The 56,865-nt window shown below is 56.5% G+C and carries 56 protein-coding genes (2 of these 56 only partly in view); 35 read left to right on the top strand and 21 right to left on the bottom strand.

Features of this window, described 5'->3' with window-relative positions:
- From BJL95_RS11490 to BJL95_RS11460, 7 genes are all read left to right on the top strand, one after another.
- Nucleotides 1-646, top strand: partial view of a hydrogenase small subunit gene (locus BJL95_RS11490; RefSeq protein WP_269454754.1) — the 3' portion only. 440 nt of this gene lie to the left of the window's left edge; 646 of the gene's 1,086 nt are visible here — the last part of the coding sequence; the start codon falls outside the window, past its left edge; it ends in the stop codon at nt 644-646.
- 2 nt (nt 647-648) lie between these two features.
- Complete coding sequence (locus BJL95_RS11485; protein WP_064027838.1) at nt 649-2,445, top strand: nickel-dependent hydrogenase large subunit; 1,797 nt, start codon at nt 649-651, stop codon at nt 2,443-2,445.
- A 70-nt stretch (nt 2,446-2,515) separates the two neighbouring features.
- Nucleotides 2,516-2,731, top strand: a complete 216-nt coding sequence (locus BJL95_RS11480) for a hypothetical protein (protein ID WP_071158068.1) — start codon at nt 2,516-2,518, stop codon at nt 2,729-2,731.
- On the top strand, nt 2,728-3,423 hold the full coding sequence (gene cybH, locus BJL95_RS11475) for a Ni/Fe-hydrogenase, b-type cytochrome subunit (protein ID WP_071158064.1): 696 nt from the start codon (nt 2,728-2,730) through the stop codon (nt 3,421-3,423). The genes BJL95_RS11480 and cybH overlap by 4 nt, the downstream gene beginning before the upstream one ends.
- A gap of 2 nt (nt 3,424-3,425) precedes the next feature.
- Complete coding sequence (locus BJL95_RS11470) at nt 3,426-4,118, top strand: HyaD/HybD family hydrogenase maturation endopeptidase (protein WP_071158062.1); 693 nt, start codon at nt 3,426-3,428, stop codon at nt 4,116-4,118.
- A complete protein-coding gene (locus BJL95_RS11465) occupies nt 4,109-4,405 on the top strand; it encodes a HypC/HybG/HupF family hydrogenase formation chaperone (protein ID WP_071158060.1) in 297 nt (98 codons plus the stop codon). The genes BJL95_RS11470 and BJL95_RS11465 overlap by 10 nt, the downstream gene beginning before the upstream one ends.
- The gene (locus BJL95_RS11460) at nt 4,402-4,824 is read left to right on the top strand and encodes a hydrogenase (protein ID WP_071158058.1); all 423 of its coding nucleotides are present in this window, start codon (nt 4,402-4,404) and stop codon (nt 4,822-4,824) included. Before BJL95_RS11465 ends, BJL95_RS11460 begins: the two co-directional genes overlap by 4 nt.
- 494 nt (nt 4,825-5,318) lie before the next feature.
- On the opposite strand, the gene BJL95_RS11455 is transcribed toward BJL95_RS11460, so the two are convergent.
- The 4 genes from BJL95_RS11455 to BJL95_RS11440 are packed head-to-tail and all read right to left on the bottom strand — an operon-like array spanning nt 5,319 to nt 8,755.
- The gene (locus BJL95_RS11455; RefSeq protein ID WP_071158056.1) at nt 5,319-6,218 is read right to left on the bottom strand and encodes a prolipoprotein diacylglyceryl transferase; all 900 of its coding nucleotides are present in this window, start codon (nt 6,216-6,218) and stop codon (nt 5,319-5,321) included.
- 28 nt (nt 6,219-6,246) lie between these two features.
- On the bottom strand, nt 6,247-7,053 hold the full coding sequence (locus BJL95_RS11450; protein ID WP_071158054.1) for an ABC transporter permease: 807 nt from the start codon (nt 7,051-7,053) through the stop codon (nt 6,247-6,249).
- Nucleotides 7,050-7,793 carry an ABC transporter ATP-binding protein gene (locus BJL95_RS11445; protein WP_064027854.1) on the bottom strand — a complete coding sequence of 248 codons (744 nt, stop codon included), beginning with the start codon at nt 7,791-7,793 and terminating at the stop codon, nt 7,050-7,052. Before BJL95_RS11445 ends, BJL95_RS11450 begins: the two co-directional genes overlap by 4 nt.
- A complete protein-coding gene (locus tag BJL95_RS11440; protein ID WP_064027856.1) occupies nt 7,790-8,755 on the bottom strand; it encodes a PQQ-dependent catabolism-associated beta-propeller protein in 966 nt (321 codons plus the stop codon). The genes BJL95_RS11445 and BJL95_RS11440 overlap by 4 nt, the downstream gene beginning before the upstream one ends.
- Before the next feature lie 361 nt (nt 8,756-9,116).
- Between BJL95_RS11440 and BJL95_RS11435 the strand changes: the two genes are divergently transcribed.
- From BJL95_RS11435 to BJL95_RS11420, 4 genes are all read left to right on the top strand, one after another.
- Nucleotides 9,117-9,944 carry a helix-turn-helix domain-containing protein gene (locus BJL95_RS11435; protein ID WP_064027913.1) on the top strand — a complete coding sequence of 276 codons (828 nt, stop codon included), beginning with the start codon at nt 9,117-9,119 and terminating at the stop codon, nt 9,942-9,944.
- A 111-nt stretch (nt 9,945-10,055) separates the two neighbouring features.
- Nucleotides 10,056-11,372, top strand: coding sequence for an amino-acid N-acetyltransferase (gene argA, locus BJL95_RS11430; protein WP_071158052.1), 1,317 nt, complete (start codon nt 10,056-10,058; stop codon nt 11,370-11,372).
- A gap of 37 nt (nt 11,373-11,409) precedes the next feature.
- Nucleotides 11,410-11,862: a GDP-mannose mannosyl hydrolase gene (locus tag BJL95_RS11425; protein WP_071158050.1), complete on the top strand. Its 453-nt coding sequence runs from the start codon at nt 11,410-11,412 to the stop codon at nt 11,860-11,862.
- The gene (locus BJL95_RS11420; RefSeq protein ID WP_071158048.1) at nt 11,863-12,648 is read left to right on the top strand and encodes a phosphodiesterase; all 786 of its coding nucleotides are present in this window, start codon (nt 11,863-11,865) and stop codon (nt 12,646-12,648) included. It begins immediately after the preceding gene.
- Here the strand turns inward: BJL95_RS11420 and BJL95_RS11415 are convergent.
- Nucleotides 12,645-13,172, bottom strand: coding sequence for an RNA pyrophosphohydrolase (locus BJL95_RS11415; RefSeq protein WP_064027864.1), 528 nt, complete (start codon nt 13,170-13,172; stop codon nt 12,645-12,647). The genes BJL95_RS11420 and BJL95_RS11415 overlap by 4 nt on opposite strands.
- Before the next feature lie 152 nt (nt 13,173-13,324).
- On the opposite strand from BJL95_RS11415, the gene BJL95_RS11410 reads away from it, so the two are divergent.
- The gene (locus tag BJL95_RS11410) at nt 13,325-13,978 is read left to right on the top strand and encodes an HAD family phosphatase (RefSeq protein ID WP_071158046.1); all 654 of its coding nucleotides are present in this window, start codon (nt 13,325-13,327) and stop codon (nt 13,976-13,978) included.
- Between the two features lie 38 nt (nt 13,979-14,016).
- Here the strand turns inward: BJL95_RS11410 and BJL95_RS11405 are convergent, their stop codons facing one another.
- The gene (locus tag BJL95_RS11405; protein ID WP_064027868.1) at nt 14,017-14,247 is read right to left on the bottom strand and encodes a sulfurtransferase TusA family protein; all 231 of its coding nucleotides are present in this window, start codon (nt 14,245-14,247) and stop codon (nt 14,017-14,019) included.
- Nucleotides 14,248-14,320: 73 nt separating this feature from the next.
- On the opposite strand from BJL95_RS11405, the gene cysG reads away from it, so the two are divergent.
- Together cysG and BJL95_RS11395 are read left to right on the top strand one after the other, a co-directional pair.
- Complete coding sequence (cysG, locus tag BJL95_RS11400) at nt 14,321-15,712, top strand: siroheme synthase CysG (RefSeq protein ID WP_071158044.1); 1,392 nt, start codon at nt 14,321-14,323, stop codon at nt 15,710-15,712.
- 187 nt (nt 15,713-15,899) lie between these two features.
- Nucleotides 15,900-16,235 carry a cytochrome c gene (locus BJL95_RS11395; protein WP_064027872.1) on the top strand — a complete coding sequence of 112 codons (336 nt, stop codon included), beginning with the start codon at nt 15,900-15,902 and terminating at the stop codon, nt 16,233-16,235.
- A 95-nt stretch (nt 16,236-16,330) separates the two neighbouring features.
- Here BJL95_RS11395 and BJL95_RS11390 read toward each other — a convergent pair whose 3' ends face one another.
- The 5 genes from BJL95_RS11390 to BJL95_RS11375 form a co-directional block, all read right to left on the bottom strand.
- Complete coding sequence (locus BJL95_RS11390) at nt 16,331-16,960, bottom strand: hypothetical protein (protein WP_071158042.1); 630 nt, start codon at nt 16,958-16,960, stop codon at nt 16,331-16,333.
- 116 nt (nt 16,961-17,076) lie between these two features.
- Nucleotides 17,077-18,288, bottom strand: coding sequence for an argininosuccinate synthase (locus tag BJL95_RS11385; RefSeq protein WP_071158040.1), 1,212 nt, complete (start codon nt 18,286-18,288; stop codon nt 17,077-17,079).
- Nucleotides 18,289-18,324: 36 nt separating this feature from the next.
- Nucleotides 18,325-19,614: a lipid IV(A) 3-deoxy-D-manno-octulosonic acid transferase gene (waaA, locus tag BJL95_RS11380; protein ID WP_071158038.1), complete on the bottom strand. Its 1,290-nt coding sequence runs from the start codon at nt 19,612-19,614 to the stop codon at nt 18,325-18,327.
- Between the two features lie 2 nt (nt 19,615-19,616).
- A complete protein-coding gene (locus BJL95_RS25450; protein ID WP_139306229.1) occupies nt 19,617-19,913 on the bottom strand; it encodes a hypothetical protein in 297 nt (98 codons plus the stop codon).
- Nucleotides 19,910-20,308, bottom strand: coding sequence for a Dabb family protein (locus BJL95_RS11375; RefSeq protein ID WP_083385931.1), 399 nt, complete (start codon nt 20,306-20,308; stop codon nt 19,910-19,912). Before BJL95_RS11375 ends, BJL95_RS25450 begins: the two co-directional genes overlap by 4 nt.
- Before the next feature lie 446 nt (nt 20,309-20,754).
- Here BJL95_RS11375 and BJL95_RS11370 point away from each other — a divergent pair, with 446 nt between their 5' ends.
- On the top strand, nt 20,755-22,335 hold the full coding sequence (locus BJL95_RS11370; protein ID WP_071158036.1) for a PAS domain-containing methyl-accepting chemotaxis protein: 1,581 nt from the start codon (nt 20,755-20,757) through the stop codon (nt 22,333-22,335).
- Between the two features lie 33 nt (nt 22,336-22,368).
- Here the strand turns inward: BJL95_RS11370 and BJL95_RS11365 are convergent, their stop codons facing one another.
- Entirely contained in the window at nt 22,369-22,935 is a 567-nt protein-coding gene (locus BJL95_RS11365; protein WP_071158034.1) for a thioredoxin family protein, read from the bottom strand.
- Between the two features lie 83 nt (nt 22,936-23,018).
- Between BJL95_RS11365 and BJL95_RS11360 the strand changes: the two genes are divergently transcribed.
- The 3 genes from BJL95_RS11360 to BJL95_RS11350 are packed head-to-tail and all read left to right on the top strand — an operon-like array spanning nt 23,019 to nt 31,247.
- Nucleotides 23,019-28,124: an AAA family ATPase gene (locus tag BJL95_RS11360; RefSeq protein WP_071158032.1), complete on the top strand. Its 5,106-nt coding sequence runs from the start codon at nt 23,019-23,021 to the stop codon at nt 28,122-28,124.
- 13 nt (nt 28,125-28,137) lie between these two features.
- The gene (locus BJL95_RS11355) at nt 28,138-28,839 is read left to right on the top strand and encodes a response regulator (RefSeq protein WP_064027889.1); all 702 of its coding nucleotides are present in this window, start codon (nt 28,138-28,140) and stop codon (nt 28,837-28,839) included.
- A gap of 20 nt (nt 28,840-28,859) precedes the next feature.
- The gene (locus BJL95_RS11350; protein ID WP_071158030.1) at nt 28,860-31,247 is read left to right on the top strand and encodes a bifunctional diguanylate cyclase/phosphodiesterase; all 2,388 of its coding nucleotides are present in this window, start codon (nt 28,860-28,862) and stop codon (nt 31,245-31,247) included.
- Between the two features lie 92 nt (nt 31,248-31,339).
- Here the strand turns inward: BJL95_RS11350 and BJL95_RS11345 are convergent, their stop codons facing one another.
- Entirely contained in the window at nt 31,340-32,101 is a 762-nt protein-coding gene (locus BJL95_RS11345) for a hypothetical protein (RefSeq protein WP_064027893.1), read from the bottom strand.
- A 225-nt stretch (nt 32,102-32,326) separates the two neighbouring features.
- On the opposite strand from BJL95_RS11345, the gene BJL95_RS11340 reads away from it, so the two are divergent.
- The 4 genes from BJL95_RS11340 (at nt 32,327) to BJL95_RS11325 (ending at nt 38,942) form a co-directional block, all read left to right on the top strand.
- Nucleotides 32,327-32,842 carry an RNA polymerase sigma factor gene (locus BJL95_RS11340; RefSeq protein ID WP_064027895.1) on the top strand — a complete coding sequence of 172 codons (516 nt, stop codon included), beginning with the start codon at nt 32,327-32,329 and terminating at the stop codon, nt 32,840-32,842.
- Nucleotides 32,839-33,882, top strand: coding sequence for a FecR domain-containing protein (locus BJL95_RS11335; protein WP_071158026.1), 1,044 nt, complete (start codon nt 32,839-32,841; stop codon nt 33,880-33,882). The genes BJL95_RS11340 and BJL95_RS11335 overlap by 4 nt, the downstream gene beginning before the upstream one ends.
- Before the next feature lie 175 nt (nt 33,883-34,057).
- Complete coding sequence (locus tag BJL95_RS11330; protein WP_139306228.1) at nt 34,058-36,493, top strand: TonB-dependent receptor; 2,436 nt, start codon at nt 34,058-34,060, stop codon at nt 36,491-36,493.
- Between the two features lie 895 nt (nt 36,494-37,388).
- The gene (locus tag BJL95_RS11325) at nt 37,389-38,942 is read left to right on the top strand and encodes a hypothetical protein (RefSeq protein WP_071158021.1); all 1,554 of its coding nucleotides are present in this window, start codon (nt 37,389-37,391) and stop codon (nt 38,940-38,942) included.
- Nucleotides 38,943-39,046: 104 nt separating this feature from the next.
- Here BJL95_RS11325 and BJL95_RS11320 read toward each other — a convergent pair whose 3' ends face one another.
- Nucleotides 39,047-39,583: a transposase gene (locus BJL95_RS11320; protein ID WP_071158019.1), complete on the bottom strand. Its 537-nt coding sequence runs from the start codon at nt 39,581-39,583 to the stop codon at nt 39,047-39,049.
- A gap of 105 nt (nt 39,584-39,688) precedes the next feature.
- Here BJL95_RS11320 and BJL95_RS23885 point away from each other — a divergent pair, with 105 nt between their 5' ends.
- The 5 genes from BJL95_RS23885 (at nt 39,689) to BJL95_RS11300 (ending at nt 41,925) form a co-directional block, all read left to right on the top strand.
- Entirely contained in the window at nt 39,689-39,829 is a 141-nt protein-coding gene (locus BJL95_RS23885) for a hydrogenase expression/formation protein (protein WP_254786780.1), read from the top strand.
- Nucleotides 39,826-40,038: a rubredoxin gene (locus tag BJL95_RS11315; RefSeq protein WP_071158018.1), complete on the top strand. Its 213-nt coding sequence runs from the start codon at nt 39,826-39,828 to the stop codon at nt 40,036-40,038. The genes BJL95_RS23885 and BJL95_RS11315 overlap by 4 nt, the downstream gene beginning before the upstream one ends.
- 133 nt (nt 40,039-40,171) lie before the next feature.
- Nucleotides 40,172-40,837 carry a TatD family hydrolase gene (locus tag BJL95_RS11310; RefSeq protein WP_071158016.1) on the top strand — a complete coding sequence of 222 codons (666 nt, stop codon included), beginning with the start codon at nt 40,172-40,174 and terminating at the stop codon, nt 40,835-40,837.
- A complete protein-coding gene (locus tag BJL95_RS11305) occupies nt 40,834-41,571 on the top strand; it encodes a ThiF family adenylyltransferase (RefSeq protein ID WP_064025644.1) in 738 nt (245 codons plus the stop codon). The genes BJL95_RS11310 and BJL95_RS11305 overlap by 4 nt, the downstream gene beginning before the upstream one ends.
- 21 nt (nt 41,572-41,592) lie before the next feature.
- Nucleotides 41,593-41,925 (top strand): hypothetical protein, encoded by a 333-nt coding sequence (locus BJL95_RS11300; RefSeq protein ID WP_071158014.1) that lies wholly within the window; start codon nt 41,593-41,595, stop codon nt 41,923-41,925.
- A gap of 13 nt (nt 41,926-41,938) precedes the next feature.
- Here the strand turns inward: BJL95_RS11300 and BJL95_RS24620 are convergent, their stop codons facing one another.
- On the bottom strand, nt 41,939-42,253 hold the full coding sequence (locus tag BJL95_RS24620; RefSeq protein WP_139306226.1) for a hypothetical protein: 315 nt from the start codon (nt 42,251-42,253) through the stop codon (nt 41,939-41,941).
- Nucleotides 42,254-42,437: 184 nt separating this feature from the next.
- Here BJL95_RS24620 and BJL95_RS11290 point away from each other — a divergent pair, with 184 nt between their 5' ends.
- Nucleotides 42,438-43,355, top strand: coding sequence for a methyltransferase domain-containing protein (locus BJL95_RS11290; protein WP_071158010.1), 918 nt, complete (start codon nt 42,438-42,440; stop codon nt 43,353-43,355).
- Nucleotides 43,356-43,366: 11 nt separating this feature from the next.
- Nucleotides 43,367-43,744, top strand: coding sequence for a hypothetical protein (locus tag BJL95_RS11285; protein WP_064025655.1), 378 nt, complete (start codon nt 43,367-43,369; stop codon nt 43,742-43,744).
- A gap of 182 nt (nt 43,745-43,926) precedes the next feature.
- Here the strand turns inward: BJL95_RS11285 and ilvA are convergent, their stop codons facing one another.
- Nucleotides 43,927-45,459: a threonine ammonia-lyase, biosynthetic gene (gene ilvA, locus BJL95_RS11280; RefSeq protein ID WP_175463702.1), complete on the bottom strand. Its 1,533-nt coding sequence runs from the start codon at nt 45,457-45,459 to the stop codon at nt 43,927-43,929.
- Nucleotides 45,460-45,619: 160 nt separating this feature from the next.
- Here ilvA and rpiA point away from each other — a divergent pair, with 160 nt between their 5' ends.
- The 3 genes from rpiA to BJL95_RS11265 all read left to right on the top strand — a co-directional run bounded on the left by rpiA (nt 45,620) and on the right by BJL95_RS11265 (nt 48,698).
- Complete coding sequence (gene rpiA, locus BJL95_RS11275; RefSeq protein WP_071158008.1) at nt 45,620-46,297, top strand: ribose-5-phosphate isomerase RpiA; 678 nt, start codon at nt 45,620-45,622, stop codon at nt 46,295-46,297.
- Nucleotides 46,298-46,397: 100 nt separating this feature from the next.
- On the top strand, nt 46,398-48,071 hold the full coding sequence (locus BJL95_RS11270; protein ID WP_071158006.1) for a formate--tetrahydrofolate ligase: 1,674 nt from the start codon (nt 46,398-46,400) through the stop codon (nt 48,069-48,071).
- A gap of 195 nt (nt 48,072-48,266) precedes the next feature.
- Nucleotides 48,267-48,698: a bacteriohemerythrin gene (locus BJL95_RS11265; RefSeq protein ID WP_083385929.1), complete on the top strand. Its 432-nt coding sequence runs from the start codon at nt 48,267-48,269 to the stop codon at nt 48,696-48,698.
- Nucleotides 48,699-48,756: 58 nt separating this feature from the next.
- Here the strand turns inward: BJL95_RS11265 and BJL95_RS11260 are convergent, their stop codons facing one another.
- The 5 genes from BJL95_RS11260 to BJL95_RS11240 form a co-directional block, all read right to left on the bottom strand.
- Nucleotides 48,757-49,281 carry a chemotaxis protein CheW gene (locus tag BJL95_RS11260; protein WP_071158002.1) on the bottom strand — a complete coding sequence of 175 codons (525 nt, stop codon included), beginning with the start codon at nt 49,279-49,281 and terminating at the stop codon, nt 48,757-48,759.
- A 12-nt stretch (nt 49,282-49,293) separates the two neighbouring features.
- Complete coding sequence (locus BJL95_RS11255; RefSeq protein ID WP_071158000.1) at nt 49,294-51,327, bottom strand: methyl-accepting chemotaxis protein; 2,034 nt, start codon at nt 51,325-51,327, stop codon at nt 49,294-49,296.
- Nucleotides 51,328-51,366: 39 nt separating this feature from the next.
- Entirely contained in the window at nt 51,367-53,550 is a 2,184-nt protein-coding gene (locus tag BJL95_RS11250; protein ID WP_071157998.1) for a chemotaxis protein CheA, read from the bottom strand.
- The gene (locus BJL95_RS11245; RefSeq protein WP_082885370.1) at nt 53,547-53,879 is read right to left on the bottom strand and encodes a lipid asymmetry maintenance protein MlaB; all 333 of its coding nucleotides are present in this window, start codon (nt 53,877-53,879) and stop codon (nt 53,547-53,549) included. Before BJL95_RS11245 ends, BJL95_RS11250 begins: the two co-directional genes overlap by 4 nt.
- Before the next feature lie 78 nt (nt 53,880-53,957).
- On the bottom strand, nt 53,958-55,169 hold the full coding sequence (locus BJL95_RS11240) for a methyl-accepting chemotaxis protein (RefSeq protein ID WP_064025672.1): 1,212 nt from the start codon (nt 55,167-55,169) through the stop codon (nt 53,958-53,960).
- Nucleotides 55,170-55,259: 90 nt separating this feature from the next.
- Between BJL95_RS11240 and BJL95_RS11235 the strand changes: the two genes are divergently transcribed.
- The 3 genes in view from BJL95_RS11235 to BJL95_RS11225 are tightly spaced (at most 23 nt apart) and all read left to right on the top strand, a layout consistent with a single transcriptional unit that may run on beyond the window.
- The gene (locus BJL95_RS11235; RefSeq protein WP_197471719.1) at nt 55,260-56,081 is read left to right on the top strand and encodes a protein-glutamate O-methyltransferase CheR; all 822 of its coding nucleotides are present in this window, start codon (nt 55,260-55,262) and stop codon (nt 56,079-56,081) included.
- A complete protein-coding gene (locus tag BJL95_RS11230; protein ID WP_071157996.1) occupies nt 56,078-56,674 on the top strand; it encodes a chemotaxis protein CheD in 597 nt (198 codons plus the stop codon). The genes BJL95_RS11235 and BJL95_RS11230 overlap by 4 nt, the downstream gene beginning before the upstream one ends.
- 23 nt (nt 56,675-56,697) lie before the next feature.
- A protein-coding gene (locus BJL95_RS11225) for a chemotaxis response regulator protein-glutamate methylesterase (RefSeq protein ID WP_064025678.1) crosses the window boundary here: on the top strand, nt 56,698-56,865 show its 5' portion. Its footprint extends 930 nt past the window's final position; the window shows 168 of its 1,098 coding nt (coding positions 1-168); the start codon lies at nt 56,698-56,700; its stop codon lies off the right edge, out of view.

The raw sequence follows: 56,865 nt of genomic DNA, 5'->3' as shown, positions 1-56,865 counted from the left end.
GAGTTGCAAGGCCATTATTTCATGGGGCTCCTGCGCTTCGTGGGGTTGCGTGCAGGCCGCCAAACCCAATCCGACCCGCGCCACGCCGGTGCATAAAGTACCGGGTCTGGCCAACAAACCGATTATCAAAGTGCCCGGCTGCCCGCCGATCGCCGAAGTGATGACCGCCGTGGTGGCCTATCTGTTGACTTTCGACAAACTGCCGACGCTGGATAAACAAGGCCGGCCGCAAATGTTTTATAGCCAGCGCATCCACGACAAATGCTACCGCCGGCCGCATTTCGACGCCGGCCAGTTCGTCGAGCAATGGGACGACGAAGCCGCCCGCCAAGGCCATTGTCTGTACAAAATGGGCTGCAAGGGGCCGACTACTTACAACGCCTGCTCGACCGTAAAATGGAACGAAGGTACCTCATTCCCGATCCAGTCCGGCCACGGCTGTATCGGCTGCTCGGAAGACGGTTTCTGGGATAAAGGCAGTTTCTACGACCGCCTGACCGGCATCAACCAGTTCGGCATCGAAGCCAATGCCGATGTGGTCGGCGGCACCGCCGCCGGGATCGTCACCGCCGGCGTCGCCGCTCATGCCGGTCTGACTGCCTTGAACCGCGCCAAACAAGCCGATAAACAACCCGGAGCCGAATAATCATGACCGTCACTGCTACCCCCAACGGTTTTCATCTGAACGACGCCGGCCGCCGCGTGGTGGTCGATCCGGTCACGCGGATCGAAGGCCACATGCGTTGCGAAGTCAATATCGACGAGGAAAACATCATTCGCAACGCGGTGTCCAGCGGCACCATGTGGCGCGGCCTGGAAGTGATTTTAAAAGGTCGCGATCCGCGCGACGCCTGGGCCTTCGTGCAACGCATCTGCGGCGTCTGCACCGGCACCCACGCCTTGACCTCGGTGCGCGCGGTCGAGGACGCGTTGAAAATCAAGATTCCGGAAAACGCCAACTCGATCCGCAACATCATGCAGCTCAGCCTGCAGGCGCACGACCACTTGGTTCATTTCTATCATTTGCACGCGTTGGATTGGGTCAACCCGGTCAACGCGCTGAAAGCCGATCCGGTCGCGACCTCGGCGTTGCAACAACAGATTTCGCCGAGCAATCCTAAATCCTCGCCCGGCTATTTCCGCGACACCCAAAACCGCCTGAAAAAATTCGTCGAATCCGGCCAGCTCGGTCCGTTCAAAAACGGTTACTGGAGCAATCCGGCCTATTTGCTGCCGCCGGAAGCCGATTTGCTGGCGGTCACCCATTATCTGGAAGCGCTGGATTTTCAAAAAGACATCATGAAAATCCGCACGATATTCGGCGGCAAGGACCCGCATCCGAACTGGCTGGTCGGCGGCGTACCGTGCGCGATCAACATCGACGGCGTCGGCGCGGTCGGCGCGGTCAACATGGAACGTTTGAACCTGATTTCGTCGATCATCGACAGAACCATCACCTTCATCGACCAAATCTACATCCCGGATTTACTGGCGATCGCCCAGTTTTACAAAGGCTGGTTGTACGGCGGCGGCATTTCCGGCCAAAGCCTGCTGTCCTACGGCGACATTCCGGATAAAGCCAACGACTATTCGGCGGCCAATCTGCTGATGCCGCGCGGCGCGATCATCAACGGCGATCTGAGCAAGGTCCACGAAGTCGATCTGACCGACCCGAAACAGATTCAGGAGTTCGTACCACACTCCTGGTACAAATACCCGGACGAAGCCGCCGGCCTGCACCCCTGGGACGGCATCACCGATCCCAATTACAAGCTCGGCTCGAATACCAAGGGCGATCGCACCCATATTAAAGAATTGGACGAATCGGCCAAATACTCGTGGATCAAAGCGCCGCGCTGGCGCGGCCACGCGATGGAAGTCGGCCCGTTGGCCCGCTATGTGATCGGCTACGCCCAGGGCAATAAGGAAATCACCGAACAAATCAATTTCGTATTGAAAACGCTGGACGTGCCGGTCAGCGCGCTGTTCTCGACACTGGGCCGCACCGCCGCGCGCGGCCTGGAAGCCCAGTGGGCGGCCGGCAAGATGCGTTACTTCATGGACAAACTGATCGCCAACGTCAAGGCCGGCGATTTGGCGACCGCCAACGTCGAGCGCTGGGATCCGGACACCTGGCCAAGCAGCGTCAAGGGCGTGGGTTTCACCGAAGCCCCGCGCGGCGCGCTGGGCCATTGGCTGAAAATCGAAGACACCAAGATCGCCAACTACCAATGCGTGGTGCCGACCACTTGGAACGGTTCGCCGCGCGACGAGCACGGCAATATCGGCGCCTTCGAGGCTTCGCTGATGAACACCAAGGTCGAGCGCCCGGAAGAGCCGGTCGAGATCTTGCGGACGCTGCACAGCTTCGATCCTTGCTTGGCTTGTTCGACTCATGTGATGAGTCCGGATGGACAGGAACTAACCCAAGTGAAGGTGCGTTGATTAAACAATGTAGGGCGGATCAGCGCAGCGTCATCCGCCGTCATCAAATGCCGCAGTTCAGGAGAACACAATGAACAAATTTTTGGCCTCCGTCGCCTTATTATTGACTTTCAGCCAGGCCGAAGCTCACAGCCATCCCGGCATCGACAACCTGAGCCACAGCCTGGAACACTTAATTCTGTCCTATCAACACTGGCTGCCCTATTTGGCGGCCGCTGGCTCGTTGAGCTTGGTCGCGATCGCGGCCGTCAAACGCTGGACCAACAGCCGTCGGAGCTCGAAATGAGCACGCCGACGGCTCCGGTTTACGTCTACGAATTGCCGGTTCGCCTGTGGCATTCCGTGAATGCCTTGGCCATCGTGGTGTTGGCGATTAGCGGATATCTCATCGCCTCGCCGTTGACATCGCCGGCCGGCGAAGCCTCCGAGCATTTTTTGATGGGCTATATCCGCTTCGCGCATTTCGCCGCCGGCTACGTGCTGGCGATAGGCATTGCCGGCCGGGCTTACTGGGCCTATGCCGGCAACGAGCATGCTCGGCAAATCTTTCTGCCGCCGCTGCTGAAAGCGCATTTTTGGGACGGCGTGTGGTGTGAAATCCGCTGGTATTGCTTTCTGGAAAAGCAGCCGCGCCATTATGTTGGTCACAATCCGCTGGCTATCCTGGCGATGCATTTTGCCTTCGTTTGGGGCGCCTTGTTCATGATCGTGACGGGATTCGCGTTGTACGGCGAAGGCGAAGGTCAAGGTAGTTGGCAATACGCGCTGTTCAGCAGTTGGCTGCTGCCCTTGTTCGGCGACAGTCAGACCGTGCATACCTGGCATCATTTGGTGATGTGGCTCATCGTTTGTTTCGTGGTGATTCACATCTACGTGGCGGTACGCGAGGAAAAATTATCCGGACAAAGCATGCTTTCGACGATAGTCACCGGCTGGCGCGTTTTCAAGGACGACAAACCCATCGACGACGCCCATTGAACATGACCGCTACGCCGCGAATTCTGTTGCTGGGCATTGGCAACCTACTATGGGCCGACGAAGGATTCGGCGTTCGCGTCGTCGAACATCTGCGGAAGTACTACCAATTTCCCGAGCAGGTCACGGTGCTGGACGGCGGCACCCAGGGCGTGTATTTGGTGGACTACGTGCAAAACGCCGACGTGCTGGTGGTGTTCGACGCGGTCGACTACGGCCTGCCGCCGGCCACCTTGAAAATTGTCGAAGATGCGGACGTCCCCAACTTTCTCGGCGCCAAGAAAATGAGCCTACACCAGACCGGCTTTCAAGAAGTATTAGCCATGGCCCAGATGTTGGGCGACTATCCGCAGCGTCTGCTGCTGATCGGCGTGCAGCCGGAAGAGCTGGAAGACTACGGCGGCAGTTTGCGGCCGAGTGTGAAGGCGCGAATCCAGCCGGCGATCGACATTGCCCTTGCCTACCTGGCCGAGTTCGGCGTAGTCGCCGATCGCGCCGACGCGCCCAAGGACTTGACCGATCCCATCCTGGACATCCAGCGCTACGAACAAGAGCGCCCGGCACCCGAACAAGCCTGCCGACTCGGCGACGAACGCATCGTGTTGTCGAATGCCTTCGAAGTGCGGCCGCCGCAAGCGTCCGAGCAACCGAGTTTACAAGTCGATGTCGACTATCGGGGGAAATACGGATGTGTATAGGCATTCCGATGCAGATCGTCGAATCGCGCGGCGAGACGGCGATCTGCGCTTATCGCGGTCAGCATAGTCAAATCGATATGATGCTGGTCGGCGAACAAGCGGCCGGCACTTGGTTGCTGGTATTTCTGGACACCGCCCGCGAAGTGCTCACGCCCGAACGCGCCGCGCAAATCAACGACGCGCTGGAAGCGATGCGACTGGCGATGGCCGGTCAAACCGATTTCGACCATTTGTTCGCGGACCTGGTCGACCGCGAACCCGAACTGCCGGAGTTTTTACGAACATGAGTACGCCCTTGCTGGAACAGCTGCAAACCCGCCACGGCCTGCCGCTGTTGGATGCGGAGAGTTACGACTTATTCGTGCACGGTCATGACACAGTTGTGTTGTTCTTTGCCAACGATCCGCAGATGTTTCCGGAAAGTCATGACGTGGCAGTGATTTTGCCGGAACTGTTAAAAGCCTTTGCCGATCGTTTGCACGGTGCGCTGATCGACAAATCCATCGAGCGCGAATTGCAAGCCAGATTTCGGTTTACCAGTTGGCCTTCCCTGGTATTTTTGCGCGGTGGCGAATATTTGGGCGTCATTACCGGGATTAAGGATTGGGCGGAATACGGGCAGGAATTTTCCAGGATTTTGACAAGTGAAGCGGGGCAACCGCCGCAGTTTGATCTTGGGACGGTTTGCGGTGCCGGACACGCTTAGTTCTCGATAGCGCCGGGGTTGGAAATCGTATCCTTTGTTTGAACAGGATATCCGGAATTTAAAGTGAAATCCCAGCCTGGATCAAGGCGACCAACTTGAGGATTTGCAAGCCATCGTGATACGCCTGATGCGTCGTTGCAAACCGGAATGTGCTCGGTGATGATTGTCCGAATCAAAATAACCAAAATTGAGGCACGGACCTCGCGGACGGGATCGTTAGCTTGCCGGTAAACCGGCTCCTATCCAACTCTCGTGCCTGTTACCGATCACTAGTCCCGGCCACTTTCCTAACCACCATCCCTTTACCTCCGGTGAAGCCGTCAGGGCCTCCGGAACCGCCGCGATACTGTCCCAAATCAGTTCCACGAGTTGAGACCGGTCATTCGAGAATATCGGAGATCGGGATGTTGTTCATGCGAGTTTGCCCGCTGATTTGAAAGTCCAGATGCTCGACAGAAACGGCGCTATCGGATATTGCGATCACGCAAGCTAAGCTACTTGGCCGATCTGGTATTCAATACCAAACCCAAAACACCCAACAACATTAATCCCAAAGAAATCATTTCGGCTTGAGTCGCCACGACACCCAAGAAATTCCCAACGGTGTTTACTCGGATTTGTTCTATGGAAAAACGCTCGGCACCGCTGAGCAGCAGATAGAGCGCAAATAACCAGCCGCTTTTAAAAGGGTGTTTACGCAGCCGCCAAAGGATACCAAAGATAATACAGCCTAGTACTGTCTCGTAGATTGAGGTTGGATAGACACCCGGCGCGGCGATAGTCACGCCAACGATATTATTGTCGTAAGTCTGAGCCCAAAACCAAACCGGAAGCCAGTCGGGTTTGGCAGCCATGTTTGCTGGGATGCCCCAATCTCCGTCGCCGGATAACTGGCAACCGATCCTGCCGATCGCGTATCCCAACATAATTGCCGGCGCTAACCCATCGCATAACGTTGTAACCGAAAGCTCGTGCTTCTTCGCGTACCAAAAGCCCGCCAGCGTTCCGCAAATCAGACCTCCCAAAAAAGTAAAACCGCCACGGCTGAATATCATGCCCCATGGATCGGCGATGAACTCGTTCGGATGTTCGATAATGTGGAAAACTCGCGCATCGATCAGGCCAATAATCAGCGCGAATGTAATCAAATCTGAGATGACATCTTGAGGAAAAATCGTTTGATCGACAAACTGACCGTCGTCTGATTTTATTCGTCGTTTAGCCAACCCGATACGCCCCGCCTCGAAAAGGCGTTGAACCTCCACCCGCGATATCCGAATTGAAACAATCGCCGCCGTTGCAACCATCATTCCGAACGTCGGTAACGGCAACGGTAGGTCCAAACCCGTTAGCGCTTTCACCAAATCGCTTAAATAGGGAAACGCTAAACTCATACCCGACTCTCGTGCCTGTTACCGGCCATTAATCCCCGCCACCCTTCCTAACCATCATCCCCTTGCTCGGGTTGTAGCCCAAAATCGCCGCGCCGATGAACAGCAAAAACGCGGCAGCGGTGAAGACTAGCGCTAATTGGTTGAACTGCTCGTACAGCGCGAAGCGGATCAGTTCGACGGCTTGCGAGAACGGGTTGTACTCGGCCAGGGTCGCCAATAACGGACTGGATTCCTTGATCTTCCACAACGGATACAACGCGGTGGACATGAAGAACAGCGGGAAAATCACGAAATTCATCACCCCGGCGAAGTTTTCCAGTTGTTTGATGAACGACGACAGCAGCAAGCCCAACGCGCCCAGCATCATGCCGGCCAACACCAGCGCCGGCAATATCCACAAATAGCCCGGCAGCGGCGCCTGAATGTCGTACAGCCAGGCGATGCCGAGGAAGGCATAGCATTGCAGCACGCCGACCGCGGTGCCGGCGATCAATTTGCTGCACAGCAAGAACCAGCGCGGCAGCGGGCAGACCATCAACATGCGCATACTGCCCATCTCGCGGTCGTAGACCATCGACAGCGAGCTTTGCATGCCGTTGAACAGCAAGATCATGCCCAGCAGGCCGGGGGTAATGTAGACCTCATACAAAATATAGGTTTCGTAAGGCGGACTGATCGCGATGCCCAGCGCGGCACGGAAGCCGGCGGCGAATACGAACAACCACACCAAGGGTCGTACCAGCGCCGAGACGAAACGCTCGCGCTGATGCAGAAAACGCAGCAGTTCGCGGCCGACGATGCCGGCCGTGGCCCGCCAGTAATGCACTATTCTCATGCCGTCCCTCCTTTATCGGATTGGGTAAGCTTCTGAAACACCTGACCGGGATCGGCCCAGCCGGTGTTTTTCAATATCTCGGCAAGCCTGCCATTGGCCTTGATCTGGCCTTTGTGCAAGACCACCAAGCTGTCGTCGGCATCGATTTCGTCGATCAAGTGCGTCGCCCACAACACCGCCAGATTTTGCTGTTTGACCAAGTCGTGCACATGTTTGACGATGGCCTGCCGGCTGGGCACGTCCAGGCCGACGGTCGGTTCGTCCAGCAACAGCAAGCTGGGTTTGTGCAACAAGGCTCGGGCGATCTCTACCCGGCGCTTGTGGCCGCCGTTCAGTTGCCTAACCTTTTCGCCGCGCCGTTCATACATAGCCAAACGCTCCAGCTCTTCCTGGATCCGCTTGTCGGCCTGCTTTTTACCGATGCCGTGCAGCGCGGCGTGGTAGCGCAGGTTTTGGGTCACCGATAAATCCGGGTCCAGCGTGGTCTGTTGAAACACCACGCCCAGTTTGGCCAAGGCTTGCAGGCTTTGCTGCTTGACGTCGAAACCGCACAGCGCGATGCGCCCTTCCCGAGCATCGTAAAGCCGGGTGATCAACGCGAACAGCGTGCTTTTGCCGGCCCCGTTCGGCCCCAGCAGAATCGTGCATTCGCCGGGCTCGACCTGAAACGCCACATTATCCAGCGCCTTCTTGGCGCCATAGGCAAAGCTCAGGCCATCGATTTGCAGCGCGGCGCTCATGGCTTAACCGCCACGCCCCAGGGATAACGCCCCACCGCGATCGACTTGGTCACCTTATGGTTCTCCAAATCGATGATCGAGATGTCGTTACTGACACCGTTGGTGGTGTACAAGCGCTTTTGATCCGGCGAAAAGGCCAGATTCCAGACCCGCTGACCGACCAGCAGATACTTCTCCACTTTGTAATTTTGGGCGTCGATCACCGCGACCCGGTTGGCCGGCCCCATCGCCACATAGCCATAGCGGCGCTGCTTGTCGATTGCGATGCCGACCGGTTGCACCAAATCGCTACTCAAGCCCGGCACCTCCAATTTAATGTTCTGGGCAATCTGCTTGGTCGCGGTATCGATAATGGTCAGCGTACCAGCCATTTCCGAGGTCGCCCAAAGTTGCTGGCTGTCGTCGGTGAACGTTACCGCGCGGGGTCTGGCGTCAACCAAGGTGTTGTCCTGGATTTGCCGGTTGGCGGTATCGATCCAGTGCAGCATGTTGGTGGTTTCAGAGGCGCTGATCGTCCATTGGTTGTTCGGACTGACCGCGATGCCCTCCGGCTCGACGCCGACCTTGATCTTGGCTACCGCCTTCTTGCTGGCGATGTCGATGACGGTGACTTCGGCGTCGTCCTCGTTGGACACATACATCAGCTTATCGTCCGGACTCAGCGCGAAGGTTTCCGGGTCTTCGCCGGACGGCAATTTGCCGATTTCCTTCAAGGTAGTGCTGTCCAGCATCCGGATCGTGTTGTCGTCGCTGGTGGCGACGAACAAGGTCTTGGCGTCGTGGCTGATCGCGATGCCCCGCGGCCGTTGGCCGACCTTGACGGTTTTCAACAATTTGCCTTCGGCCGGATCGACGACGGCGATGGCATTGTCCTTTTCCAGCGTGACGAACACGGTTTCCGCCTGGACGTTGGCGACGAACAGCACGGCAAATGCCGCGCCGGCGAATTTAATCGATGGCATCGGTAATTCCTTGAAATGAGCTTGAAGAATCGGGCTCAGTGGCGGTATTGGGCATCGGGCGCGCAACGTCGAACCAACGCCGGCCAGCCACCTCGCGGCTGGGAAGTTTAACCCGAAGCCGTCGGGATTACATCCCGAGAACAACAAAGCGCCTTGGCATGTAAGCGAGTCAACGGTGGACAACTTGATGACGCGACCCACGGCTGTTCCGGCTTAGCGATTTCGGTTGACCGGGCGGCGGGCACAAAAAACCGGCGAGCCGACGACGCTAGCAAGTACAATATTCGCAAGCCGCCGCTCGCCGCCGCTTTATCCTAACCGACCGGCGCCTGCCGGCATCAGCCACTGTCCCGACGCTCCCGTGAAACGCTTCCTGCTCCAACTTCTGTATATCTGGAAACAAAAACTGAAAATCTATTTCCTGGCCGGCTGGATCGGCGCGGGCATGGGCATCTTTTTGTTGGCGCCCAGTTACGATTACATCAGTTCGCGAGAGCGTAACGCCGATCCGCTGTCGTCGATCGAATTCGTGCTGGGCCAGTTCGGCGAAGTGATGACCGGCCAGATCAATCAGAACAACCTGATTCTGTTCTACGCCGAAATCGGCGCGATCCTGGGGCTGTTGTCGCTGGGCTTTTATCAAATGCTACATAGACGGCTGGTGGACCTGGACGCATTGAAAGCCGAGCTGGAGAAGGATTTGCCGACCATCATCCGCCAGGGCGAAGGGCCGTTGCTGGAGTTTAAGTCTTCGCTGCGCTGGGACTTGCAGGAACAGCGGGTCAATAAAGCGTTGGAAGGCGTGATTCTGAAAACCCTGGCGGGTTTCTTCAACAGCGCGGTCGGCGGTACCTTGCTGATCGGCGTGGCCGACAATGGCGAGATTCTCGGTTTGGCCGAGGACTTCCAAACCTTGAAAAAGCCGGATCAAGACGGATTCGAGCAAACCCTGATGACGGCGGTCTCGACCAACCTGGGCGCCGACCTGTGTCCGTTGATCCATGTGCTGTTTCATAAACTGGCGGACCGCGACGTGTGCCGGGTCATCGTCTCGCCGGCCAGCCGCCCGGTGTTTTTAACCCAAGCCGGTACGCCGAAATTGTTCGTCCGCACCGGCGGCGCCACCCGCGACCTGAACATACAGGAAGCCTTGGAATACGTGGCCGGACGCTGGAAAAGTCAGCGCTGACACTGTGTCGAATCGCGGCTAAAGCCGCTCCCACAAAGCTAGAACCGCCGTGCGCCATTTCCGCGCCGGCCGAGTTACACTATCCGGCCAAACACGTTCTAAGATCCAATCATGCCACAACCATCCGCCTTCGTCTCCTGGTTCCGCCATTCGTCGCCCTACATCCACGCCCACCGGCGCCGCACCTTCGTGATTTTTTTCGGCGGCAGCGCGGTCGGCGAAGCCGAATTCGACAATCTGATCCACGATTTTGCGTTGCTGCGCAGCTTGGGCGTGCGGCTGGTGTTGGTGCACGGCATACGCCAGCAGATCGACGAACGGCTGGCCGAACGCGGCGATACGCCGAAGTTTCATCACCATCTGCGCATCACCGACGCGACCACCTTGCAGTACGTCAAGCAAGCCGCCGGGTTGGTGCGGGTCGAAATCGAAGCCTTGCTGTCGATGGGCGTGTCCGGCTCGCCGATGGCCGGCGCCAAGATTCGGGTCGCGTCGGGCAACTTCGTCACCGCTCGTCCGCTCGGGGTGTTGGACGGCATCGATTATTGCTATACCGGCAAGGTGCGGCGCATCGACAGCGAGGCGATTCACCAGCAGCTCGATCAACACAATGTCGTGCTGATTTCGCCGATCGGTTATTCACCCAGCGGCGAGGTGTTCAATTTATCCGCCGAGGAGGTAGCCACCGAGGTCGCCATTGCCTTACAAGCCGATAAATTGATTCTGTTGACCGAACAAGACTGTTTGTCGCCGGACGAACAACGGCCGCTGCCGCAACTGACGACGGCGCAGGCCGAGGAATTATTGGAAACCACGCCGGATTTCCCGCCGCCGCTGGCCCGCTCTCTACGCGCGGCGGTGCAAAGCTGCCGGCAAGGCGTGCAGCGGGCGCATTTGATCAACCGCCACGTCGATGGCGCCTTGCTGCTGGAGTTGTTTACCCGCGACGGCGTCGGCACCCTGGTCAGTTCGACCGCTTTCGAAACCATTCGGCCGGCGGCGCTGGACGACATTGCCGGCATCATGGAACTGATCAAACCGTTGGAAGCGGAAGGCGTGCTGGTCAAGCGCTCCAGGGAGAAACTGGAAATGCAGATCGGCGATTACGTCGTCATCGAGCGCGACGGCCTAATCATCGGTTGTACCGCCTTTCACACGATGGACGACGGCAACAGCGCCGAAATCGCCTGTCTGGCGGTACACCCGGACTACCGGCGCGGCGCGCGCGGCAACAGCCTACTGGAGTATTTGTTCGCCAAGGCCAAGACCGAAGCCGTCAAACGCTTATTCGTGCGCAGTACCCAAACCGTGCATTGGTTCGTCGAACGCGGCTTTCACCCCTGCGAACTCGGCGATCTGCCGGAAACGATGCGCGACGGCTACAACTACCAGCGCAATTCCAAGTTGCTGGTCAAGGACATCGTATAATCGGACCTTTATCCGGATTAAGATTTAGGGAAATGGCATGCTGGACAAACAAGCATTCTTGAATGTCGTCGATCTGACACCACTGGTGTCGATCGATTTGGTGATTCGTTCGGAAACGAACGCGATCTTGATGGGCGAACGCCTCAACGAGCCGGCGGCCGGCTATTGGTTCGTGCCCGGCGGCCGGATTTTCAAAAACGAGACCTTGGAACAGGCCTTCCGACGGATTACGCGGGCCGAACTCGGTATCGAGCTGGAGATTAGTCAAGGCCAATTGCTCGGCGGCTTCACGCATCTGTACGACACCAATTTCGCCAAGGCACCCGGCATCGGCACACATTACGTGGTATTGGCCTACCAATTGCGGCTGCCGCTATCACTGGAGCAACTGCCCAACGCGCAACACTCGGGCTACCGCTGGCTGGGCGAACACGACGACTTGAGCCGGGTTCACGCCAACAGCCTTGCCTATTTCCCTTACTTGCGCTAAATGAGACTAACCAAAGTCCTGCAACTGACCGACCTGCATCTGCGCGCCACGGCCGACGGCACGATGCTGGGCGTCGATACCGAATTTTATTTCCGGGAAACCTTGAATCGGGCGCTGGCCGCGCACGGGCCGTTCGACTTAATCCTGCTGACCGGCGATCTGACCCAAGACCCCTGCCCCGACAGTTACCGGCGTCTGGCCGGCATCCTCGCCGCCTACGACACGCCTTGCCTGTGCCTGCCCGGCAACCACGACGATCCGAATTTGATGCGGCTATGGCTGGCGGGTGGCAGTGTCGATTGCGGGAGGAGGATAGCCTTGCCGGGCTGGCAGATCATCGCGCTGAATAGCCGAAAACCCGGCAGTCCGGCCGGCTTTCTGAGTGAATCGGAACTGGCTGAAGCCGCCGAGCTGTTGACGGCCAATCCGGAACCGGCATTATTGGCGGTCCACCACCACACATTGCCCTGCGGCGGTCCGTGGATGGACCGAATGAAAATCGAGAACGGCGACGCGTTAATCGAATTGACCTCCCGCTTCCGGCAAATCAAGGCGGTGACCAGCGGTCACGTACACCAGCTATTCGAAGCGGATCGCTCGGGGGTGAGATGGTTGGGGATGCCGGCGACTTGTTTTCAATTCAAACCGGGCGCCGATAAGTTGGAACTAGACCCGCTGCCGCCGGGTTATCGGGTGTTCGAGCTGAGCGACGACGGCCAAATCTTTTCAAGCTGTCATCGGCTGGACATCGAGCAACCGGAACTGGAATTGCAGGCCGATTATTAACCCGCCAGCAAACGGCCGGACAGATAGCCTTCGGCATTAATACCGACATCGTTGGCGACCAGCAACGCGCCCAACTCGTCCAAGGCCCGCCGATAGACTCGACGCTTGAAATACACCACGTCCTTCATCGGGTACCAATACTCGACCCATTTCCAGTTGTCGAATTCTTGCTTGTGGCCGCAATCGAAACGCACCAAGGACTCGTCGCTCATCAATTTCAGGATGAACCAAATCTGCTTTTGTCCTATGCACAAGGGTGTCGAGTTTTTGCGGACATAGCGATCCGGCAGCCTGTAACGCAACCAGTAGCGGGTTCGCCCCAACAAATGCACATGTTCGGCGCGCAAGCCGGTTTCCTCCCACAACTCCCGATACATCGCGGTTTCCGGATCTTCGTTGCCGTCGATGCCTCCTTGCGGAAACTGCCAGGAATTGGCTCCCTTGCGCTTAGCCCAGAACACGCGACCCTCGTCATTGCAAAGGATAATCCCGACATTCGGCCGGTATCCTTTCGAGTCTATCATGTCAAAAAACCTGTATGATTTGCCGCCCGGTTACCGATGGTGAAATGCTAAAATCGGCAACCAGCGATCATGAATTAATGTCGCAATTGTTCCATAAATAGGCAGCCGACGCTACCGGCGGCCGTTTTTTTCTTTATCAAGACGGGAAGGCCGTGAGCTTAGCGATATTCGATCTGGACAACACGCTGATCGCCGACGACAGCGATTTCTTGTGGGGACAATTTTTGGTGGACGCCGGCATCGTCGACAAGGACCACTACGAACAAGCCAACCAGAAATTCTACGAAGACTACCAGCACGGCACCCTGGACATCGTCGAGTTTTTGCATTTCTCGCTGGCGCCGCTGGCCTGCCACGAACCGGCCCAGCTCTACCGCTGGCGGGAAGAATTCGTCGAAACGCTGATCAAGCCGATTATGTTGGATGCCGCCCACGCCCTGGTGGAACGGCACCGCGCCGCAGGCGATACCTTGCTGGTAATTACCGCGACCAACCGCTTCGTGACCGAGCCTATCGTCAAGCTCTACGGTATCGACAATCTTTTGGCGACGACGCCGGAAATGAAGGACGGCCGCTATACCGGCCGCTTTAACGGTACGCCGTGTTTCCAGCAAGGCAAGGTCACGTTATTACAACAATGGCTGGCCGAATCCGGCGAATCGATGCTCGGCAGCCACTTTTACAGCGACTCCCACAACGATTTACCGCTGTTGAATCTGGTGGAGCGGCCGGTGGCGGTCGATCCCGACCCCAAGTTGCGGCTGACCGCCGAGCAAGCCCATTGGCCCATCATCAGCTTGCGATAGGCGCCGCACGCCACCGACAAGTTAATATTGAATCGCTCTTATTTTTTCTGTATAAAGAACACCTGTTTATCAACTTCCCTGATGATTTTCAGCGGGATATGCCCGGCTTGATCGATATAGACGCCGAAATCCAGATGAGCAGCCGGATCGGTGGCAATCACCTTGACGACCGCGCCACTGTCGATTTCCATAATCGCTTTCTTGAGCCTCAACAGCGGTAACGGACATTGTAATCCGCTGGCATCGACTTCCAGATCAAATTTAATCATAACTCACGCGACTCGCTCGCCGTTTAATTAATAATTACCATAATATCCCACACCACACCGCGAAAATCGAGCCATGGAGTACTTCCCGCTGTTTTTAAACCTGAAGAATCAACCTTGTCTGGTGGTCGGCGCAGGCGGCGTCGCGGCCCGAAAAATCGAGCTGCTGCGCAAGGCTGGTGCTCGAATCACGGTGGTTGCCGTCGAAATTAGCGCGGATGTCATTGGCGTCGGCGATCTCGAATTGCACCAAAAGCCCTTTGCCGCCGCCGACGTGGACGGCGCGCGCCTGGTGATTTCGGCAACCAACGACCGCGCCACCAACGAAGCCGTCGCCAAGGCAGCCAACGCACGCGGAATTCCGGTCAACGTGGTCGACAATCCGGATTTGTGCAGCTTCATTTTCCCGGCCATCGTCGACCGCTCGCCGCTAACGATAGCGATCTCGTCCGGCGGCGTTTCGCCGGTGTTGGCGCGCTTGCTGCGCGCCAAGGTCGAAACCGCCATTCCCGCTGCCTACGGCCGACTGGCGACCTTCGCCGAACGTTTTCGACAAACGGTCAAACAACATTTGCCGGACACCAACCGCCGTCGGATGTTTTGGGAAAGTGTCTTGCAAGGCCCCATCGCCGAATTAGTGTTTGCCGACCGGATCGACGAAGCCGAATCCCGCCTCAACGAAAGCTTGGCAGCCGATTCTACCCAGTCCCCGCGCGGGGAAGTCTATTTGATCGGCGCCGGCCCCGGCGACCCGGACTTATTGACCTTCCGCGCTCTACGGCTGATGCAACAGGCCGACGTGGTCGTTTACGACCGCTTGGTCTCGACCGAGATTCTGGAAATGGCCCGCCGCGACGCCGATAAAATCTATGTCGGCAAACAGCGCAACAATCACAGCTTGCCGCAGGAAGACATCAACGCCTTGCTCGCGCAACTGGCGTTACAAGGCAAGCGGGTGGCCCGCTTGAAAGGCGGCGATCCGTTTATCTTCGGGCGCGGCGGCGAGGAAATCGAAACCCTGATGCAACAAGGCATCCAGTTCCAAGTGGTTCCGGGTATCACAGCCGCCGCCGGCTGCGCCAGTTATGCAGGCATTCCGCTGACCCACCGCGATCACGCCCAATCCTGCACCTTCGTCACCGGCCACCTTAAGGACGGTAACATCAATCTGAACTGGCGCCAGCTTGCCACACCGAATCAAACCATCGTCATCTACATGGGCTTGGTTGGCCTGGATGTGATTTGCCGTTCGCTGATAGAACACGGCTGCCCGCCGGATCATCCGATTGCCATCATCCAACAAGGCACCACCCGTCATCAACGGGTATTGACCGGCACGTTGAGCGATATGCCCGCGCGAGTAGAAGCCGCCGAATTCAAAGCCCCTACGCTGATTATCGTCGGCAGCGTCGTCACATTGCGGGAAAAATTACAGTGGTTCCATCCGGAAACGGCCCAGCGCGCGTGAAAAAATCCCGAATTCAGCGGAAATTAAGTTTTCGTTGGAAGAATCGCCCCGCAAGCCGACTCGGGACGGCTTTCACGGTGAAAATTAATTGAATTTTCCGGCGAAACTCCCTATCCTTTACCGGCTTGATTTCCCAGGAGCTGTATTGCCAATGCAGTTCTTTTTTTAATCACAACGAGAGAACACAATGAAAAAATCATTCGTTTTTACCGTAGGTGCGGCATTAATCGCTCTGAGCGGTCAAGTAGCGGCTAACGAACAAGAAGAAATCGGTGCAAAAATCTACGAACGCGCTTTTGGCCGTGGTTGCGGCGCTTGCCACGACATCTCATCCAACCCACAACTGAAAGAACTGATCAAAGCCGGCAAACTGCCTAAAGATCAATTCACGAAAGTGGTAAAAGAAGGCAAAAACGGCATGCCCAAAGCAACTGCGGCGATTATGGAAGTTGGCCCAGTCAAAAAAGCAGGTTACACCGAAGATCAAGCCATCGACGCGATCTACGCCTATCTGAGCAAATAAGCTCAAGCTCCAAGGCGAAAAAAAGCCGCCTCTCCGTTAGGAAGGCGGCTTTTTTGTGTGCCGAGTTTATTTCCTAGTCAGTTTTAGGCTCGCGTTCAGTCCCGACTCAAATAATGACGAGCACTCTGCCGATACGACGGCAAACGCCGACGGCCGCGTAACCAAACGCCAGCCACCGCCGCGATCATCAAGCCACAGGATACGAAGGTCAGATAGACCAAATCCTTGATGTCTTCCAGCTCTTGAACCAATACCTGATTGACGACAAGCGCTTCGCCGGGCTTGGCCGATGCAGCCTCAGCCGCGCCGGAATACGACGTCAGAATTTTTACGTCGCCCTTCAGATCGCGTATCGTATCCAAGGAATCGGCGACGCTACCGCGCTTGATGTTATCTTCCAACGAGCGCAATTTGCTCTCGATCGAACCGCTGACCAAGCCGAAAAGCTGGCCTTTCAACGCACTGATTTCGGCCGATAAAGCCGGGTTTTGGGTGGCATAGGCCATCGACACGGCTTGGTTTTTCTGAATTTCGTTCAGCAGATTTTGTCTGGGCAACAAAACGAAACCCAATAAAAAAACCGCTGCCGTCAATGCCGTCACCAGCATTAACAGAAAGCGGTTTGCCTTGATCAGCGCCTGATCCCGGTGAGCACCAGGCAAGTAGACAATAGCGTGCTTGTCGGTATTGGCATCATCCGGATTAATCTCAGGCATATCGCTCATTATTGTTCTAGTGTGCTAATCGGGAAGCTTAGTACCGACCGGGCAAACTTCGCCGTCAGCCTATCCCGGCATTATACAAGCTTCGCCAAAAATGTCCCGCATTAAACCGGTTGCACTCAGCGCGCCTTTTTTGCCGCGATTCGCATCCGCAACGCATTCAACTTGATAAAGCCTTCGGCATCTTTTTGGTTGTAAGCGCCGCCGTCTTCTTCGAAGGTGGCAATGTTTTCGTCGAACAGACTGTCGGTGTCCGACGCACGGCCGACCACGATGACGTTGCCCTTATACAGCTTCACGCGCACCTTGCCGTTGACACGGACTTGCGAAGCATCGATCATCGTTTGCAGCATCGCCCGCTCGGGACTCCACCAATAGCCGTTGTAAATCAACGACGCATATCGCGGCATCAGTTCGTCCTTCAAATGCGCCACTTCCCGGTCCAAGGTCAGCGACTCGATCGCCCGGTGAGCTTTTAACATCACGGTACCGGCCGGGGTCTCGTAACAGCCGCGCGATTTCATGCCGACGTAACGGTTCTCGACGATGTCCAAGCGGCCTATGCCATTGGCGCCGGCGATTTGATTCAACTTTTCCATCACCTGATGCGGGGTATGCGGAACGTCGTCGATGGCCACGATATCGCCCTGTTTATAGGTTAGCTCGACATACGTCGCCTGATCCGGGGCACTTTCCGGCGACACGGTCCAGCGCCACATATCTTCTTCCGGCTCGGTCCACGGATTTTCCAGAATGCGGCCTTCGTAGGAAATATGCAGCGAGTTGGCGTCCATCGAGTAAGGCGAGGTTTTACCTTTTTTCATTTCAACCGAAATACCGTGACTCTCGGCATAGGCCAACAGTTTTTGACGGGAGTTCAAATCCCATTCCCGCCACGGCGCGATGATTTTGATGTCCGGGCGTAGCGCGTAGGCACCCAACTCGAAACGAACTTGATCGTTGCCCTTGCCGGTCGCGCCGTGAGAAATCGTATCCGCGCCGGTTTCGTTGGCGATTTCGATCAAACGCTTGGCGATTAGCGGCCGGGCAATCGAGGTGCCGAGCAAATACTCGCCCTCGTAAATCGTGTTGGCGCGGAACATTGGAAACACGAAGTCGCGGGCGAATTCCTCGCGCAAATCGTCGATGTAGATTTCCTTAATGCCGGCCGCTTGCGCTTTCGCCCGCGCCGGCTCCAACTCCTCGCCTTGACCGATGTCGGCGGTGAACGTGACGACCTCGCATTGATAAACGTCTTGCAACCATCTCAGGATGACCGAGGTATCCAAGCCGCCCGAATAGGCCAACACCACTTTTTTAACTTCCGACATTGCGTTCTTACCTGTGCCCATTGAAAAATGGCCGGATTATACCAAAAATCGGCCGGCCGCCGATTCGGCCAGACCGGCGACCAACAACTCGACCAGCCGTTCGGTCGCACCCTGATTGGCTTGCACGAAGTCTCGAGCCCACTGGGCCATCGCGCGACCGGAAGCCGTGTCGCGAGATAAGGCCAACACCGCTACGCCAAGCGCCTCGGCGTCGGCGCATTGGTGTGCGGCGCCTACCGCCAACATTCGCTCGGCGATTTCCTGAAAATTGAACATCCACGGGCCGAACAACACCGGCGTGCCGATCGCGGCGGGCTCCAACACGTTATGACCGCCAACCTCGACTAGACTGCCGCCGACGAACGCCGCATCGGCGGCCGCATACAATAATTTTAATTCGCCCATGCTATCGCCGATGTAAACGTCGGTTTCGGTCCGGCACGCCAGTCCGGAACTGCGCATCAAGACCCGCAGGCCTTGAGTTTCGCACAGTTTTTGGACCAAGCCGAAGCGTTCCGGGTGGCGCGGCACGATCGTTAACAATAGCGCCGGCATTGCCGCTTTCAGGCGCCGATACTGCGCCAACAGCAGTTCTTCCTCGCCGGCATGCGTGCTGGCGGCTATCCATACCCACCGTCCGGCGAATGCCGACGCTTTCAAGGCTTTACCCGCCGCCAGGGTGTTGGGATCGACGGTGACGTCGAATTTCACGTTGCCGACCACCCGAACTTGGCTGGATCGGGCTCCGATTTCGACGAAGCGTTCGCCATCCTCGGCGGTTTGCACCGCGATCGTGTCGATACAAGCCAGGGCCGGCCGGATCAGGCTGGGAATTTTCAGATAGGCGCGCGACGACCGTGCCGACAAACGGGCATTGACAAGAAACAGCGGCACCTCGCGAGCACGGCACTCGGCAAACAGATTGGGCCATAGCTCCTTTTCCAGGAATACCGCCAGACTCGGCCGAAACCGCTCGAAGAAGCGCGCGACGACCCAGGGTAAGTCGTAGGGCAAATACACGTGCTCGACGCGATCGCCCAATACGGCGACCACCCGAGCTGAACCGGTCGGCGTCGTCGTCGTCACCAAAATCGGCAGTTGGGGAAACTGGCTCAACAAACGCTGGATCAGCGGAAACGCCGCTTCGGCCTCGCCGACCGAGACGGCATGAAACCAGATTCCGCCGCCACGGACCGGTCCACGATAAATTCCCAAGCGTTCCCGCCAGCGCAACCGATAAGCGGGCGCCTTGATTCCCCGCCAATACAGTCGCAGCAAAATCGCCGGCAACAATAAACCGAATAAACACGTATAGATGCGACGCATATTTAGGACTGGGGTTGGCTAAGGGTTGCCACGAAAGTCACCGGAGCAGTCACACAATCCGATGTCGGAACGCGGTCAATCTCGGCTAAAGCCGCTCCCACGCCACTGACTTTCATTTGCCGGGGCGATGCAGCGGTTTCATGATCGTCAGGTAAACCACTCGTTTCCCGACATTTGCGGCGAGGTACGGTCCGGTTCGCCGAGAAGTTGCGCGGGCTTGCGCCGAACACGCGCGACGCAAGCCGTCGCCGAATCGGCGTGAGCGGCAAAGCGAGGGTTAACTCGTCGGCCAGCGTCATTCGGCAAACTCGTACACCTTGTATTTGTCGACCAAGGGGCGCAATTGCTGTTGCGCGACAGCCTGGTAGTCAGGGTTTTTCAAGAAGGCTTCCAATGCATTGGGATCGGCGAAAGTCGCCGAAACCGCCACGTCGTACCCCTTATCCAGCGCGGTGCTGGCCCGCTCGCGGCGAACTTCCAGCGGCGTTCCTAGCCGATAACTCAGTACGCCGGGGAGATGCTCCAATGGCCGGCTCAGCTCGATATATTGACGGCGCGCCGCCGGATCGCCCGCCTGCTTCAACCACACCAGCGCGACGTGATGAACCGAACCGCCGCTCGGGGCAATTGGGTCCGGCGTCAACACGTGACAAGCACCGAGCACCAGCGGCAATAAGCAATACACTCTAGTCATCGATTTCTCAAAGTTCGGGGCGATCCGCCCAAGGTTTGTCATAACCTGCGGTCTTGAACACCGTTGTTTTAACAATCGCCGAAAAATATCGGGCAAGCGCGCGGACGGCGACGTAAGGCCTCTGCCGCAACGCATAGCGCGCTACTGCATTGACTTGAAATCCCCGTCGCAACGAAATCGGTACGGTCGTCTGGATCTACCCGACGATGGTAGCGGGCCGAACACCGTAGCGTCAAGCCGTGCCGCCCCGGCCTCGCCAACGGCCCGCTCAAACGTGACACGGAGCGCCGACGCATCCAGTTTGCGCGAGTTTTCCGCTGTATCGGCGCCCGAGAATTTTTCCGGCACCTCAGACGACAAGTCTCGAACGAGGGTTATACTAACTCGCGGCATAAGCACCGCTTGTTCGCCGCTTCCACCATAAAAAATAACGATCAGGGATAACGATGAAAAAAAATCTTCCGATTACCCAACGAGAGATCGAGTACAGCACCCAACTCACCATCACCTCGGCCACCGACACCGCCGGACGAATCGGTTACATCAACCACGATTTTATTAAAATCAGCGGTTTTAGCGAAAGCGAACTACTCGGACAAAGCCACAACATCGTCCGCCACCCGGACATGCCGCCGGCGGCGTTCGCCGATTTATGGCAAACCATCAAAAGCGGTAAGCCGTGGATGGGCATCGTCAAGAATCGCTGTAAAAACGGCGACCACTACTGGGTGGACGCCTTCGTGACGCCGCGTTTCGACCAAGGTAAAATCATCGGCTACGAATCGGTGCGTGTTAAACCCGATCCCTCGACCGTAGCCCGCGCCAGGGAAATCTACGAAAAAATGAATGCCGGCAAGGCGGACTCGGTGGGCCTTGGCCGACTCACTCTGACAGCGAAGCTGACGATGAGCTACGGCCTGCCCCAGACCGCGCTAGCCTGCATCCTGTACCTTAACGGCCTGGTTAGCCCCGGCGTCGCGGCCGGTCTGGCGGCATCCGCGCTGGCCGTCGGCTACGCCGCCGCCGCTTTGCTTTTGCAACCGTTGAGCGCCGCCGCCGCCGAAGCGCGCAAAGTCATCGACAACCCGCTAACCCAACGCATCTACACCGCCGACGATGGCGAAGTCGGTCAACTGCTGTTAGCGATCAAATTGCTGAAAGCCAAATCCCGAACCATCATCCGCCGTTTGATTCAAGCCACGGAACCCTTGGCCGGCAAGGCCGATTCCACCCATCGCGCGGTTAGGCAAGTCAGCACCGCGATGGACCAGCAACTGCGGGAAATCGAACAAATTGCCTCGGCGATCCATCAAATGAGTGCCACGGTTAGCGAAGTAGCCCGTAGCGCCGCCAATGCCGCCGATGCCGCCAACAATGTCAGCCAAAAATCCCAGGCTTCGGTTGCGCGGGTCAACGACACGATAGGCATGATGGAAAGTCTGGCCGGCGCGGTCAATCAAGCCGAAGCGGTGATTCAGGTGCTCTCGACCCATAGCCAGAATATCGGCGGCGTGCTGGACGTGATTCAAGGCATCGCCGAACAAACCAATTTGTTGGCGCTGAACGCCGCGATCGAAGCCGCCCGAGCCGGCGATCAGGGCCGCGGTTTCGCGGTGGTCGCCGACGAAGTACGCACCTTGGCCGGCCGCACTCAAAAATCGACCGAACAAATTCATCGAATGATCAACGATCTGCGCGGCGGCACCGAAAACGCCGTCGCCGAAATGGCCAGGGTTCGAGAAATGGCGGCCGCCGGCTCCGAGCATGGCAAAAACTCCACTAGCCTGCTCCACGAAACGCTGCAATCGGTCGGCTACATCAACGAAATGATCGTGCAGATCGCCAGCGCGGCCGAGCAACAGCACGTGGTCTCCGAGGGCATCGCTCGAACCGTCGAAGCCATCGGCAATTTGTCCCGGCAAACCAGCGAGCATGCGGCTCAAGCCAGCGAAGCGGCCGGCAGCGTTTCGGAATCCAGTCGCGAACTGGATTTGATGGTCGAACAATTCGACGACCAGCAACACTAAGCCAGCCGCGCTTGCCGGATGAAAATCTCGCGTTCAGTGGTCCTGCTTCCATTTGATGTTGCAGCCGACACTGGGAATTTGCCGGGCCTCAACCGGAAGGCCATTCAACATCGCATCCAGCGCGGCTCGCAAATCCGCGCCGGTCACCGGCTCGCCGTTTTTCGGCGTCGCCGCGTCCAGCCGGCCGCGATAAACACAGACCAAATCGGCGTCGAACAGATAAATGTCCGGCGTGCAAGCCGCTTGATACGCCTTGGCGACTTGCTGGGTCTCGTCGTACAAATAGGCCGCGAACGGGTAACCCCAGGCCGCCATCAGCTCGCGCATCTTGTCGGGCGCATCGTCCGGATAGGCGACAACGTCGTTGGCGCTGATCGCCAGCGTCGCGACGCCCCGGCTCGCGTAGTCGCCGGCAATCGCGATCAATTGGGCTTTGACGTGCAGCACGTAGGGGCAATGATTGCAGATAAACAGAATCAACGTGCCTTGCTTACCGCGCAGGTCTTGCAAGCGATACGTCTTACCGGTCACGGTATCCGGCAATTCGAAATCGGGCGCTATCGTGCCCAGCGGCATCATCGTGGATTGGGTGGCGGCCATCGCATCTCCTCTCGGTTACAAAATCCGAGACATTATAAGTTAAGCGCCGCGACTCGCTGCCGAAACGCATGATCGGATAGGCCATGAATGTCCACTCGAACCACCTTCCGCAACCGGACGCCTACGTACTGACAGAGAAACTCGGCGAAAGCTTGCAAGCTTCGGTCTACAAGGGTTACCACAAACACGTGCCCGAGTATCCGCTGGTCATCAAGTACCTGAAGTTACTGTCTAGTTGGGAAGATCAATCCCGGCATTTGCGGCAAAAAATCGAACGTCTGAAGGTGTTGCACGACCCGCGCGTCAGCACGCCGCTGGCGCTGGAATCCGACGAGGGCGAACAATTCATCGTCCAACCGTGGTTCGCCGGCCAAACCTTGAGCGACTGGGTGCAATCCCAAGGATCGCCGGGTCTCGACAGTTTTTTCGCGCTGGCCTGTCCGCTCGCCGACATCCTGCAAACCGTTCACGACTGCGGCATTACTCACGGCGGCGTGAAGCCGCACAACATTCTGGTGCATGCGGGTACGCTGGGCTTGCGGCTGACCGATTTCATCACGCCGCTGGATATCCGCGATGTCAGTCATTTCATCTACGATCCGCAATTCGTTCGCCATACCTTGGCCTACACGTCGCCGGAACAAACCGGCCGCATCAACTACCGGGTCGATTTCGCCACCGATTTGTATTCGCTGGGCATCGTATTCTACGAATTGCTCGGCGGCCGGCCGCCGTTCGTCTCCGAAGACCCGTTGGAACTGATCCATTCCCATCTGGCGGAGGAAGCCGAGTATCTGCACGAACTCGACCCGAGCATACCGGAAACGCTGAGCGAGATCGTCGCCAAACTGACGGTCAAGCAACCGGAAAAACGTTACCAAAGCGCCGCCGGACTGCTGGCGGACCTCAGGCGTTGTCAGAGCGAATACGGCCGCGACGGCGCGGTGTCTAATTTCGCGATCGGCCGCCACGACCGTAGCCGCCGGGTGATATTCATCTCGAAAATGGTCGGACGGCAAACCGAATCCGAAACCATTCAACGCGAATACGACGAGGTGATGCGCGGTCGGTTTCGATCGGTACTGATTTCCGGTCTGTCGGGCATCGGCAAAACCCGGCTGATTCAGGAACTGCAAAAACCCTTGGTGAAAAATCGCGGCTACTTCACGTCCGGAAAGTTCGATCAATACCAGAAAAACATTCCCTACAGTTCGCTGATCCAGGCCTTGCGCAACCTGATCCGCACCTTCCTGACCGAGAGCGACGCTCAGGTACGACAGTGGCGGGCCAGGATTTTAGAAGCGGTCGAACACCAAGGCGGCGTCATCGCCGAGGTGGTGCCGGAACTGAACTTCATCATCGGACCGCAACCCGAGCCGCCGGCGTTACCGCCGGTCGAGGCGCGCCAACGCTTTAACAATCTGTTCGACCGATTTTTAGCCTGTCTGGCCAGCGAGGACAATCCGCTGGTGCTTTTCATTGACGACCTGCAATGGTGCGACAGCGCGACTTTCGATTTTTTACAAAACCTGTTTGCCAACCATCGCGATCACCCATTTCTATTGTTGCTCGGCGCCTATCGGCACAACGAAGTCGACGCCGGCCACCCATTGACGAAATTGATCCGCCGGGTCGGCGAAGCCGAGGGCCCGCTGACCGAAATTCGCCTCGGCGCGTTGAGCGAGCCGGACTGCCACGATATGGTGGCCTACATTCTGGATTCGTCTCTGGAAGCCACCGCCCTTCTCGCTCGATTCATCGCCGGACTGACCGAGGGCAACCCGCTGTTCGTCAGTGAGAGTCTGGCCTGGCTATACAACGAAGGCCTACTCGGCATCGACGCCGATCGGCATTGGCTGTGGGACATGCAACGCATCCGCGACACGCGGATGCCGGCCAACGTGGTCGAGCTATTCAGCGCCAAGGTCCGCAAACTGCCCGAGCGAACCTTGCGTATCCTCGATTATTGCGCCTGCCTGGGCAATCGTTTCAGTGCCGACGAAATCGCCAAGGTATTGGAATTGCGCATCGAACCCTTGTTCGAGGACCTGAAGCCGGTACTGAGTCTTGGATTAATGCTGGAAAACAAATCCGATCTGCAATTCGTCCACGACCGAGTACAAGAAGCGGTACTGCGTCAGGTCGATCCGGCCGCGCGCCGGGCGATTCATTGGCGCATCGGTCAGCGCCTGCTCGGCACGACCCCGGTCGGCACCGAACTGGCGCACATGGATCATTTGTTCACCATCGCCGCACACTTAAACCAGGGCAAACCCAGCTCGCCCGACGACCGCACCCGCTATTGGCTGGCGGAAATCAATTTTCACGCCGGCAATAAAGCGCTGGATGCGCTGGCCGGCGAAGCCGCCAACGAGTTCTTCGAAATGGCCCATCGTTATTTGCCGGGCGACTGCTGGACCCAGACCTACGAGTTGACCTTCCGAATTTACCAACGGCTGGCCAAAACCGACTTGATGCGGGGTCGTTACGATAGTTCGGAAGCCTTGCTCAACCAATTGATCGAACACGCGGTCAGCGATTTGGATAAGGCGGAAGCCCTGGCCGAACAGACTACCTCGCTATCCTCGTTCGGCAATTTTCAACAGGCGATTGCGACCGCCAACCGCGGCCTGGCGTATTTCGGCAAATCGCTGCCCGCCGATGCCGACGACGCCCGCCGTCAAATGGAAAGTTTGACGGCCGACATCGAAGCTCAAGGCGACGTCTGGAGCAAAATCGCCGCGATGCCGTTTACCCGGGAGCGCCGCAATAAAATCGAACTGGCCTTTTACGCCGAATTGATTCCGGATTTGTATATGTGCGGACTGGTGCCGCAACTCTACCTATCGGCCGCGCTGTCCACCCAGCATTGTTTGGGCGGCGGTATGGACGAGTCGGTGATCTACTCGTTTTCGATCATGGGATTGAATCTGGGCGAGCAAGGTCGCTTCGAGCAAGCCTTCCGTTACGAAAATCTGGCGCGCGACTTGTGCGCCAAATATCCGAACACCTTCGGCGCCACCCGCGGCATGAACGGCATCGTCTGGTGCAATATGCACAGCCGTTCGCACCCGGCCGACATCGTCGACTACGCTCATCAAGCCATACAATGCGGTCGCAATTGCGGAGACTTGTACAACGCCGGGCTATCCTACGGTCCGCTGATGTGGAACTTGCAGGCCCAAGGCAAGAATCTGCGCTGGATAGAGGAAGCCGCCGAGGAATGCCTGCAATTCTCCCGCAAGAATCAACTGGCGTTCTCGGTCGGCTTGGCGGAAGCCGTTCTGGCGGGGTGGATCGCGCCGATGAAAGGCGGCAAGCCGATTGATATGACCGCCACGCTGGCGGATTGGGACACCCATCGTTACGTCGCGGCCTCCGGCAGCTATTATGCGTTGCTCGGCTTCGCCCGTTATTTTCTCGGGGATTATGCCGGCGCGGCCCAGGCCTTGGACCAAGTGGAGCGCCACTTACACGGCTTGACCGATAACGTGCTGAAACGCTTGTGGTATGTCTACCGACTGTTGAACCGTTTACGGCAAGCCGACGCGCCGCCCTGGTCGGAACTGGAAACCGAAATCGCGCCGGTATTGGAACAGTTGGAAACTTGGGCCGGTCTGGGGCCGCTGTTGCAACCCTATCTGAGTTTTGCCAAGGCCGAAATTGCCCGGTTTCGCGGCGATGTCCGCGAGGCACGCAATCGGTATCTGGATGCTGCCGCCGACTGCTTCCGCCAGCAATACGGGCTGTTGGCCGGCCATGTCTACGAAGCATTGGCCGATTTGATCGCCGAACACGACTTGGGCGATGCCGAACTCTATTACGGCGAGGCTCGCCGTCACTACCGGCTGTGCCGGGCCGATCTTAAAAACCAACAACTACAGGAGCGGCACCGCTACGTTCCCCCGGAAACGGGCGCCAGGATTGTCAAATCCGAATCGCCGAATTCAAAACTCCCTAACCTGGATATCGGCTACTTGATGAAATCCGCGCTGGCGCTATCCGCCGAGATCGATTTACCGCTATTAATGCGCAAAATCATGACCGTCGTGCTCGAAAGCTCCGGCGCGCAGCACGGTTATCTGTTGATTCGCCAGCAGGACGAATGGGTGGTCGCCGCGGAGCAACATGTCGGTAAGAAGCGCGCGCCCCGCCAGGAGTACGCGCCCTTACACAAAGTGCGCGGCATCTGCCGGGCCGTGGTCAATTACGTGACTCGCACCCACGAAAAAGTCGTGTTGCGCGACGCCGGCAGCGAAGGCGAGTTTCAAACCGCGCCGGAGGTCGTCGCGCTGGGCTTGCGCTCCGTGTTGTGCTTGCCGGTCGTCAAACAAAACGAACTCGGCGCGGTGCTGTATCTGGAGAACCGCTTGGCCGACGGTGTGTTCACGTCGGAAAAAATCGCGATGACCGAATTACTGACCGCGCAAGCCGCCATCTCGCTGGAAAACGCCCGACTGGTCGAGCAAACTCGCCATGCCTACCACCAATTGCAAGATAATCAGGACCATATGCTGCAAATGGAAAAACTGTCGGCGCTCGGCACCCTGGTCGGCGGCGTGGCCCACGAAATCAATAATCCGTTGATGGGCGTGATGAACTTCGTCGAATACGTGGCGGAACGTTGCGAAGACGCCAAGTCCCGCGAAGTGCTCGGGCAAGCTTTGCAACAAATTCAGCGGATCAAGGCCATCGTTTCCAACATGCTGATTTTCTTGCACAACCGTTCGGCGCAAACCGGGAGTTGCTCGCTTGCTGAAGTGTTGCAGCAAACGCTAATGCTGCTCGAAGGCGAACTGCGCAAATTCGCGATCGCGGTGCATGTCGACTCGCCGGCCGACCTTCCGCCGATCGCTTGCACCGCCGAAACGCTACAGCAAATTTTGGTGAATTTGTTGATCAATGCGCGCGACGCACTCGCCGGCAGCGAGCATCCGCGCATCGATATCCAAGCGCGTAGCGCGGAAAAGATGTTAGAGTTGACGATAACCGATAACGGCTCCGGTATCGCCGACGAAGTGCAAATCCGAATGTTCGACCCCTTTTTTACGACCAAGCCGCCGGGCCAGGGCACCGGCCTCGGCTTGTCGGTAACGCGGCGGCTGATCCAGGACATCGGAGGCACTATCAGCGTCGAGAGCCGCTCTGGTGAAGGCTGTTGCATGCGGTTAAAATTTCCTCACTTTTAACGCGGGACTAGCGATGGTGAACAATATTTTAGTAATAGACGACGACCCTGCGGTACGGGGCGCCTTCAAATTGATCCTGGAAGACGAAGGCTACAACGTACGCGAAGCCGAATGCGGAGAAGACGGTATCGCGATGGCGCAAAGCCTGCGCCCGGACTTAATCTTTCTGGACTTGCGGATGCCCGGCATCGACGGCGTGGAAACGCTACGGCGCCTGAAGGGTATGGACGACAGTTTGAACGTCTATCTGGTGACCGCTTTCGCCACCGAATTCATGGATCAGCTCAAGGCCGCCCACGACGAAGGCCTGCAGTTCGAACTGGCCAGCAAACCGTTGTCGGCCTCGCAAATCAAGAACATCGCCCAGGTGGTCCGGATCGCCAAGGATCACGAAGCCCGCCGAGCCAACCACCATAAGCTGGTATTGACGCTGTACGTCGTGTCGCTGAATGCGGAAACCCGCCGCTTGGTCGAACAAATCAGCGCGGTGCTGACCGGTATCTACGAACCGGGCCACTGGGTGTTCGATGTCGTCGAAGTGCTAGGGATGCCTGAAAAAGCGCTGGAACAGGAGGTCTTCGCGACGCCGATGCTGGTCCGCGATTTACCGAAACCGGTGTTGAAGTTGCTCGGCGACCTGTCGCGCATGTCGTCGGTGATGGCCGCGATTACTACCCAGACTCAAAGTACCGGCGCGCAAACCGTCATCGTCTAAAACCGCTTTTACCGGACCTCATGCCGCAAACCCTCAGCCAGCTCAACCTGATCCTGGACACCATCACCGACGGCGTGCTGGTCGTCGATCCGTCGGGCAAGGTCATCTATGCCAATCAGGCCGCCGAATCATTATTGGAACGGGGCGAGTTGGCCGGCCAGATGCTGGCGATTCCGGTCGCCGACAGTCATTTACATTTTCAGGACATTAATTTGATTAGGCCCAGCGGCCTGGCTTGGGCGGAAATGCGCTCTACGCCGCTAACCTGGGAAGGCAAACCCGGCTTCGTCATCGGCTTGCGCGACATTACCGCTCGCAAACAAGCCGAAATTGCGCTGCAAGAGAGCGAGTTGCTGTTCCACACTTTGGCCAAGGTCGCGCCGGTCGGGATTTTCCGTACCGATCGGACCGGCGCCTTCGACTATGTGAATACTCGCTGGTGCGAAATTTCCGGCCTGTCCTTCAGCCATTCCCACGGCGACGCCTGGATCGACGGCCTACACGACGAAGACCGCGCCGAGGTCGCCGCCGCCTGGCGAGCATGCGTCAGCCTGGCCGAACCGTTCTACCGACAATTCCGCTTCCAACTCGGCGACGGCGAGTCGCGTTGGGTGGTTTGCCGAGCCGAGCCGGAGCTTACCGATTCCGGCGACTTGTGCGGCTACGTCGGAACCGTCACCGATATTTCCGAAATCAAGGCTAACGAAGACCGGCTAAGCCAAGCCGCCGCCGTGTTCGAAAGTACTCGGGAAGGCGTGATGATAACCAACGCCGACAAGCAGATTCAGCTGGTCAACAAGGCTTTCAGCGACATTACCGGTTTCTCGCCGGAGCAGGTGATCGGCAAGACCCCGAAAATCATCGCCTCCGGCCACCACAACGTCGATTTTTATCGCGACATGTGGGCAACGCTGGCCAACACCGATCATTGGCAAGGCGAAATCTGGAATCGCCGTAAGAACGGCGAAGTGTTTCCCGAGTTGTTGAGCATCAGCGCGGTGCGCGACGGCCAAGGCGATGTCACCAATTACGTAGGCGTGTTCGCGGATATTTCCAAACTGAAAGCATCCGAAAAGGAACTGGAATTTCTGGCCCACCACGATCCGCTGACCCAACTGCCTAACAGGATGCTATTCCTATCCCGGTTGCGTCACAGTATCGACCAAACCCGCCGCCGGCGCGGCGTGATGGCGGTATTGATGCTGGATCTTGACCGCTTCAAGGACGTCAACGACAGTTTTGGCCACCTGGCGGGCGACGATCTGTTGCAGTTGGTCGCGCAAAGGCTCACCGCCCGTTTGCGCAACAGCGATACGATATGCCGGCTGGGCGGCGACGAGTTCGTCGTGTTGCTCGAGGAAATCCCCCAACCGGAAGCGGCCGCCCAAGTAGCCTCGCAAATTATCGCGGCGCTAAGCCAAATCTGGCGCCTGAGCAGCGGTCACGAAGTCAGAATCGGCGTCAGTGTCGGCATCGCCCTGTTTCCCGAACACGGTCAGACCCCGGACGAACTGATTCAACAGGCCGATACGGCTTTGTATCAAGCCAAAAACGACGGTCGCAACTGTTTCAAATATTTCTCGGAAGATCTGACTCGCGCGGCCCGCGAACGGATGGACCTGGAAATCCGCCTACGCCTCGCCATCGAGCGCCGCGAGTTGCGCGTGTATTTTCAACCGCAAATCGACATCGCCAGCGGCCATTTGGTCGGCGCGGAAGCCCTGCTGCGTTGGGAAACCGATACCGGAGAAATTATCTCACCGTCGCGTTTCATACCGATCGCCGAGGAAACCGGATTGATCGTGCCCATCGGCAACTGGGTGTTGCAAGAGGTTTGCCGACAAGGCCGGCGCTGGCTGAACCGGGGGCTGGCGCCGATAAAGTTGGCGGTGAATTTATCGTCTCAACAATTTCTGCATAGCGACATCGGCGAAGCGATAGGCAACATTCTGCGGGAGACCGGATTTCCGCCGGAACATCTAGAGTTGGAGCTGACCGAGAGTGTGCTGATGAAACGGGAAAGGGAAGCGATCGAGATCCTACAACAATTGCACGAACTAGGGCTGGGCTTGTCCATCGACGATTTCGGCACCGGCTATTCGTCGCTGGCCTATCTGAAACTATTTCCGCTGGACGTCATTAAGATCGACAAGAGTTTTATCGAGGACATTCCGGACCACGCCGACGATATGGAAATTACGGCAACCATCATCGCGATGGCAAAGACGCTAAAAATGCGGGTCATCGCGGAAGGCGTCGAAACTGCGGAGCAATTGAATTTTTTGCGCAGCCGCGATTGCGATCAGTATCAGGGCTATCTGACCAGCCGACCGCTACCTATCGCCGAATTCGAAAAATTCAGACGCGACTATCGCCCCCGTCCGGTCGAGCCCACCTGTATCGATTAGAACCGCTATTCCCCGGTCCGACTTGCTTATATCTAACCGCAAAACCGCCGCGAGATCATCGGCGGCGGTTTTGCGGGACACTTCAATACCGCTTAAACGCGCCGACGCAGATACGTCGCAAGACCGGCGATGGCGCTGCCGAACATCCAAACCGCGCCGGGTACGGGTACCGGCGAAGTACCGCATTCCTCGTCGACGCTACTCACGCACACGTTCAACGAACCGGTATTGTCACCGAAAATATCGTCGTTCAGCCCAAATTGCACATAGGTCGCGCCAACCGGCAATTCGAAGCTGATGCCGTATACAAAGCCCTGACCGCTATCCAATTTAATCACGCTGCCCACGCTCAACAATTGCACGATATTGCCGCCGTCGTCGGTCAAAGCACCGACCAGGGATTGCAAGAACAGACCGTAGGGCGCCGGATCGTCCGGATCCTGATTTTTCCCCCATTCGCTTTCGTAATAATAGCTAGGTAACACCTGGCCGCTGGAGCCCAACTCGTCGTCCTTGAATACGCTGCCTACATGGCCGTTATTATTAACGTTCGGCACATCGCCGAACGCGTTGGTTAGACCGTCAAGGTAGGTAATGTAAATTGAATCGCCCGCGCCGATGCCAATATCGGCCAGCTTCAACCGGGCCGGAGGCGTGTAATCCGGAATCGCATCGCTACCGTCCGCGCCGAGACCGTAAGCGTAATCGCCGTTCAAGCCGCCAAGTTCCCAATTCCAAGGACCGGCTGTGCCGGCAACGTTAACGATTTGATGTGCCGCATCCGCGGTCAGCGACATCAAGCCTAGCGTCGCCCCCAATATTGCTTTGTGTATTCCGCCAAACTTAAATTGCATAAAAATCTCCGAATATCCCATCAATGAAACCGTCCGCCACTGCGACCAAGTTTTGTTAAGCAGAAAATACGCCAACTATTTTTTGAAAATAATTTCAATACTTTAATATCCAAACCACATCGCCTTACCTGACACTGTAAAAACCGCCGACACTTTACGGCAACACTTGTGGTATCGTCGGCGCCCACTATCGACCAACGACCTTTCCCGCCACCGTACAGCCGCATGAGCCAATCCGCCAGTCTTCCGCTATTGTGGACCGAGGCCTTCGCGCTTGAACTTCAGACCTTTTTCACCAATCGCTTGAAATGTCCGGAGGCGGCAGCCGATCTGACGCACGAAACCTATTTGCGCCTGCACCAGAGCATGACTCGGGCACCGGCGGACAATGCCAGGGCGCTGGCATTTAGAATAGCCGTGAATCTGGCAATCGACTACCAGCGCCGGTTGAATGTTCGAAATCAGCATCTCGCCGACTCCGACAGCGATACCTATGCCGATACCGTAGCCGACCCGGCTGGTAACGAGCCTTCGAAGATCTTGATTTCGAGAGAACGTTACGCCGCGCTACAAGCCGCGCTGGCGGAGCTACCCGCCGATTGCCGCACCGCCTTTCTGTTAAACCGGGTCGAGGACTTGAGTTACCTGGAAATTGCTCAGCGGATGGGCATTTCGCGCAGCAAGGTCGGCCGCCTGCTGGAACAAGCCCTAGCCCACTGCACGCGGAAACTGGAACCATGACCACCGTACCGCAAGCCGCGCCTGGCCCCGATTCCGACGGTTTAACCGCCGCCAAGCAACAAGCCGTCCATTGGCTGATCCGCTTGAATGCCGGCGATTTGAGCGAGCAGGAAACACAGGCTTTCGCCGACTGGTTATCTCAGGATTACCGACACTCGGAAGCGCTCGCCGCCGTCGAACAAGTCTTTCAAGATATGACGACGGTAGCCACGCTGGAAACTCGCGCCGCACCGGCACTATCGATCCCCCGTGACGCCCCCGGCGTCGCGCTTGGCCGGCGTGGCCGGCGTGGCCTCGCCCGCCGGCTAAACACCATATTTGCGGTAAAACGTTTGGCGATCGCGGCGACCCTACTGCTGGCGGTATCGACTGTCTCACCGCTAGGCAGCCGTTGGCTGGACAGCTGTCGTAGCGACTATCGCACCGCGACCGGCGAACAGCGCGAGATCGAACTGGTCGACGGCAGTCGACTGCTGATGAACACAGACACCGCTGTTTCGGTCGACGCCGACGCCACGGTCAGACGACTCAAACTGTATCGCGGTCAAGCCCGTTTCTGGGTTGCCGCCGATCGAAACCGGCCCTTCGAAGTGCAAGCCGGCGATCTTACCGTCCGCGCCTTAGGCACGATCTTCGAGGTCTACGTCAGCCAAAGCGGCGAGACGCGCATCCTCGTACAGGAACACGCGGTGGCGGTGAGCGCTGGTGCCAGCGACCGCCGCGAAGTGGGCGAAGGCCAACAACTCGACTATCGGCCCGGCCAAGCGCTGGCCGCCGCGGAACCGGCCGATCTCGATCAAGCCACGGCCTGGCAGCAGGGGCAACTAACCATCAACGACCGGCCTTTAGCCGAGCTGATTGCGGATTTGGAACGCTACCGGTCCGGGCGCATTCTGCTCGCCGGTGCCGACTTAGCAAAATTGCGCGTAACCGGCGTATTTCCGTTAAGCGAGCCGGACCGGATTTTATCCGCCGTTCGCACCATTCTTCATTTACGGCAAACCGACTTGGGACCTTGGCTGACGATCCTGCACCGCTGATGGTTCCGCCGAAGTTTCAATGGTAGCGCGCAACCAGCCGCCATCGCCAAGCGTCGCTGAATACCGGCGTAACCGCTGATCGATGCGTTCGCATCCGCTCGCGCCAACTTTTTTGAGACGATTTTTTTAGTCGTGCGTTTTGTATAGGGAGATTCATACCACTACTGGAGAGAACGTGACAGCAAATCACTCGAAACGCCCCCGAAACCGCAACGTCATGCTGAATTGCGCCACGGCGTTGTTGGCCGCTTTTGTCGGAGGCTCGTATAGCATCGACTCTGCACGCGCCGAAGCACTGCCGCGCGCTTACCACATTCCCGCTCAATCGTTAAACAACGCGCTGATGAAATTCGCCAGCGAATCCAGCCTGACAATCCTGTTTACCGCCGACCAAGTCCGCGGCCTGAGCAACGAAGCGATCGAAGGCCAAATGACGCCGCAACAGGCTTTGGAACGTCTATTGCGCGGCAGCGGCTACCGCTTCCGCTTCATCGACCAAAACACGGTGACGTTGGATAAAACCGCCGAGACACCCACCACGCCTGCCCCCGACACGTTGCCGCCGGTTTCTATAGTCGGGAAAGCGGTCTACGACGCGACGGCCCCATTCAACCCAGACTACAAGTTGCCGAATGCGTCGACGGCCACCAAAACCGATACGCCAATCATGGAAACGCCGTTTTCGGTACAAGTAGTATCCAAACAAGTGCTGCAGGATCGCCAAGCGGTGCGCCTGGAAAAAGCGCTGGAATACGTCAGCGGGGTGGTTCAAGGCGGATTCAACCAGCAGACTTCGGACGGTTTCATGGTTCGCGGCTTTCAAACCACCAATTATTATCGGGATGGCACGTTGATGCCGATCAGCTTTGCTCTGGCCTCCACCAAACGCGAAACCGCCAATCTAGAAAGCGTCGAGGTTCTTAAAGGCCCCGGCTCGCTACTTTACGGTAGAGCGGAGCCGGGCGGCGTGATTAATATCGTCACCAAACAACCGCTATCCACCCCTTATTATTCGGTACAACAACAATTTGGCTCGTATGCGTTTTATCGGACAACGGTCGATGCCACCGGCCCGCTATCCAGCGACGATAGCTTGCTTTATCGAGCGAATTTATCGTACGAGAACTCCGGATCGAATCGGGACTTTGTCAATACCGATAAAGTCTTTTTCGCACCGGTCTTAAAATGGAATATCGGTCCGAGAACCCAAGCATCGTTCGAACTCGAATACCAACACTTCAACACGATTCAAGATATTGGCATTCCGCCTATAGGCAATCGGCCCGCGCAAGTCGCCAGGAATCGAAATCTAGCCGAACCCTTCAACAGCCAATGGAACGGCGACAGTCTATTGCTGGGCGTCAATTGGTCGCACGAATTTAACGACCGCTGGAAAATCGTCAATAAATTCCTGACACAGCGCGTCGACATCGACAACGCCTACACTAGCTTCGCGACCTTCGAGCCGGTATTGTCGGACGGCAACTTCAATCTCAAAACCATTAGTTTTCCGAAGCAGCGCAACGAAAACTATTTCACCACCGTGAATCTGCTCGGCAAAATCGAACATGCCCAGCTAACGCACGACGTATTGTTCGGTTTCGACTATATGAACGTCCGGTACATGGCCAACATCAATAATTCCTCGGCATTGTGGCCCAACAATCTGTTTAACCCGGTGTATCAAACGTCGCCGCCGGGATTCGATCCGGCGGCACAGTTTACCTATTCGCAAACTCAATCCTGGTATGGCCTATATTTTCAGGACCAGATTACGTTGCCGCACGGCTGGCACTTGATGGGCGGCTTGCGTTACGACAACGCCAACTTGCGCGACAACGTCTCGGGTTTGGATTCGCCGGGCGAAGACCGCTTCAATCCTCGCGGTGGGGTTTTATGGCAACCCATGCCCTGGCTGTCTTTGTACGGCAGCTACACCGAGAATTTCGGGGTATCCAATAGCTCGTTCAATGCCGACGGCCATAATTTGCCGCCGCAAACCGCACAACAGTGGGAGACCGGCGTAAAAACCGAATTGCTCGACGGCAAATTGCGCTCCACCCTGTCCTACTTCGACCTGAAACAGCAAAACTTGCCGACGTCCATTCCCGGAAGCTTTTACTACCGCGCGTTAGGAGGCGCGGAAACCCGCGGCATCGAATTCGACAGTACCGGTGAAATCCTGCCCGGTTGGAACCTGATCGCGTCTTATACCTATATGCCGTTCGCGAAAATCACCAAGGATGTCGATAGCGACGGCAATATCGGCAATCAGGGCCACCGTTTGTTCGCTGCCCCGGAACACGTTGGCAGCGTTTGGAACACCTACGAGTTTCAACAGGGCCAATTGCAAGGATTCAAATTAGGCGCGGGCCTGGTGGCCGTGGATCAAAGACAAGGCAACCCGGAGAATACCTATCAAGTACCCGGCTACGTTACTCTGAATCTGATGACCGGCTACCAAACCAGAATTGGCGGATCAAAAGTCACCGCGCAATTGAACGCCGACAATATACTGAATAAAACGTACTTCGTCGGCACCAACAGCGCCAATCAAATCCAATTCGGTGCGCCGCTCAGCCTAATGGGCTCGGTCCGCGTCGACTTTTAAAGATTCTGGACGTCGTTCGGACTCGCGTTGGCGTTTAATCGGGGAGCCAAGTTGCTCCCTAAACGGCAACCGGAAACTTCAACGACCGCTGCCGCCTAGTCGTCCGGCGGCGTTCGGCGTTTTTCCGAGACTTGGACGGATATTTTAGACATGCGGCGCCGGACACTGCTTACAACCACAGGGTCGATACGGATCGATTTTACAATCGGCGACAACATCCGGACTTTGAGCTATCGGACGGCGGCGCGGTAAAACGTCGATAGGCGAAGTGGTCCGTCCCCGCCGGAACAAGGCTCGAGCGAAAAAATTTTCTGCTCTAAGCACTATCGCAACCCTAAAACACCCCCGAATATAGGCCCGCATCCGCGACTTTCTATCTTGTCAGCCGTTCTGCTCGCCTAACTTTTCGAACGTTCCCGGAATTAAAAACACCGAACTCGGCAATCGAATTTAACCACCGGAAATTCAGCCTCTGATCCGGATGTTTTTCTGCGCCCTTCAAGTCGCCGGCGTTTAGGCCCGGTATTTCCTTACGCTGTCCACGATAAAGTAATCAAACACTAGCCGACGGCGCGTTTGGCGTAGCTGGCTTCTAAGCCGATAATACCGAGGCAGAGCCGTAAGAAACGCAGCTTGAGCCGGTAACCGCTAAGGATCAGTCGCGCGGCCATCCAGGGTTTTCGCCCTGCGGGCCAGTCTATCGGCTGCGATGATCGGGGCGAAATAACGGGAAACTCCCCGCCGAAAATTAATTGTTATTCACTAATTTGGCAAATCAACTAAGCTAAAGCGCCTGTTGTAAGCTCGGCGATAGTGATTGGAGTTTTCATACTTTCAACTCATTTTTCAGAGCAAACTAGACTATTAAACTATTTTTTAAATAGGATGTTTTTCTATGAGTAAAGAATTAAAAATTCTCAGGAAGTATTTTGAGTCAGGAACCGCTGAAGGGGATGAAGCATTTCTCAGGGATGTGTTTATTCCGTTTGATGAATACGTTGATATTGTATCTGTTCCTAAGGCTGGTCCAAGAATTGTACTTGGAAATAAAGGCGCTGGTAAATCGGCAATTTTGCGTTTTTTTAGAAAGCAACTTGAAGATGCTGAAGTTCCTGTTTTATTGCTGAGACCTAAGGATATTGAAATAGATAGTGTAGCCGATCACGCTCTAGGCCCCCTTACAAGAGTGAGCGAAAAGGCTATTTTAACAGCAATTGCTGGAAAAATAGGATCAGAAATAAAAGGACTTGTCATTAACAAGGCAAGTAAGGACTTGCTAAAGGAATCGCAAAGGCAAGGGTTACAGACACAAGATTGTATTGAGAAACTTGCTTCAATTCTCAGCCCATTAGGTAAGGCATTTTCAAAAATTGATTTTTCTGAAATCCTGAAATCGCAAGATGGTTCCAATATTGGAGGATTACGAAATGCCATAGAATCGTCTCTAACTAAGAATGAAAATTTATTTTATGTGTTGATAGATGACACGGATCAAATTGCCTCTCCAAATGAACCCAATCATTTGAATAGAATTTGGGCTTTCTTATTAGCTGCAAGATCGATAAACGAGAGATGTAATAATATAAAATTTATAATAACGATTCGCGACGAAGTCTGGAGACGTTTAAAACGGGATGAGGCCGGACAAAGGGATCAAGTCGATCATTTTAGAAATCTCTCAAAAAAAATTGCAATGACGGAAGACAACCTGAAACAAGTGATAAAACGCAGGTTAGAAAAAGTACACGAAGAGCTTTCTATACCATCTTATATAACTGTATATAACCTATTTTTTGATACAAATCATGTTCATATACCTACAACAGATGGCGAGTACAGGTATTGGGATGATTTTATTGTTAAACGGTCAAGAGAAAGGCCAAGGGACTCTATTCAATTGATATTTAAATTATGTGACAAAGCAATATCAAAAAATGAATCAAAAATTATGGCTGGAGATGTTGAGCAAGTAATGCCTGCTTATTCCGAGGAACGCGTTGATGATTTAAAACGAGAATGTGATCTGGAATGCCCACAAATTAAGGAAGTTATTAGGGCGTTTCATAATGTAACGTACGATTCGGGGACATTCACACTGTCTCCGCAAGCGACAGCTGATTTTTTAAACTCTTTACCAAGCAGATTTTCAATAAAACTATTTTCTATTGCGCTAAAAAATGGAAACAAAGATGATGTTTTTTTATTGTGGCGCTATTTGCATGAGATTGGATTTTTAAATGGGCGCGTTTCAGATACAAGAAAGAAGTATGGATTCCGGCATATTTCAATTGATGAAGATCCAGAGCTAGTGTCGCCAGCGAGATGGAATGATATGCAAGCTATTCTTTGGGAAGTTCATCCAGCTTATAGAGATTACTTAATAAAATTATCAAAAGACAAGGATTTTAGCTTTGGTACACCAAAAAAAGCAAAAAAGAATGTTCGTTGATTAAGTTGATCACGGAAGTTACGCGTTTTTCATTATTTAACGACTTCAATTTCCTCGTTCCCACGCGCCGCGTGGGGATGCAGACTAACCGCGCCGCGGTCAGGTTAAAGCCAATCTCGATAAATCGGCAATAAGCCCTCCATGCCGGCATAGCTGCGCGCACTGGAATAGCGCCAATGTTCCGGCAAATCGACATAACCACGTTTGACCGGGTTGAGATGGATGTAATCCAGTTTTTGCCGTAAGACTTCGGGATTATCGATCAACTGCGGATGGCTGCCTTCTTCCCACAATTGATAGTCCCGGTCGGTTTTATGTGCTTTGCGAAACCATTTGAGTTGGGCCAATAGCCGCTCGGCTTTGATTTCGTGTAAATAGTCGATCAATTGGCGGGCGGTGTAGGATTTGAAGTGGGCGATTTGATGGGCTAGATCGTCGGCTTGTATTAGCAGATGCATGTGATTTTCCAGTATCACAAAAGCATAAATTCGCCAGCCGTTCCGTAGTTGGCGATAATGCAAGGCATCCAATACGATTTGCACGGTGGCCGGCCGGGTGAACATGGGTATCCAGTTGAGCACGGTGCAGGTTATGAAGTGCGGATATCGAGACTGGAGAATGCGGTAGCGGCTGCGGCCCATCAGTGTTACCTGGTCGGATTCCTTATACCTATCTAACCGCCGGCGCGGTTAATCTGCATTCCCACGCGGCGCGTGGGAACGAGAAAGGGCGAATAGCATAGGTGGGTGCGTTATTTTAACTCGCAGGATAAGTTAATCCTGAATACGCAGGAAGTCAGCGAGGTACCGAACGTAGTTTGTGCGTCGGCGGAAGATATCGCCGACAGCCATCAGCGCTTACAGGAAATTTTGCAGGTGTATTTGTGAGCGAAGCTTTCTTCGGCGATGCCTCGCGCTTGCCGGCGGAAGCCAAGCTGGAATGCAAGATTTGCTGGCATGTCTGTGACCCGGCCGAAGGCGACGCCGTCTGGCAGGTGCCGCCCGGTACCGCCTTTGCCAATTTGCCTGACCATTGGAGTTGTCCGCGATGCGGTGCGCCGAAGCAGGGATTTTTGCTTTTGGACGAACCCGGATAAGCCGCAGATCCGGCCGATCTCTCCGCGAGATCTTGGACTTCGACGATTTGAGCGCTCGATTCGCGCGCCGGATCGGCTTTGGTTAAACTCAGCGGCATCCATTTCCAAACCTGGACTTGCCGCCGCGCGTTCGATGTATACAGACCTACACTGCCACTCCGCTCGGCCGGAAGCCGAGCTTAGCCTGATCAATTTCGACTTGGCCTCGCTAAACGCCAACGACGTCGACGCCGCCATCGAAGCGGCCGGGCGAAGCCATATCAGCGCCGGACTGCATCCGTGGTACTTGGCCGAGCCTACTTTGACGCCAGCCTTCGACGCCTTGGAGCGTTTGTCGCCCTATCTGGCCGCGGTCGGCGAATGCGGTTTGGATCGATGCGCCGCTACGCCTTACGAACTACAACGGCGGACTTTCATCCGTCAGATCGAATGCGCCGAACGCTGGGAAAAACCGTTGATCGTGCATTGCGTGCGAGCTTACGGCGATTTGCTGGCGCTTCGGCAAGGGTTAAAACCCAAGCAAGTTTGGATCGTGCATGGCTTTACCGGCAAGCCGGGCTTGGCCGAGCAACTCGTCGGCGCCGGCTGCTATTTGAGTTTCGGCAAGGCCTTGCTGAACCCGCGCGCCTCGGCGAGAGACAGTTGGCGCGCGACGCCGCTGGATCGGGTGTTCCTGGAAACCGACGCGGCCGACATCTCGATTGCGACAATCCATGCCGAAGCGGCTACAATTCGCGGCCTTGATTTAACCGCGCTGCAACGCCAACTCGTTGCCAATTTCGATAGAGTGTTTCGATGACCGACTTAAGCTGGCTGTCCCGTACCGAATTGCTGATTGGCAAGCCCAAACTCGACAAGCTGCAACAATCTCACGTGTTGGTGGTCGGCATGGGCGGGGTCGGCTCCTATGCGGCGGAATTCATCTGCAGGGCCGGCGTCGGCAAAATGACCATCGTCGACGGCGACGTCGTCGAAGCCAGCAACCGCAATCGGCAACTGCCGGCACTGGCGACCACCCACGGCCAGCCCAAGGCCGACGTAATGGGCGCCCGGCTGCTGGCGATCAATCCCGACCTCGATCTGACCATCAAATACGAATTCATCACGCCGGATACCGCCGCCACGCTGCTGGACGAATGCCACTACGACTACATCGTCGATGCGATCGACAGTTTGACGCCGAAAATTCATCTGATCCGGGCGGCCAAGGCGCGCAAGCTGAAAATCGTCTGTTCGATGGGCGCCGGCGGCAAACTCGATCCTACCCACTTGAAAGTCGTCGACATATCCAAGACTTACAACTGCCCGTTCGCCCAGTTCATTCGAATACGCTTACGCAAGCACGGCATTCATCGCGGCGTAAAAGTGGTGTTTTCGCCGGAAGTGGTGAACAAGGATTCGTTGATGTTCACCGACGGCAGCAATTACAAGAAATCGGCCTACGGCACGATTTCCTATCTGCCGGCGGCTTTCGGCGGGGTTTGCGCGTCGGTGGTGATCCGCAATTTGATCCACGACCCGGCCCATCACTGACGCGAACCAACCGGAGCCACCATGTCAAAATCCACACCCAGTAACGGCCCGCGCCAGATCAATCTGGTAAACAGCAAACGGCTGCAAGCCTTGCGCTCGGGATCGACAGCCGCGGAATCCGGTCCATCGAACCGGAACGGCTCAACTCCGCCGCTTGCTGGCCCGGATGCCGCTAGCGCGCGCTTGCAACTGGAAGTCAGCCGCTGCCTGGCCGAGATCCTGCGACAACTGCCGCCCGGCAAGCAACGCAGCCTGTTCAAAATCCGTTACGGTGTCTATCCCGAGCAGCTGGAAAGTCTAGCACCCAACGAAGCGGCGCGGATTTTGGGCTTGCCCGTCGGCCAACGACGTTAACTCCACATCCTGGTTAGTCCGCCGCGTCGTCGTCCGGTTGTTCGCGGCGCGCGAACTCGGCACGGCGGGCACGGCCCTCCGGACTATCATCGCGCCGGGACTGAAACTCGTCCATTAACGTCGATCCGCACACGCAATTTCTGAACACCGCGACGACCGCCTGGTCGTCGTCGTCCAACATTTCCCGCAATCCGGTGTTACCGGCCGGTAAATCGACGGTTTGCGCCAGAAAGTCCTCGGCGCTGCTATAGACACGCCCGCAAGTGCGGCAACTGCGCGGAAACGAGGCTTGGGCGGCGCGTAGCCCTTCGAATCGGTGATCGGTCATCGCGAAAACTCCAAAAGCGCGGCCGGCTGGCCGAATCGAAAACCGGTGTGAAGCCAAACCGGCAACTGGCTTATAATGCTCGGCCAGGCGAGATAAGGACAGCAATTTGTCGAATCCGCGCAGTATAAACCCAAGCAACGGCAACCGATCACCCGGCCCGGCCTTTCCGGAACGCACCCGATTCATGTACACGATAGAACCCAACCAGGATTATCGCGACCAAAGCCTGCGCCAACACGGCGAGCTGTCGGCCTCGCAATTGCAAGCCGATGCCGCCCGGCATTACGACGACTGCTACCGCGACTACCTATTCGCTTGGTGCAATCGCGACAACCTGGCCTTGCATTACGGCTATTGGAACAGCGACGCGCGTTACGACCAACATCAGGCCTTGTTAAACAAGAATCGGGTTTTATATGAAGCCGGCGGCCTGAACGCCAACCACCGGGTGTTGGATGCCGGCTGCGGCATCGGCGGCAGCAGCATCTGGATGGCGAAAAACCACGGCAATCGGGTAACCGGTATCACGATCAGCGCCAAGCAGGCCGAGTACGCCCGCCAACACGCCAAACGCCACGGCGTGGCCGATTTGGTGGACTTCCAGGTAGCGGATTTCTGCGCGACGCCGTTCGCGGACGCCAGTTTCGACGCGGTATGGGCGCTGGAGAGCTCGTGTCATGCGCTGAATAAAGGCGATTTTTTGCGGGAAGCCTGGCGGGTCTTAAAGCCCGGCGGCCGCTTGATCGTTTGCGACGGCTTTTTATTGCAGCGCGAATTCGACGAAGCCCAGTGGCAAGCCGTCGTAACTTGCTTGAACGGCTGGGCCGTACCCAACCTATGCTCCCGCGATGAAATTACCGAATTGGCCGGCCGCGAGGGCTTTCAAAACGTGGTTTGTCACGACATCACCGCGCAGACAGAACCGTCGGTAGAGCACATGTACAAAGTCGCCAAACGCCTGCAACCGGTTCAGAAAGTCAGTCAATGGTTGGGCCTGCGCAGCAAGGCGCAAACCGCGAACTATTTGGTCGGACTGGCGCAGCATCGACTGTTTCACGACAAACTCACCGAGTACTGTATTATTACCGCCCAAAAAGCCTGATCGAGAAATCAATGCCGTTTTCGCGCCCGTTATTTCTGTTCAACCTGCTGCCGGTTTGCCTATTGGCCGGCTGCGCGACCGTTCCCGCCGGCAGTCTTCACGACAATTTCGCCGATTACGCCGAGTCGGTGTTTCGCCATCAAAACGCGTTGATCAGCCGCTTAATGATGCTGAACGACAACGACGAGCTGAGCGACACCGACCTGCTGGATAAAGCCGAAGAGCGTATGCACGACGCCTGCCACTGGTTGAACGAATACGCGGAACGGGAGAGCGACGGCGACAGTATGAGCTGGCGCTTCAAAGCCAAGGTTCAGGACAGCATAGAACCTTGCGACCGCCGCATTCAAGAACTGGAAACCCTGCTGGGTCAATACGACAAACCTTAAGTCACGACTTCCACCGAACCGGGCAGTACCAACATCGCCAGTCAATTCCGAATCACTCGGCGGCACCCACCGCTCGACACGACGCCCGTGAAGGGGGCGAAGGCCTTACCCAAGAATCCATGACACCCAACGTAGGTTTCGAACGCCGCCCAGCGGTACTACCCTGACCGGCTTTGGAAAGATTAATCCAACCAGGCTTCGCTGCCGCCCACGAATAAGCGATACGCCGGATTGGCGGTTTCCTCCCGATAAGCCAAACCCAACACGTCCAAACAATGTTGAAACGGTCCACACTGATTGTCGGCCAATTGCAGACCGATCAAAACCTTGCCGAACGCCGCGCCGTGATTGCGGTAGTGGAACAGGCTGATATTCCACTGGCTGCCCAGGGCCATCAAAAACTTTAACAAGGCACCGGGACGTTCCGGAAATTGCAAGCTATAAACCCGCTCGCGCAGCTCGCGGGGCGCGTGTCCGCCAACCATGTAGCGAATATGGTCCTTGGCCAGTTCGTTGCCGGTCATATCGGTGACCGGAAATCCGTCGTCGCGCAATTGCGCGATCAATTGCTGGCGATCGGTTTCCGCGCCGCTGCTGCTGATCCCGACGAAGACCTGGGCCAAACGGCTGTCGAAATAGCGGTAATTGAATTCGGTGATCGAGCGCTTGCCGAGCATTTTGCAAAACTTCAGAAAGCTGCCCGGTACTTCCGGTATCGTCACCGCCAATAAAATTTCCCGGTGCTCGCCGACCTGGGTGCGCTCGGCGACATAGCGCAAACGGTCGAAATTGATGTTGGCGCCACTGTCGATCGCGATCAGGGTTTGCTGCGTCAAACCGTTCTGTTCGGCGTATTTTTTCAAACCGGCTACCGCCAGCGCGCCGGCCGGTTCGGCGACCGAACGGGTATCGTCGAAGATGTCCTTGATCGCCGAACAAATTTCGTCGGTGCTGACGGTCATGACTTGATCGACCGATTGCTTGGCGATTCGAAACGGCTCGGCGCCGATTTGCCTGACCGCCACGCCATCGGCAAACAATCCGACCTGATCCAAGACCACCCGCTCGCCGGCGATCAAGGCCTGATTCAGGCAGTCGGCGTCGTCGGGCTCGACCGCGATCACCTTGATATCCGGCCGCACGAATTTGACGTAGGCGGCGATCCCGGCCACCAATCCGCCGCCGCCGACCGGCACGAATATCGCGTGAATGTCGGCATTGTGTTGGCGCAGAATTTCCATCGCCACGGTGCCTTGGCCGGCGATCACGTCCGGATCGTCGTAGGGATGAATGAAGATCATGCCCTTCTCGGCCACCAATTCCATCGCATGCGCATAGGCTTCGTCGTAGGAATCGCCGTGCAACACAATCTTGGCGCCGCGCGCCTTCACCGATTTGATTTTGATTTCCGGGGTGGTCCTGGGCATCACGATCAATGCCTTGATGCCCAGTTTTTTGGCGGCCAGCGCCACACCTTGCGCATGGTTGCCGGCCGAGGCGGCAATCACGCCATGTTGAATCTGCTCGGCGGTCAGCGACGCGATTTTGTTATAGGCTCCGCGCAGCTTGAACGAGAATACCGGCTGCAAGTCTTCCCGCTTTAAATAAACCTTGTTATTGATCCGTTCCGACAAAGTCGGCGCAAAGTCCAACGGTGTCTCCTCGGCCACGTCGTAGACTTTTGCCCGCAATATTTTTTCGATGTAATTGTGCATTGAATTCCTCGGCATGAACCGGTCGGCATGCCCCGTTTCCGACCGGTTGGTCGGCGTAAAAACAGCTGAGAGATCGGCGTTAATCGGTTATTATCCCATACAATGACGGGTCGAACGCCGAGTCAGATTTATAAGAGCATACTCATCAGGATTTCCTACCATGACGCAAGACGAATTAAAAAAACAAGTCGCCCAAGCCGCTTTGCAATACTTGAAAAACGTGCCCATCATCGGCATGGGCACCGGTTCGACGGTAACTCATCTGATTAACCTATTGGCCGATTGCGACTTCAAAAACGAAATCGAAGGCGCGGTGTCCAGTTCCGGCAAAACCACCGAGCATTTACGCTCCATCGGCATTCCGGTCCTTGAACTGAACCAAACCGGCGATCTGGAAGTGTATGTGGACGGCGCCGACGAAGTGACGCCGCATAAAAAAATGTTGAAAGGCGGTGGCGGCGCGCTGACCCGCGAAAAAATCATTGCCGGCGCCAGCAAGAAATTCGTCTGCATCGTCGACGAAACCAAATGCGTGGACATCCTGGGTAAATTCCCGCTGCCGGTCGAAGTGCTACCGCTATCGCGCAGCTTCGTCGCCCGTCAATTGGTGAAAATGGGCGGTCAACCCGAGCTGCGGATGAACAAAGAGACCGGGGCCAGTTACATCACCGACAACGGCTGCGAGATTCTCGACGTCTACAATCTGAATATCGTCGACCCCGTCGAAATGGAAAAAGCCATCAATAATATTCCGGGCGTCATCACCAACGGCCTGTTCGCGTTGCGCGACGCCGACGTGGTGCTGGTTGGCAAAGGCAGCGAAGTCATCAGCTACTAAGCTCCGCCCACCGCGCTCTACCGGCGGACCCAATGTCAACGGTGTCCGCCATTGCTTACCGTTACCCTATCGCCACAAACCGTCATTCAGGAAACACCCCATGTCCGACATCGAAATCGCCCAACAGGCGAAAATGCGCCCGATCATTGAGCTCGCCGGCGAGAAATTCGGCATACCCGCCGAACATTTGGACCCCTACGGCCATTTCAAGGCCAAGCTGTCGCTGGAATACCTGAATTCCCTGCATGATAAGAAAGACGGAAAACTGATCCTGGTCACCGCCATCAGCCCCACCCCGGCCGGCGAGGGCAAAACCACCACCACGGTGGGTTTGGGCGATGCCTTGAATCGAATCGGCAAGAAAACCATCATCTGCTTGCGCGAACCCTCGCTTGGCCCCTGTTTCGGCGTCAAGGGCGGCGCGGCCGGCGGCGGCTATGCGCAAGTAGTGCCGATGGAAGACATCAATCTGCATTTCACCGGCGATTTTCACGCGATCGGCGTCGCCCATAATTTACTGTCGGCCTTGATCGACAATCACATCAACCACGGCAACCCGCTCGACATCGACCCGCGCCGCATCCAATGGAAGCGCGTCGTCGACATGAACGACAGAGCCTTACGCAAGATCGTGGTCGGCATGGGCGGCGTGGCCAACGGCTATTTGCGCGAGGACGGCTTCGACATCGTCGTGGCGTCGGAAGTGATGGCGATTTTGTGCCTGGCCACCAGTCGCGCCGATTTGAAGGAGCGCCTGGGCCGCATCGTCGTCGGCTATAAATCCGACAAGGTCACGCCGGTTTACGCCCGCGACCTGAAGGCCCACGGCGCGATGGCGGCGGTACTGAAAGACGCGATCAAACCGAATCTGGTGCAAACCCTGGAGAACAATCTGGCCATCATCCACGGCGGCCCGTTCGCCAACATCGCCCACGGCTGCAACACCGTCACCGCCACCAAAACCGCGTTGAAACTGGCCGATTATGCCGTCACCGAGGCCGGTTTCGGAGCGGATCTTGGCGCTGAGAAATTCATCGACATCAAATGCCGGATGGCCGGCTTGACACCGTCGGCCGTGGTATTGGTCGCGACGGTACGGGCACTGAAATTTCACGGTGGCGTGGCCAAGGACGAGTTGAATCAGGAAAATCTGGCCGCGCTGGAAAAAGGTTTCGCCAATCTGGAACGCCATCTCAGCAACATCCAAAATCATTACGGCTTACCGTGCGTGGTCAGCATCAACCATTTTACCTTTGACACCGATGCCGAAATCCAATTGCTGAAAAGCAAGTGCGAGGCCTTGGGCGCGAAATGCGTGATCGCCAAACATTGGGCGCATGGCGGCGCCGGCGCGGAAGAGCTGGCAAACGCCGTGTTGGATATTGTCGACCACCGCGAACCGGAATTCAGCTTCGTTTACGACAGCGAGTTGCCGCTGTGGAACAAGATCGAAGCCATTGCCACCAAGCTCTACGGCGCCGCCAACGTCTCGGCCAGTCCAAAAGTGATGAGCGAAATCAAGGCCCTGCAAGCCAGTTACGGCCATTTTCCGATCTGCATGGCCAAAACCCAAATGTCGTTTTCGACCAACCCCAACAGCAAGGGGGCACCGTCGGGACACACGGTCGAAATCAGCGAAGTGCGGCTGGCCAACGGCGCCGGTTTCATCGTCGCCATCGCCGGCGACATGATGACCATGCCCGGCTTGCCGAAAGTGCCGGCCGCGGAGCGCATCGACATCAGCGACGACGGTGTCATCAGCGGTTTATTTTAACGCTGAGCGTCAGCGAAAGGGCTTGGGCTGGCGGCTTCGGTTCCAAGCTCCGAGTCATTTGCCACCATCGCCGCTTGTTTGGCGTTCTGCTATGCTTAATCGACCATTTTGATAGCGACGACACGTCAGCGGTAGGTTTGCGCTAACGGTGTTTTCGTTATCGATGCGTTGAAGGCGCCAAACGGAGGCACTGGCATGGCAACATTCATTTGGCAGGACCGATATTCGATAGGCGACGCGACAGTGGACGACCAGCATCGGCACGTGTTCGAGCTGGCCGAACAGGTTCTGGGCGCTAGCGACCGCGACGAACTGATTCATTTGTTCATTCGTTTTTTCCGGCACATCCGCGAACACTTCCATTGCGAGGAAGCGCTGATGAAGCGCCTCGATTATCCCGGCTACCAAGCCCATGTCGCCGCGCACGATCAAATGCTGGACGAACTCATCCACCTCAGCAGCGAAGTGCGCGGCGACCGTTGGAATCGTTCGGAAATCACCCGCTTTGTCAACGACTGGATATTGGTACACATCGTTGAAGTCGACCGCTTGCTAGGCGACTTCCTAGCCGACATGGCGGCGTCAACCACGCCGAGCCAAGCCGATCTCAGACTCCATTCGCACTGAGCCAGCCCTGTGCCTCACGCGGCCGGAGACACTAGTGTCGATGCTCGGTTAAGCCGAGTCAGTCCCGGTCTGCAACCAACTCGCGTAGTTGCGACAACTCTTCCAAAGACAAGACTCGCCCGATCGCCAACAAAATGATGAAGGCGTCGTCTACTCGCGCCATCGCCTGAATGAAATCAGTGCGGATATCGGTACCGAAATCCGGCGCCGGTTGGATATTGGCCGGCGGTATCTCCAAAATCTCCCGTACTTCATCGACCAGCATTCCGATTAATTGACTGAATTCAGCCACTTGCACGGCCACCAACACAATACAGCTCAGCTTGCTGATTTGGGTGGGCTTATGGCGTAATCGGGCAGCCAGATCGATAACCGGCACCACGTTACCGCGCAGATTGATCACGCCGTGTATGTAATCCGGCGTCAACGGCACCCGAGTCACGTTGACGATTTCGATGATTTCCTTGATATCCAAAATGCTGACGCCAAAGGTCTCGTCACCCACTAGAAAGGTCAAATATTGGCCGACCTGCTCCGGCACGGCCAACGAATTTCCCAACTCGCTCCGCATTAAATTCGTCATGGCCGGCTCCGCCTAAAAGCGTTCGAAGTCTTGATCGTTAAAATCCAGACTGTTGTCCGCCGAAGCAGGCGCCACGACTGGTTTGATGCTATAGGGCTTGGCAACGTTACGCGCCGGCCCGCGCATCGAAGAAGCGCCGCGACCGTTCGACGCGGCCCCGCGCCGGCCTTCGTTCACCTTGAAAAATGCCACGGCCTGCTGGAGTTGCACGGCCTGACCGTTCAGCTCTTCGGCGGTCGCCGCCAATTCCTCGGCGCTGGCGGCATTCTGCTGAGTGGCTTTATCCAATTGCCGCATGGCGTCGTTGATTTGATTGATGCCGCTGGATTGCTCCACCGACGCGGCGCTGATTTCTTGAACCAGGTCGGAGGTTTTTGCAATATTAGGCACCAGGGCGTTGATCAAGGCCCCGGCTTTTTCGGCGATCGCGACGCTACTGCTGGCGAGTTCGTTGATTTCCCCGGCCGTGACCCGGCTGCTCTCGGCCAATTTCCGCACTTCCGCCGCCACTACCGCAAAGCCCTTGCCGTGCTCGCCGGCCGAGGCGGCTTCTATCGCGGCATTCAGCGACAACAGATTGGTTTTATAGGCAATGTCTTCAATCAGGCCGATCTTTTTCGCGATATTCTTCATCGCCGCCACGGTCTCGTTGACCGCCGCTCCGCCCTCGCGAGCGTCGTTCGCGGAACGTACCGCCATTTGCTCGGTAACGTGGGCATTTTCGGTATTTTGTTGAACCGAGGCGTTGAGCTCCTCAATCGACGATGTGGTTTCCTCAACGCTGGCCGCCTGTTCGGTGGCCGCCTGACTCAACGACTGAGCGGTGATACTGACCTGTTCCGACGCATTGTTGAGATTGTCCGAATTGAACCTAACCTGCTGAACCACCCGCCCCAACTGGTCGCGCATGTCTCGCAAGGCCTGAGCCAATTGGCCGATTTCGTCCTTGCCTTCGACTTCCAGATCGGCGCTGAGATCGCCATCCGCCAAAGCCTTTGCAAAACCGACGCCGGTCACGATGGGTCGGGTGATTAAATTGGCTAAAAAGATGGCGATCAACACCCCCAGGATCAACGATACCGCGATCGTCACCAAGATGATTTTATTGGCTTCCGAAACCAAGCTGTCGGCATCCTGCCGCGCAATGCCCAGTTGCGCGAAGCCCGATTCCTCGGCGGTCTGGGCTTGCTGGATCACGTCGTCGCCGGCGTCGAGCATTTCCTTGCGCATCAGCTTCATTTGCTCGTCGTTGTCTATCCAGGTTTGCGCGGCCTGATGGTAATCGTGCGCCGCCGTTCTGGCATCGGCGATAATCCGCTTGCCTTCTTCCGTCCCGGCGATCTTTTCCAGATCGTCATAAATGCCGATCAACTCGGGCAACCAAACCTGCATTTTTTTCCAGGCCGCGCGATCCTTCAGATTCAACTCCTCTTTTTCGGCGCGCATGATCTCCAAGGCCTTGATGTAGGCTTGGGTCGCGCCAACATAGCGCTGCACGAATTGATCGAGTTCCGCCGCGTTGGCGCCTTTGTCCTTGGCCTCTTGATAGCGGGCGACTTGGCGTTTCAAATAAGCATCGGCGGCTTTCGCAACCGCATTGCCTTTTTCCACCATGGTTTCGGCGGCTTCCTTATTAGCGGTGTACCCGGCCAACACAGCCTGAAACTTCTCGCCAAATTTAGCGGCGCCGCTTCTGGCTATTTTCGATTGGCTCAGCAGTTCGTTATTGCCGTACTGTTTGGCCACCTGATCGATTTTGTCCAGGTAAACCGACAGCTTCTTTAAACTTTCGAGTAACTGTTGGGCGTCTTCCTGCTTTTGGGAGAGCCGGTACGAACGTTGCGCCACTAAGGCTTCCAATGCCATGCGTTCCACGCCGGTGGCGTATTCGACGGCTTTTCCGTTGTTGTCGGTGATGCCGAACAGCGCCCCGGACACTTCGCCGATGTAAACGCGCGCCAGCAAGCCGAATCCCACGGTAATCGCCACCAACAGCATGGCACCCGTCAATATTTTAGTTTTTATTCTGAGATCGTTGATGTTCATCGATAGACCCTGTTTGGCAAAAGAAAAAGTGATTTACTGTCACGCGCTGGATGCGGTTAATCGGGATGGGCGGCGCGTCGTGGCGGCCTGGACCAGGCCGGGAACATCCAAAATCAAGGCCACTGTACCGTCGCCGAGTACCGTGGCGCCAGTAATACCGGTCAACTTTTCGAACACCTTGCCCAGCGGCTTGATGACGGTTTGATGCTCGCCATGCAATTCGTCGACGACGAAACCGGCCTTGCCGCGACCGGATTTCACCACCACCATGCTTTCCCGGCGTCCCTCGCCCGTTTCGGTTCTGGGTTGCTGGAAATATTCGCTCAGGCGCAGGTAAGGCAACACCTGACCGCGCAGATTGATATAGTGCTCGACCTCGTCGATGTTGCATTCCTTATCACCCATCTCCAGACATTCGTCGACCAGATTGAGGGGAATGATGTAACGCTCGCGGTCGCAGCCGACCATGAATCCGTCGATGATTGCCAGCGTTAGCGGCAGCTCGATACTGATCGTCGTGCCTTGGCCTTCGACGCTGTCGATCGCGACGCTACCGCGTAGCGCTTCGATGTTTTTCTTGACCACATCCATGCCGACGCCGCGCCCGGACAGGCTGGTCGCTTGTTCCTTGGTGCTGAGACCGGCCGCGAAAATCAGACCGTAAATTTCCTGGCGACTCAAACTATGATCAGCCTTGATCAAACCGGCGGCAATCGCCTTGGCGACAATTTTGTCGGCATTCAAGCCGGCGCCGTCGTCGGAAACCTGAATGACAATGTGACCGGACTGATGAAACGCGTTCAGATGCACGCTACCCTGGGCCGGCTTGCCGGCCGCCAAGCGCTGCTCCGGGGGTTCGATGCCGTGATCGAGCGCGTTTCTGACCAAATGCGTCAGCGGGTCGTTGATCTTTTCGACCATGGCTTTATCCAATTCGGTTTCGCCGCCGCTGATATAAAGCTCGATATCCTTGCGCAACTCCTTGCCAACATCCCGGACCACGCGCCGAAACCGCGAAAAGGTCTCGCCGATCTGCACCATCCTCAGCTCCAACGCGGTATCGCGTATCGATCCGACCAACGCGTTCATGCCGGCCGCGACATCTCCGGCATCGCCGAGACCATGGCGCTCGACGATTAAATTCATCGCCGCGCTGGAGATCACCAATTCGCCGACCAGATCGATCAGATGGCCGAGTTTGCCGGCATCGACGCGGATGTAATTGGCTTCGGCGGCCAACTTTTGCTTGGTCTGTTCCTGTTTCCGCAAGGCGTGCTCGACGATGGGTTGCTGTACCACCTGTCTTTCCACCAGGATTTCACCAATCGGCTTGCCGGCTCCGACGCATCGGGCGGCATCCTGTTCTCGCAACGCGGAGTCGATTTCGCCGCGCGTCAGGGCGCCGATTTCGACCAACATATCGCCGAGCTTTTGCCACTGCGACGGCTCCAAATTGTCCAATAACCCCAAGTAGTCGCTGAGCTTGGCGTTCGGCGGCAAAATTTTGATGTCGCAGTCGTCGACGATAAATTCGAAAACCGATTCGATGGTTTGCTTGTTCGCCTCGCTTTGCAAAGCGATCTTGAAATGCAGATAACAGCTTTCGGGGTCCATCGAATCGCCGGCCGGCATCGCCGGCGCCAGCGTCAATATCTGGCGAATCTCGCCCAGCGTGGTCAAATAGCGAATGAACGACAAGGGGTCCATGCCGTTGCGAAACGCATTCTCGCCGAATGCCAACGAAATGAGCCAGTGGTCGTCCGCTGAAATCGGTCCGCCGGCGGCGCTGGTCAATACCGAAGGTTCCGGCGCCGGGCTAACCGCACCTTCGCACCGTCCGCCCAAACGGCCGATCAGCGAGCGCCCGCGTGCCACCAAATCCTCCGGCAACGCCGTTTCCGGCGCCGCCAGACAATGTTCAACCAGCTGGGCAACATGATCCTTGCTGTCCAACAACACGGAAATCAATTCGGCGTCGATCGGCCGCTCGCCCTGGCGGACGCCGTCAAGCACCGTTTCCGCTTCGTGCGTGAAAGCAACGATCGGATCGAATCCGAACAGCCCCGACGAACCCTTGATGGTATGCATGGCTCGAAACAAGCGGTTCACGATTTCGGCATCGCCAGGCGCCGACTCCAGCGCCAGCAACGCGTCTTCCATGTCGTTCAGCAACTCGCCGGCTTCCTGAGCAAAAATGTTTAATGCGGCATCGAAATCGCTCATGATTCATTCCCACTTGCGGTTAACACCATCGGATCGCCGAAATGCTCGCCCAGGTTCAACAATTCGAAGACATCGACGACGGCCTGACTATGGCCGATCAGCCGCATTGCGACATCCCGGCGCGCGCACTCTTGTTTCATGTACATCAACAACTGCACGCCGGCGCCGTCGAACTCGCGAACGGCGGATAGATCGATCTGCAATTCGCTGGCGACATCCAGATAGGCCGCCAATTGCCCGCGCGCATCGCGGACTTGATAGATCGTCAACTCAGCCTGCGCGGCGAGCTCCACTCGGCCGCCATCCACCGTTATTTCCCGGATGCTCACGAAACGCCCCTCACTACCGACCGGAACCGGCCACAAAGTTATCGTAATCGCCGAAGCCGCCGACGATTTTGTCTTGGATCAGAAAAACGTGATATCGCCGTCGTCCGCCGGCCCGGCACTCTCGACAGCCGCGCCTGAAGTATGATTGATCAGCTCTTCCGGCATCGTATAGCTTAGCTCCATCCTGGAAAGAATTTGCGCGACATCAAGGCTGCCGGCATGCCAGTCGCTACTGTCGTGACGGGTTTCGACCGCATTTTGCAGGCCTTCGAGATTGTGCTCGACATGGCTGAGCATTTGGCTGACCCGATCTTGAAATTGGAAAGCGATGAGTACCGAGAAAATCTCGTCGCGAATTTGGGCGCTATGACCTCGCAACAGATTGCCTTCGCTCTTGGAAGCATCCAGCGCGCGCTGCAAGTCGTCCAGCGCGGAACGTATCGACTGTTCCGCGTCGCGGATGGTTCTGTCGTCATTGCTGCCGGAGGCTTCCGACAATTTCAACGTCGACTCCATCGCCCGATTGATATCGCCGATGGCCTGACTGATTTTTTCGCCGGTTGACGACGAAAATCCGGCCAGCTTGCGGACTTCGTCGGCAACCACGGCGAATCCGCGCCCATTTTCGCCGGCGCGGGCAGCCTCGATCGCCGCGTTCAGCGCCAACAAATTAATTTGCTCGGCCACTTTGCGGACCTCCTTGGCCATCGAGTCCAACTGGCGGGTGTGCGACGACAATTTTCGAACTTCGTCGACGACGGTATGCTCGACTTCCTGAATTTGGCCCAAGGCCGCCAGCACAGCCGATAGCGCGCCGCGGCTCTCGTTGAATAGCGAATCCACGCTACGTCCGCCTGAGTTTTGGCCGGTGCCGGCAATCAACTGTTCCAGGTTGCCCGCCATCGCCGCGAAGCGATCGGTCAACACGGTGATTTCCCGTTCGGTGTGGGTGCGGGAGGTCTGAACTTGCCTCAGTACTATCGGCACGACTTGCAGGAACAAGCGCTCCAATTCGCCGACGTAAATCTTTAAATCGTTGACTTTATCGTCTTCGTCGCCTTGCCAGAATTGCGCGCAACGCTGAACCCGCTCGCGCAAGCGCACCGCCAAATATTGGCCGACCACAAACCCGCCGAGAACCAGACCGGCGGCCAGCGCCCACGAAAGTGGACTAAAATTCCCGAGTAGGACGACGGCCGAGCTGCTGAGCACGCTCAAACCGATCGGCAATAGACGGAAACTGGTGGCATCGGAAAGTTCGGCTGTCGATAGACCGGCTGGGGTTGGCATAGTGGTTCCGGAATTGAATAAAATGACTACGATTGATCTTAGTGGGTTTTATGGCATCATTCAACTTAACGGCGGCCCGTTATTCGGTTTGTGGAGGACCCAGTTATCAGCATTTCGCCCATCACGCCGGAAGAGTTCGAGCGGTTTCGCCGCTTGCTGCAAGAACACGCCGGCATCGCGTTACTCCCGGAAAAACGCGTCATGGTCGCCAGCCGCTTGGCTAAACGTCTGAACTTTTACGGCCTCGACAACTACGGCGCCTATTTCCGCCTAGCGACCGATCCCGAACACCCGGACGAGTTCCAGATACTGGTCAACGCGTTGACCACCAACGAAACCTATTTTTTCCGGGAACCCAGCCATTTCGAGTTCCTGCGCGACAAGATGCTCCCCGCCTGGCCGACTCAGCCGCTCAGAATCTGGAGCGCGGCTTGCTCCAGCGGCGAGGAGGCGTATTCGCTGGCGATGGTGCTGGCCGACAAAGGCCGCAATCGAGCCTGGGAAGTCCTGGGTTCCGACCTCAGCACCAGAGTTCTGGAGGTCGCCAGAGCCGGCATATATCCACTGGACAGAATCGAACAATTGGAGCGCCGTCTGATGGAAAAATATTGCCTGAAGGGCGTCCGCAGCCAAGCCGGCCATTTCCGGGTCAACGCCGAGCTGCGCGAACGCGTCAAATTCGAGCAAATCAACCTGACCCAGCCCTTGCCCGGCCATCTCGGTAAATTCGACGCGATCTTTCTGCGCAACGTGTTGATCTATTTCGATCCGGATACCAAAAAACGCGTCGTCGAAAATCTGTTGCCCGCGCTGCAACCGCACGGCTACTTCGTCGTCAGCCACTCGGAAAGCCTGCACTCGGTCACGCAACGCCTGCAAACCGTCGTACCCTCGATCTACCGACTGTCATGAGAGCCACCCCTTACCGCAATACCCAACGCATAATCATCGATCCGGGGGAGCATTACGTATCCCGCAAGCCGGAAGTGATATCGACGCTGCTGGGCTCTTGCGTCGCGGTCTGCCTTTACGATTCGGTCAACGGCGTGTTCGGGATGAACCATTTTCTGCTGGCTTACAAACAACAAGCGGCAAATACGCCTATTATTCAGTCCGATTACGGCCGCTACGGCATTTATTCGATGGAATTGTTGATCAACGACATGATGAAAAAAGGCGCCGACCGCTCGCAACTGAAAGCCAAATGTTTCGGCGGCGGCAACGTTCTGAAACTTCGCGAAGACAGTTGGAATCGGCCGACGGTCGGCGACGTCAACGTTCAATTCGTTCGCGAATTTTTAAAAAACGAAAACATACCGATCGTTAGCGCCTGCCTGGGCGGCGACTACGGTCGCAACGTGCATTTCATGGGCAGCGATTTTTCGGTGTATATCAAAAAAATCGGCCACGGCCTGGAGCTGGCGGTGGTTCAGGACGAACGTCGGTTCTGGAAAAAAACCTTGGACGAAACCAAACGCACTACCGGCGACATCGATTTCTGGTAGCCACCCTCGGCAGGACGATTACTATGACGGACATCAAAATCTTCATTGTGGACGACTCGGCGGTCGTCAGACAGGTATTAACCGCGCTACTGGCCGACATTCCCGGTTTCAAGGTCATCGGTTCGGCGCCGGACCCGATCTTCGCGCAAGCCAAGATGGAAAAAGATTGGCCGGACGTGATCGTGTTGGAT

The sequence above is a fragment of the Methylomonas sp. LWB genome, from assembly GCF_001856095.1.
Taxonomy (GTDB): Bacteria; Pseudomonadota; Gammaproteobacteria; order Methylococcales; family Methylomonadaceae; genus Methylomonas; species Methylomonas koyamae_A.
The sequence above is the reverse complement of the archived record's forward strand: the minus strand, read 5'-3'. Positions and strand labels throughout refer to the sequence as shown.

What these genes read in the sequence shown, in the direction of transcription:
- BJL95_RS11405 (WP_064027868.1), bottom strand. Translation starts at nt 14,247, where the DNA reads ATGATTAAATTTGATCTGGAAGTCGATGCCAGCGGATTACAATGTCCG.
- BJL95_RS11240 (WP_064025672.1), bottom strand. Translation starts at nt 55,169, where the DNA reads ATGCCAACCCCAGCCGGTCTATCGACAGCCGAACTTTCCGATGCCACC.
- BJL95_RS11375 (WP_083385931.1), bottom strand. Translation starts at nt 20,308, where the DNA reads ATGACTAGAGTGTATTGCTTATTGCCGCTGGTGCTCGGTGCTTGTCAC.
- BJL95_RS11260 (WP_071158002.1), bottom strand. Translation starts at nt 49,281, where the DNA reads ATGACGAATTTAATGCGGAGCGAGTTGGGAAATTCGTTGGCCGTGCCG.
- BJL95_RS11310 (WP_071158016.1), top strand. Translation starts at nt 40,172, where the DNA reads ATGTATACAGACCTACACTGCCACTCCGCTCGGCCGGAAGCCGAGCTT.
- BJL95_RS11480 (WP_071158068.1), top strand. Translation starts at nt 2,516, where the DNA reads ATGAACAAATTTTTGGCCTCCGTCGCCTTATTATTGACTTTCAGCCAG.
- BJL95_RS11255 (WP_071158000.1), bottom strand. Translation starts at nt 51,327, where the DNA reads ATGAACATCAACGATCTCAGAATAAAAACTAAAATATTGACGGGTGCC.
- BJL95_RS11355 (WP_064027889.1), top strand. Translation starts at nt 28,138, where the DNA reads ATGGTGAACAATATTTTAGTAATAGACGACGACCCTGCGGTACGGGGC.
- BJL95_RS11440 (WP_064027856.1), bottom strand. Translation starts at nt 8,755, where the DNA reads ATGCCATCGATTAAATTCGCCGGCGCGGCATTTGCCGTGCTGTTCGTC.
- cysG (WP_071158044.1), top strand. Translation starts at nt 14,321, where the DNA reads ATGGAGTACTTCCCGCTGTTTTTAAACCTGAAGAATCAACCTTGTCTG.
- BJL95_RS11305 (WP_064025644.1), top strand. Translation starts at nt 40,834, where the DNA reads ATGACCGACTTAAGCTGGCTGTCCCGTACCGAATTGCTGATTGGCAAG.
- BJL95_RS11230 (WP_071157996.1), top strand. Translation starts at nt 56,078, where the DNA reads ATGAGAGCCACCCCTTACCGCAATACCCAACGCATAATCATCGATCCG.
- BJL95_RS11320 (WP_071158019.1), bottom strand. Translation starts at nt 39,583, where the DNA reads ATGGGCCGCAGCCGCTACCGCATTCTCCAGTCTCGATATCCGCACTTC.
- BJL95_RS11290 (WP_071158010.1), top strand. Translation starts at nt 42,438, where the DNA reads ATGTACACGATAGAACCCAACCAGGATTATCGCGACCAAAGCCTGCGC.
- BJL95_RS11415 (WP_064027864.1), bottom strand. Translation starts at nt 13,172, where the DNA reads ATGATAGACTCGAAAGGATACCGGCCGAATGTCGGGATTATCCTTTGC.
- BJL95_RS11265 (WP_083385929.1), top strand. Translation starts at nt 48,267, where the DNA reads ATGGCAACATTCATTTGGCAGGACCGATATTCGATAGGCGACGCGACA.
- cybH (WP_071158064.1), top strand. Translation starts at nt 2,728, where the DNA reads ATGAGCACGCCGACGGCTCCGGTTTACGTCTACGAATTGCCGGTTCGC.
- BJL95_RS11250 (WP_071157998.1), bottom strand. Translation starts at nt 53,550, where the DNA reads ATGAGCGATTTCGATGCCGCATTAAACATTTTTGCTCAGGAAGCCGGC.
- BJL95_RS25450 (WP_139306229.1), bottom strand. Translation starts at nt 19,913, where the DNA reads ATGACGCTGGCCGACGAGTTAACCCTCGCTTTGCCGCTCACGCCGATT.
- BJL95_RS11335 (WP_071158026.1), top strand. Translation starts at nt 32,839, where the DNA reads ATGACCACCGTACCGCAAGCCGCGCCTGGCCCCGATTCCGACGGTTTA.
- BJL95_RS11465 (WP_071158060.1), top strand. Translation starts at nt 4,109, where the DNA reads ATGTGTATAGGCATTCCGATGCAGATCGTCGAATCGCGCGGCGAGACG.
- rpiA (WP_071158008.1), top strand. Translation starts at nt 45,620, where the DNA reads ATGACGCAAGACGAATTAAAAAAACAAGTCGCCCAAGCCGCTTTGCAA.
- BJL95_RS11395 (WP_064027872.1), top strand. Translation starts at nt 15,900, where the DNA reads ATGAAAAAATCATTCGTTTTTACCGTAGGTGCGGCATTAATCGCTCTG.
- BJL95_RS11365 (WP_071158034.1), bottom strand. Translation starts at nt 22,935, where the DNA reads ATGGCCGCCACCCAATCCACGATGATGCCGCTGGGCACGATAGCGCCC.
- BJL95_RS11390 (WP_071158042.1), bottom strand. Translation starts at nt 16,960, where the DNA reads ATGAGCGATATGCCTGAGATTAATCCGGATGATGCCAATACCGACAAG.
- BJL95_RS11300 (WP_071158014.1), top strand. Translation starts at nt 41,593, where the DNA reads ATGTCAAAATCCACACCCAGTAACGGCCCGCGCCAGATCAATCTGGTA.
- BJL95_RS11420 (WP_071158048.1), top strand. Translation starts at nt 11,863, where the DNA reads ATGAGACTAACCAAAGTCCTGCAACTGACCGACCTGCATCTGCGCGCC.
- argA (WP_071158052.1), top strand. Translation starts at nt 10,056, where the DNA reads ATGCCACAACCATCCGCCTTCGTCTCCTGGTTCCGCCATTCGTCGCCC.
- BJL95_RS11445 (WP_064027854.1), bottom strand. Translation starts at nt 7,793, where the DNA reads ATGAGCGCCGCGCTGCAAATCGATGGCCTGAGCTTTGCCTATGGCGCC.
- BJL95_RS11370 (WP_071158036.1), top strand. Translation starts at nt 20,755, where the DNA reads ATGAAAAAAAATCTTCCGATTACCCAACGAGAGATCGAGTACAGCACC.
- BJL95_RS11385 (WP_071158040.1), bottom strand. Translation starts at nt 18,288, where the DNA reads ATGTCGGAAGTTAAAAAAGTGGTGTTGGCCTATTCGGGCGGCTTGGAT.
- BJL95_RS11350 (WP_071158030.1), top strand. Translation starts at nt 28,860, where the DNA reads ATGCCGCAAACCCTCAGCCAGCTCAACCTGATCCTGGACACCATCACC.
- BJL95_RS11450 (WP_071158054.1), bottom strand. Translation starts at nt 7,053, where the DNA reads ATGAGAATAGTGCATTACTGGCGGGCCACGGCCGGCATCGTCGGCCGC.
- BJL95_RS11455 (WP_071158056.1), bottom strand. Translation starts at nt 6,218, where the DNA reads ATGAGTTTAGCGTTTCCCTATTTAAGCGATTTGGTGAAAGCGCTAACG.
- BJL95_RS11460 (WP_071158058.1), top strand. Translation starts at nt 4,402, where the DNA reads ATGAGTACGCCCTTGCTGGAACAGCTGCAAACCCGCCACGGCCTGCCG.
- BJL95_RS11285 (WP_064025655.1), top strand. Translation starts at nt 43,367, where the DNA reads ATGCCGTTTTCGCGCCCGTTATTTCTGTTCAACCTGCTGCCGGTTTGC.
- BJL95_RS11325 (WP_071158021.1), top strand. Translation starts at nt 37,389, where the DNA reads ATGAGTAAAGAATTAAAAATTCTCAGGAAGTATTTTGAGTCAGGAACC.
- BJL95_RS11470 (WP_071158062.1), top strand. Translation starts at nt 3,426, where the DNA reads ATGACCGCTACGCCGCGAATTCTGTTGCTGGGCATTGGCAACCTACTA.
- BJL95_RS11425 (WP_071158050.1), top strand. Translation starts at nt 11,410, where the DNA reads ATGCTGGACAAACAAGCATTCTTGAATGTCGTCGATCTGACACCACTG.
- BJL95_RS11360 (WP_071158032.1), top strand. Translation starts at nt 23,019, where the DNA reads ATGAATGTCCACTCGAACCACCTTCCGCAACCGGACGCCTACGTACTG.
- BJL95_RS24620 (WP_139306226.1), bottom strand. Translation starts at nt 42,253, where the DNA reads ATGACCGATCACCGATTCGAAGGGCTACGCGCCGCCCAAGCCTCGTTT.
- waaA (WP_071158038.1), bottom strand. Translation starts at nt 19,614, where the DNA reads ATGCGTCGCATCTATACGTGTTTATTCGGTTTATTGTTGCCGGCGATT.
- BJL95_RS11485 (WP_064027838.1), top strand. Translation starts at nt 649, where the DNA reads ATGACCGTCACTGCTACCCCCAACGGTTTTCATCTGAACGACGCCGGC.
- BJL95_RS11270 (WP_071158006.1), top strand. Translation starts at nt 46,398, where the DNA reads ATGTCCGACATCGAAATCGCCCAACAGGCGAAAATGCGCCCGATCATT.
- BJL95_RS11340 (WP_064027895.1), top strand. Translation starts at nt 32,327, where the DNA reads ATGAGCCAATCCGCCAGTCTTCCGCTATTGTGGACCGAGGCCTTCGCG.
- ilvA (WP_175463702.1), bottom strand. Translation starts at nt 45,459, where the DNA reads ATGCACAATTACATCGAAAAAATATTGCGGGCAAAAGTCTACGACGTG.
- BJL95_RS11345 (WP_064027893.1), bottom strand. Translation starts at nt 32,101, where the DNA reads ATGCAATTTAAGTTTGGCGGAATACACAAAGCAATATTGGGGGCGACG.